Origin of the sequence: Pseudomonas sp. ADPe (assembly GCF_014843515.1) — a bacterium.
Lineage (GTDB): Bacteria > Pseudomonadota > Gammaproteobacteria > Pseudomonadales > Pseudomonadaceae > Pseudomonas > Pseudomonas citronellolis.
On the sequence record NZ_CP062122.1, the window covers coordinates 5,776,373 to 5,834,043 of the forward strand.

44 protein-coding genes and 2 pseudogenes (2 of these 46 running past the window's edge) are annotated in these 57,671 nt (G+C 68.8%); 26 read left to right on the plus strand and 20 right to left on the minus strand.

Going from position 1 to position 57,671, the window contains the following annotated elements; genetic code table 11:
- The 4 genes in view from IG194_RS26180 to IG194_RS26195 are tightly spaced (at most 53 nt apart) and all read left to right on the plus strand, a layout consistent with a single transcriptional unit that may run on beyond the window.
- Positions 1-733 carry the 3' portion of a TolC family outer membrane protein gene (locus IG194_RS26180; protein ID WP_058489183.1) on the plus strand. Its footprint begins 680 nt before the window's first position, so 733 of the gene's 1,413 nt are visible here — the last part of the coding sequence; its start codon lies beyond the left edge, outside the window; its stop codon occupies positions 731-733.
- Positions 730-2,895: a type I secretion system permease/ATPase gene (locus tag IG194_RS26185; protein ID WP_009619434.1), complete on the plus strand. Its 2,166-nt coding sequence runs from the start codon at positions 730-732 to the stop codon at positions 2,893-2,895. The genes IG194_RS26180 and IG194_RS26185 overlap by 4 nt, the downstream gene beginning before the upstream one ends.
- 53 nt (positions 2,896-2,948) lie before the next feature.
- Entirely contained in the window at positions 2,949-4,148 is a 1,200-nt protein-coding gene (locus tag IG194_RS26190; RefSeq protein WP_058489184.1) for an HlyD family type I secretion periplasmic adaptor subunit, read from the plus strand.
- 11 nt (positions 4,149-4,159) lie between these two features.
- Positions 4,160-5,407, plus strand: a complete 1,248-nt coding sequence (locus tag IG194_RS26195; protein WP_058489185.1) for a tetratricopeptide repeat protein — start codon at positions 4,160-4,162, stop codon at positions 5,405-5,407.
- A 76-nt stretch (positions 5,408-5,483) separates the two neighbouring features.
- On the opposite strand, the gene IG194_RS26200 is transcribed toward IG194_RS26195, so the two are convergent.
- A complete protein-coding gene (locus IG194_RS26200; RefSeq protein WP_009619437.1) occupies positions 5,484-6,206 on the minus strand; it encodes a substrate-binding periplasmic protein in 723 nt (240 codons plus the stop codon).
- Between the two features lie 140 nt (positions 6,207-6,346).
- Here IG194_RS26200 and dnaX point away from each other — a divergent pair.
- The 4 genes and pseudogenes from dnaX (at position 6,347) to IG194_RS26220 (ending at position 10,818) form a co-directional block, all read left to right on the plus strand.
- A pseudogene (gene dnaX, locus IG194_RS33390) lies at positions 6,347-8,477 on the plus strand (DNA polymerase III subunit gamma/tau).
- A 43-nt stretch (positions 8,478-8,520) separates the two neighbouring features.
- Positions 8,521-8,847 carry a YbaB/EbfC family nucleoid-associated protein gene (locus IG194_RS26210; protein WP_009619439.1) on the plus strand — a complete coding sequence of 109 codons (327 nt, stop codon included), beginning with the start codon at positions 8,521-8,523 and terminating at the stop codon, positions 8,845-8,847.
- A 120-nt stretch (positions 8,848-8,967) separates the two neighbouring features.
- On the plus strand, positions 8,968-9,564 hold the full coding sequence (gene recR / locus IG194_RS26215; RefSeq protein WP_009619440.1) for a recombination mediator RecR: 597 nt from the start codon (positions 8,968-8,970) through the stop codon (positions 9,562-9,564).
- A gap of 105 nt (positions 9,565-9,669) precedes the next feature.
- Positions 9,670-10,818 carry an acyl-CoA dehydrogenase family protein gene (locus tag IG194_RS26220; protein ID WP_058489186.1) on the plus strand — a complete coding sequence of 383 codons (1,149 nt, stop codon included), beginning with the start codon at positions 9,670-9,672 and terminating at the stop codon, positions 10,816-10,818.
- A gap of 849 nt (positions 10,819-11,667) precedes the next feature.
- On the opposite strand, the gene IG194_RS26225 is transcribed toward IG194_RS26220, so the two are convergent.
- Together IG194_RS26225 and IG194_RS26230 are read right to left on the minus strand one after the other, a co-directional pair.
- Positions 11,668-12,552 (minus strand): SDR family NAD(P)-dependent oxidoreductase, encoded by an 885-nt coding sequence (locus IG194_RS26225; RefSeq protein ID WP_058489187.1) that lies wholly within the window; start codon positions 12,550-12,552, stop codon positions 11,668-11,670.
- Positions 12,549-14,133, minus strand: a pseudogene (locus IG194_RS26230) (flavin-containing monooxygenase). Before IG194_RS26230 ends, IG194_RS26225 begins: the two are co-directional and overlap by 4 nt.
- Before the next feature lie 78 nt (positions 14,134-14,211).
- On the opposite strand from IG194_RS26230, the gene IG194_RS26235 reads away from it, so the two are divergent.
- Entirely contained in the window at positions 14,212-14,901 is a 690-nt protein-coding gene (locus IG194_RS26235) for a TetR family transcriptional regulator (protein WP_043314432.1), read from the plus strand.
- 564 nt (positions 14,902-15,465) lie between these two features.
- Here IG194_RS26235 and IG194_RS26240 read toward each other — a convergent pair.
- Positions 15,466-16,296, minus strand: a complete 831-nt coding sequence (locus IG194_RS26240) for a metal-dependent hydrolase (RefSeq protein WP_009619445.1) — start codon at positions 16,294-16,296, stop codon at positions 15,466-15,468.
- A 377-nt stretch (positions 16,297-16,673) separates the two neighbouring features.
- Positions 16,674-17,603 (minus strand): LysR family transcriptional regulator, encoded by a 930-nt coding sequence (locus IG194_RS26245; protein WP_009619446.1) that lies wholly within the window; start codon positions 17,601-17,603, stop codon positions 16,674-16,676.
- Between the two features lie 166 nt (positions 17,604-17,769).
- Here IG194_RS26245 and IG194_RS26250 point away from each other — a divergent pair, with 166 nt between their 5' ends.
- Complete coding sequence (locus IG194_RS26250) at positions 17,770-18,978, plus strand: acyl-CoA dehydrogenase (RefSeq protein WP_058489189.1); 1,209 nt, start codon at positions 17,770-17,772, stop codon at positions 18,976-18,978.
- A gap of 351 nt (positions 18,979-19,329) precedes the next feature.
- Here the strand turns inward: IG194_RS26250 and IG194_RS26255 are convergent, their stop codons facing one another.
- Together IG194_RS26255 and IG194_RS26260 are read right to left on the minus strand one after the other, a co-directional pair.
- Positions 19,330-21,444 (minus strand): putative bifunctional diguanylate cyclase/phosphodiesterase, encoded by a 2,115-nt coding sequence (locus IG194_RS26255; RefSeq protein WP_058489190.1) that lies wholly within the window; start codon positions 21,442-21,444, stop codon positions 19,330-19,332.
- A 34-nt stretch (positions 21,445-21,478) separates the two neighbouring features.
- A complete protein-coding gene (locus IG194_RS26260) occupies positions 21,479-21,649 on the minus strand; it encodes a hypothetical protein (protein WP_160329408.1) in 171 nt (56 codons plus the stop codon).
- Between the two features lie 222 nt (positions 21,650-21,871).
- On the opposite strand from IG194_RS26260, the gene IG194_RS26265 reads away from it, so the two are divergent.
- Positions 21,872-22,219, plus strand: a complete 348-nt coding sequence (locus tag IG194_RS26265) for a helix-turn-helix domain-containing protein (protein WP_009619450.1) — start codon at positions 21,872-21,874, stop codon at positions 22,217-22,219.
- A gap of 38 nt (positions 22,220-22,257) precedes the next feature.
- Here IG194_RS26265 and IG194_RS26270 read toward each other — a convergent pair whose 3' ends face one another.
- The 3 genes from IG194_RS26270 to IG194_RS26280 form a co-directional block, all read right to left on the minus strand.
- Positions 22,258-22,443: a hypothetical protein gene (locus IG194_RS26270; RefSeq protein WP_009619452.1), complete on the minus strand. Its 186-nt coding sequence runs from the start codon at positions 22,441-22,443 to the stop codon at positions 22,258-22,260.
- Positions 22,412-23,452, minus strand: a complete 1,041-nt coding sequence (locus tag IG194_RS26275; protein ID WP_058489191.1) for a TerC family protein — start codon at positions 23,450-23,452, stop codon at positions 22,412-22,414. Before IG194_RS26275 ends, IG194_RS26270 begins: the two co-directional genes overlap by 32 nt.
- 199 nt (positions 23,453-23,651) lie before the next feature.
- The gene (locus tag IG194_RS26280) at positions 23,652-25,031 is read right to left on the minus strand and encodes a substrate-binding domain-containing protein (RefSeq protein WP_058489192.1); all 1,380 of its coding nucleotides are present in this window, start codon (positions 25,029-25,031) and stop codon (positions 23,652-23,654) included.
- A gap of 166 nt (positions 25,032-25,197) precedes the next feature.
- Between IG194_RS26280 and IG194_RS26285 the strand changes: the two genes are divergently transcribed.
- Positions 25,198-28,785, plus strand: coding sequence for an ATP-binding protein (locus IG194_RS26285; RefSeq protein ID WP_058489193.1), 3,588 nt, complete (start codon positions 25,198-25,200; stop codon positions 28,783-28,785).
- On the opposite strand, the gene xthA is transcribed toward IG194_RS26285, so the two are convergent.
- The gene (xthA, locus tag IG194_RS26290) at positions 28,786-29,598 is read right to left on the minus strand and encodes an exodeoxyribonuclease III (protein ID WP_009619456.1); all 813 of its coding nucleotides are present in this window, start codon (positions 29,596-29,598) and stop codon (positions 28,786-28,788) included. It lies immediately after the preceding gene.
- 149 nt (positions 29,599-29,747) lie between these two features.
- On the opposite strand from xthA, the gene IG194_RS26295 reads away from it, so the two are divergent.
- The 7 genes from IG194_RS26295 to mgtA all read left to right on the plus strand — a co-directional run bounded on the left by IG194_RS26295 (position 29,748) and on the right by mgtA (position 41,015).
- Positions 29,748-30,389 (plus strand): GNAT family N-acetyltransferase, encoded by a 642-nt coding sequence (locus tag IG194_RS26295; RefSeq protein ID WP_058489194.1) that lies wholly within the window; start codon positions 29,748-29,750, stop codon positions 30,387-30,389.
- Between the two features lie 115 nt (positions 30,390-30,504).
- Positions 30,505-32,202 (plus strand): autotransporter assembly complex protein TamA, encoded by a 1,698-nt coding sequence (locus IG194_RS26300; RefSeq protein ID WP_043314423.1) that lies wholly within the window; start codon positions 30,505-30,507, stop codon positions 32,200-32,202.
- Positions 32,199-35,864 carry a translocation/assembly module TamB domain-containing protein gene (locus tag IG194_RS26305; RefSeq protein WP_058489195.1) on the plus strand — a complete coding sequence of 1,222 codons (3,666 nt, stop codon included), beginning with the start codon at positions 32,199-32,201 and terminating at the stop codon, positions 35,862-35,864. The genes IG194_RS26300 and IG194_RS26305 overlap by 4 nt, the downstream gene beginning before the upstream one ends.
- A gap of 113 nt (positions 35,865-35,977) precedes the next feature.
- Complete coding sequence (locus IG194_RS26310; RefSeq protein WP_058489196.1) at positions 35,978-36,589, plus strand: CDP-alcohol phosphatidyltransferase family protein; 612 nt, start codon at positions 35,978-35,980, stop codon at positions 36,587-36,589.
- 50 nt (positions 36,590-36,639) lie between these two features.
- Entirely contained in the window at positions 36,640-37,269 is a 630-nt protein-coding gene (locus IG194_RS26315) for a lysophospholipid acyltransferase family protein (protein WP_058489197.1), read from the plus strand.
- Between the two features lies 1 nt (position 37,270).
- Entirely contained in the window at positions 37,271-38,203 is a 933-nt protein-coding gene (locus tag IG194_RS26320; protein ID WP_058489198.1) for a phosphatidate cytidylyltransferase, read from the plus strand.
- A gap of 91 nt (positions 38,204-38,294) precedes the next feature.
- The gene (gene mgtA, locus IG194_RS26325; RefSeq protein ID WP_058489199.1) at positions 38,295-41,015 is read left to right on the plus strand and encodes a magnesium-translocating P-type ATPase; all 2,721 of its coding nucleotides are present in this window, start codon (positions 38,295-38,297) and stop codon (positions 41,013-41,015) included.
- A gap of 958 nt (positions 41,016-41,973) precedes the next feature.
- On the opposite strand, the gene IG194_RS26330 is transcribed toward mgtA, so the two are convergent.
- From IG194_RS26330 to ssuD, 4 genes are all read right to left on the minus strand, one after another.
- Positions 41,974-42,984, minus strand: coding sequence for an alpha/beta hydrolase family protein (locus IG194_RS26330; RefSeq protein WP_009619468.1), 1,011 nt, complete (start codon positions 42,982-42,984; stop codon positions 41,974-41,976).
- 198 nt (positions 42,985-43,182) lie between these two features.
- Positions 43,183-44,772: an ABC-F family ATPase gene (locus tag IG194_RS26335; RefSeq protein ID WP_024128333.1), complete on the minus strand. Its 1,590-nt coding sequence runs from the start codon at positions 44,770-44,772 to the stop codon at positions 43,183-43,185.
- A gap of 261 nt (positions 44,773-45,033) precedes the next feature.
- Positions 45,034-46,563 carry an FAD-dependent oxidoreductase gene (locus tag IG194_RS26340; RefSeq protein WP_058489200.1) on the minus strand — a complete coding sequence of 510 codons (1,530 nt, stop codon included), beginning with the start codon at positions 46,561-46,563 and terminating at the stop codon, positions 45,034-45,036.
- An 86-nt stretch (positions 46,564-46,649) separates the two neighbouring features.
- Positions 46,650-47,786, minus strand: coding sequence for an FMNH2-dependent alkanesulfonate monooxygenase (gene ssuD, locus IG194_RS26345; protein ID WP_058489201.1), 1,137 nt, complete (start codon positions 47,784-47,786; stop codon positions 46,650-46,652).
- A 958-nt stretch (positions 47,787-48,744) separates the two neighbouring features.
- Between ssuD and IG194_RS26350 the strand changes: the two genes are divergently transcribed.
- On the plus strand, positions 48,745-49,248 hold the full coding sequence (locus IG194_RS26350) for a hypothetical protein (protein WP_082996365.1): 504 nt from the start codon (positions 48,745-48,747) through the stop codon (positions 49,246-49,248).
- 65 nt (positions 49,249-49,313) lie between these two features.
- On the opposite strand, the gene IG194_RS26355 is transcribed toward IG194_RS26350, so the two are convergent.
- The gene (locus IG194_RS26355; protein WP_058489755.1) at positions 49,314-49,937 is read right to left on the minus strand and encodes a helix-turn-helix domain-containing protein; all 624 of its coding nucleotides are present in this window, start codon (positions 49,935-49,937) and stop codon (positions 49,314-49,316) included.
- 8 nt (positions 49,938-49,945) lie between these two features.
- Positions 49,946-50,104 carry a hypothetical protein gene (locus tag IG194_RS26360; RefSeq protein WP_009619479.1) on the minus strand — a complete coding sequence of 53 codons (159 nt, stop codon included), beginning with the start codon at positions 50,102-50,104 and terminating at the stop codon, positions 49,946-49,948.
- A 204-nt stretch (positions 50,105-50,308) separates the two neighbouring features.
- Here IG194_RS26360 and IG194_RS26365 point away from each other — a divergent pair, with 204 nt between their 5' ends.
- Complete coding sequence (locus tag IG194_RS26365) at positions 50,309-50,518, plus strand: hypothetical protein (protein WP_058489203.1); 210 nt, start codon at positions 50,309-50,311, stop codon at positions 50,516-50,518.
- Between the two features lie 48 nt (positions 50,519-50,566).
- Positions 50,567-50,992: a VOC family protein gene (locus IG194_RS26370; RefSeq protein WP_058489204.1), complete on the plus strand. Its 426-nt coding sequence runs from the start codon at positions 50,567-50,569 to the stop codon at positions 50,990-50,992.
- A 31-nt stretch (positions 50,993-51,023) separates the two neighbouring features.
- Here IG194_RS26370 and IG194_RS26375 read toward each other — a convergent pair whose 3' ends face one another.
- Positions 51,024-51,839, minus strand: a complete 816-nt coding sequence (locus IG194_RS26375; protein WP_009619485.1) for a protein phosphatase 2C domain-containing protein — start codon at positions 51,837-51,839, stop codon at positions 51,024-51,026.
- Positions 51,840-52,018: 179 nt separating this feature from the next.
- Between IG194_RS26375 and IG194_RS26380 the strand changes: the two genes are divergently transcribed.
- The 4 genes from IG194_RS26380 (at position 52,019) to IG194_RS26395 (ending at position 54,949) form a co-directional block, all read left to right on the plus strand.
- Positions 52,019-52,684, plus strand: a complete 666-nt coding sequence (locus tag IG194_RS26380; protein ID WP_058489205.1) for a M24 family metallopeptidase — start codon at positions 52,019-52,021, stop codon at positions 52,682-52,684.
- Between the two features lie 115 nt (positions 52,685-52,799).
- The gene (locus IG194_RS26385) at positions 52,800-53,144 is read left to right on the plus strand and encodes a metalloregulator ArsR/SmtB family transcription factor (RefSeq protein ID WP_058489206.1); all 345 of its coding nucleotides are present in this window, start codon (positions 52,800-52,802) and stop codon (positions 53,142-53,144) included.
- A 22-nt stretch (positions 53,145-53,166) separates the two neighbouring features.
- Positions 53,167-54,450 (plus strand): arsenic transporter, encoded by a 1,284-nt coding sequence (locus tag IG194_RS26390; protein WP_058489207.1) that lies wholly within the window; start codon positions 53,167-53,169, stop codon positions 54,448-54,450.
- A gap of 28 nt (positions 54,451-54,478) precedes the next feature.
- Positions 54,479-54,949 carry an arsenate reductase ArsC gene (locus IG194_RS26395; RefSeq protein ID WP_058489208.1) on the plus strand — a complete coding sequence of 157 codons (471 nt, stop codon included), beginning with the start codon at positions 54,479-54,481 and terminating at the stop codon, positions 54,947-54,949.
- A gap of 138 nt (positions 54,950-55,087) precedes the next feature.
- Here the strand turns inward: IG194_RS26395 and IG194_RS26400 are convergent, their stop codons facing one another.
- Entirely contained in the window at positions 55,088-56,368 is a 1,281-nt protein-coding gene (locus IG194_RS26400) for an OprD family porin (RefSeq protein ID WP_058489209.1), read from the minus strand.
- 837 nt (positions 56,369-57,205) lie between these two features.
- Positions 57,206-57,671, minus strand: partial view of an MFS transporter gene (locus tag IG194_RS26405; RefSeq protein WP_082996363.1) — the end only. It continues 734 nt past the right edge of the window; only the last 466 of its 1,200 coding nucleotides appear in the window; its start codon lies beyond the right edge, outside the window; it ends in the stop codon at positions 57,206-57,208.

Genomic DNA, 57,671 nt, shown 5'->3' on the forward strand with positions numbered 1-57,671 from the left:
GGTGGAGGCGGCCGAAGCCTCGCTGCTGGCCATCCAGACGCAGCTGCGCCAGCAGAAGAGCAAGCTGCGCACCATGATCGGCCGCGAGGTGGACGAGGCCGCCGTGGACGTGCCCGCCGAGCGCCTGCAACAGGCCGTGCGGCTGATCGAGCCGAACCCGCGGATGCCGGTCGGCGTGCGCATGGCGGTGGCCGAGCGCGAGGAGGCCGAGGCCCAGCTGTCCCTGGCGCGCGCCAACACGCGGCCGACCTTCACCGTCGACGGCGGCGTCAACAAGTACTTCGGCAATGCCGGCGACATGGCCGGCGAACGCGTCTACACCCTGACCCTCGGCGTCAAGCACGACCTGTTCGCCGGCGGCGCGCCCTCGGCGCGGGTGCGCGGCGCCGGCCAGGCGCTGCGGGCGGCCGAGGAGCGCCTGCACACCCGGCAGCTGGAGGCCCGCGACCAGTGGGTCGCCCTGCAGGAACAGATGGGCGGCCTCGACGAGCGCCTGCGCGTGCTCGCCGACCGCCAGAAAAGCATCGTCGACACCCAGCGCCTGTACCGCGAGCAGTACCTCTCGCTGGGCACCCGCACGCTGCTCGACCTGCTCAACGCCGAGCAGGAGATCTACCAGGCGCAGAGCGATTCGGTGAACGCCCGCCACGACCTGTGGAGCGCCCAGGTGGCCTTCATCAACGCCACCGGGCGGATGCACGACGTCTTCCAACTCGAGAGTGATTCCCTATGACCGCGCAAGCGCAACGCCCGGATGCCGTCAGCAGCCCGTGGCTGGAAGCCATGCTGATGGTGGCCCGGCATTACCGCCTGGACGTTTCCGAAGAACGCGTCCGCGTCGGCCTGCAATGGCGCCAGGGCCAGGACCTGGACGGGCAGCTGCAGCACATGGCCCGCGACATGGGCCTGACGCTGCGCGCCGAAGCCCTGGACAAGGGCGTGCTCGACCCCTGGCGCCTGCCGGTGCTGGCGCAGTTCTCCGGCGGCCAGGTCGGCGTCATCGAAAGCATCGACGGCCAGGGCCGCGTCGGCGTGCGCCTGAGCGGCGAGCAGGGCGTGCTGCAGGCCCTGCCGGCCGAGGAAGTGGTCGAGCGGGTGGAGCGCGTCTACTGCCTGCGCCCCGAGGTCGCGGTGGCCGACGTGCGCGTCGACGACTACATCAAGCCCTACCAGCCCAACTGGTTCTGGAGCCTGGTGCTGCGCGACTGGCGGCGCTACGGCGACGTCATGCTCGCCTCGCTGGTGGCCAACGTCCTGGCCCTGGCCTCCATGCTGTTCTCCATGCAGGTCTACGACCGCGTGGTGCCGTCGCAGTCCGAGCCGACCCTCTGGGTATTGTTCGGCGGGGTGCTGCTGGCGGTGCTCATCGGCTTCGGCATGCGCCTGGCGCGCACCCACATCTCCGACCTGATCGGCAAGCGCGCCGACCTGCGCATTTCCGACCGCGTCTTCGGCCACGCCCTGCGCCTGCGCAACGAGGCCATGTCCAAGTCCACCGGCTCGTTCATCTCGCAGATCCGCGAGATGGAGCAGGTGCGCGAACTGATCACCTCGACCACCCTGGGCGCGCTGGCCGACCTGCCGTTCTTCTTCCTGTTCCTGGTGGTGCTCTGGTCGGTGGGCGGGGTCATGGCCCTGGTGCCGCTGGCGGTGCTGCCGCTGCTGCTGATCCCCGGCCTGCTGGCGCAGAAGCCGCTGGCGCGGCTGTCCAAGGAAGGCATGCGCGAGTCTGCGATCCGCAACGCCATCCTGGTGGAGGCGGTGCAGGGCATCGAGGACGTCAAGCAACTGCGCGCCGAGCAGCGCTTCCAGAACCAGTGGAACCACCTCAACGAGGTCTCGGCCACCGTCAGCATGCGCCAGCGCTTCATCTCCGGCGCGCTCATGGCCTGGACCCAGGAAGTGCAGACGCTGGTCTACGTGCTGGTGGTGCTGGTCGGCTGCTTCCAGGTGATGAGCGGCGACATGACCACCGGCGCGCTGATCGGCATGTCCATCCTGTCCTCGCGGATGATCGCGCCGCTGGCGCAGATCTCCGGGATCATGTCGCGCTGGCAGCAGGCCAAGGTCGCCCGCGAGGGCCTGGAGGAGCTGATGCAGCGCCCGGTGGAAAGCGCCGAGGGCGGCAAGCGCCTGCACCGCCCGGTGCTGCACGGCGACTACCAGCTCGAAGGCGTGCGCTTCCGCTACGGCCAGGACGACAAGCGCGCGGCCATCGAAGTGGGCCAGCTGCGCATCGCCGCCGGCGAGAAGGTGGCCATCCTCGGCCGCAACGGCGCCGGCAAGTCCAGCCTGCTGCAACTGCTGGCCGGCATGTACCGGCCGCAGGAGGGCAGCCTGCTGCTCGACTCGCTGCGCCTGGAACTGATCGACCCCTACGACGTGCGCCGCGACGTGGCCTTCCTCAGCCAGCAGGCCAACCTGTTCTTCGGCACCCTGCGCGACAACCTGACCATGGGCCGGCCCAACGCCAGCGACGAGGAACTGCTCGAGGCCCTGCGCCTGAGCGGCGCCCTGGGCATGGTGCAGGCGCTGCCCGACGGCCTGGAGCACATGGTCCAGGAAGGCGGCCGCGGCCTCTCCGGCGGCCAGCGCCAGAGCCTGCTGCTGGCCCGCACGCTGCTGCGCCAGCCGCGCGTTCTGCTGCTCGACGAACCCACCGCCTGGCTCGACGAGGTCGGCGAGCAGGGCCTGATCCGCCACCTGGAGCCCTGGCTGGCCTCGCGCACCCTGGTGGTGGCGACGCACCGCCCGGCGGTGCTCAAGTGGGTCGACCGCATCATCGTGGTCGACAACGGCCGCGTCGTCCTCGACGACACCAAGCAGGCGGTGCTGGCCAAGCTCGCCGGCGGGCCGGCGGCCAAGCCCGGCGAGAAGGCCCCGGCCGTCGCCTGAGCCACCACTGAATTCGCAGAGGACGCGGGCCCAGTCCCGCGTCGGGAGTGACCATGCAAGCCAATTCGATTCAAGCGCCCGGGGCCGCGCCCCTGGCACCCTACTTCCAGGCGAAGGAGCACGCGCCGCGCGCCACCTGGCTGATCTGGAGCGTGCTCGGCGGCATGCTGCTGCTGTTCGCCTGGGCCTACCTGTTCGAGCTCGACGAGGTTTCCACCGGCACCGGCAAGGTGATCCCCAGCTCGCGCGAGCAGGTGGTGCAGTCGCTGGAGGGCGGCATCCTCGCCGAGCTGCGGGTCAAGGAGGGCGACCGCGTCGACGCGGGGCAGGTGCTCGCCCAGCTCGACCGCACCAAGACCGAATCCTCGGTGGGCGAGAGCGCCTCGCGCCTGCGCGCCGCCCTGGCCATGGCCGCGCGCCTGCGTGCGGAAGTGGACGGCGGCAAGCTGGTGTTTCCGGCTGAAGTGCTGGAGGAGCCGGACCTGGTGAAGTCCGAGACCGCCCTCTACAAGTCGCGGCGCAACAGCCTGGAGAAGAGCCTCAAGGGCATCAACGAGGCCCTGGCCCTGGTCGACAAGGAACTCAAACTGACCACGCGCCTGGCCGAGATCGGCGCGGCGAGCAACGTCGAGGTGCTGCGCCTGAAGCGCCAGGCCAACGAGCTGGAGCTCAAGGCCACCGAGACGCGCAACCAGTACTACGTCAAGGCCCGCGAGGAGCTGGCCAAGGCCAACGGCGAAGTGGAGGCGCAGCAGTCGGTGACGCGCGGGCGCGCCGACTCGCTGACGCGCCTGACCGTGCTCTCGCCGGTGCGCGGCATCGTCAAGGACATCGAGGTGAACACCGTCGGCGGCGTCATCCCGCCCAACGGCCGCTTCATGGTCATAGTGCCGGTGGAGGACCAGTTGCTGGTGGAGGCGCGCATCTCGCCGCGCGACGTGGCCTTCATCCACCCCGGGCAGCGCGCCACGGTGAAGATCAGCGCCTACGACTACGCCATCTACGGCGGCCTGGAGGGCAAGGTGACGCACATCTCGCCGGACACCATCCAGGACGAGGTGCGCCGCGACCAGTACTACTACCGGGTGTTCGTGCGCACCGAGACCGACTCGCTGCAGAACAAGGACGGCAAGAGCTTCCCGATCTTCCCCGGCATGGTCGCCACGGTGGACGTGCACACCGGCAGCAAGACCGTCTGGGACTACCTGACCAAGCCGCTCAACCGCGCCCGCGAAGCGCTGCGCGAACGCTGAGGAGGGCAAGCATGGCCAAGCAACGCACGCCCAGCTACCGCGAACGCCGCGAGGTCGAGGCCGCCGGCCGGCGCGCCAGCGCCCTCTACGCCCAGGGCCGGCACGAGCAGGCCCTGCAACTGTGCCTGCAGACCGCCCGGCGCTGGCCGCAGCTGGCGGTGGCCTGGACCGACGCGGCGGTGAACTGCATCAAGCTGGAGCGCTGGCAGGAAGCCATCGAGCATGCCGGCCGCGCCCTGGCCGCCGGCGGCGACAGCCTGGCGCTGTTCGACGCCCTGTCCCACGCCCATTGCGCCCTGCGCCAGTGGGACCAGGTGCGCCGCCATGGCCTGCACGCGCTGAGCCTGCGCGAGCGCCAGTTCGGCGTCGAACCGCCGATCGCCCATGCCCTGCCGGCATTGCCGCCGCCGCCCGGCGCCGCCACCCGCGAGCGCAACCTGATCGCCTTCTCGCTGTTCGGCGCCAGCGCCAAATACTGCGAGACGGCGGTGCTCAACGTGCTGGAGCAGCCGCGCATCTACCCGCACTGGACCTGCCGCTTCTATATCGACGACAGCGTGCCCGAGGCCATCGTCCGCCGCCTGCTCGACAACGGCGGCCAGGTGGTGCGGGTGGACGAGGCCGCGCGCCAGTGGCCGGGGCCGATGTGGCGCTTCCTCGCCCTGGACGACGCCCAGGCCCAGCGCATCCTGTTCCGCGACGCCGACTCGGTGATCAGCGAGCGCGAGGCCGAGGCGGTGGCCCAGTGGCTGGCCAGCGACAAGCACTTCCACGCGCTGCGCGACAATGGCACCCATACCGAACTGCTGCTGGCCGGGCTCTGGGGCGTCGTCGGCGGGGCGCTGCCGCCGCTGGCGCAACTGGCCCGGCTGTTCTTCGCCGAACCGGTGGCTTCGCGGCATTTCGCCGACCAGCACTTCCTGCGCCGCTACGTCTGGCCCTACGCCCGGCGCAGCCTGCTGCAGCACGACTCGATGTTCGGTTTCCTCGACGCCGCCGGCTTCCCCGGCGGGCCCATGCCGGACGACTTCCACGTCGGCTACGCCGAAGGCTCGCCCCGCTTCGAACTGCCCTGCACCCTGGCCGAAGGCAGCCGGGTGCGCTGGACCCTGTACCGGCGCGAAGGGGAGGGCGAGCAGGCGATCTGCGACTACGCCGCCACGGTGAACGCAGGCAGGGTGCAAGGGCACATCCCGGCACGCTATGCCGAGTGGATCCGCCGCGGCGAAGCCCGCATAGCGGTGGCCCCGGAAGCGTAGGGCGAATAACCGTTCGCGGTTATCCGCCGTTTCACCTTTCTCATCGCCAACGCCATCGCCAGCCCTGGCGCGGCCATCAGCGATAATGATCGAGAATGCGCTCGATTTCCCCGGAGGCCTTGAGCTCGGCCAGGGCGTCGAGCACCGCCTGGGTCGGCAGTTGCGGATCGTCGAGGACCATGCAGCCCAGTTCGGCCTGGTCGAGCTTGGCGGCGGGGTAGAGGCGGCGCTCGGCCGGCCGCTGGAGGTTGAACCAGTTCAGCGCCACCTCGCTGGACACCGCATAGTCATAGCGCCCGGCCTCCAGCTTTTTCAGCACCAGCTCCTGGTTGCGCGCATCGTCGCGGTGCAGGCGCCCGTTGGCGAACGAACGCTGCAGGTGCGGGTAGGAGTAGCCCAGCACGGTGCCGATGCTCTGCCCGGCCAGCGTGGCGACCTCCACCGGCGCTCGCTCCCTAGCCACCAGCAGGTCGCGCTGGGTCAGCAGCGGCACGCTCCAGCGGTAGTCGCTGAACGCCTCGCTGAGCCAGGCCGGGGCGATGTAGCAGCGCACATCGATGCTGTGGCTGTGCAGGGCCTGTTCCACCCGGGCCCGCGGCAGGATATGGAAAGACGGGGCCATGCCGACCTTGTGCGCGGTGCGGGTGAACAGCTCGAAGAGGATACCGCCGGTCAGTTGGCCGTCCTCGACCTGCGCCAGCGGCATGGCCCAGCCCTCGATCACCGAGAAACTCAGCTGCCGGGGATCGGCCTGGGCCAGGCCGGCGACCAGCAGGAGGGCGGGGAGGAGTGCGCGCATTCGGGCTCCGGACGTGCGGAAGCAGGACACAATGCCTGTTTCGGAGGGTTCTTGCCAAGCCTGGCCCGGCATCGGGTGCAATTTCCGGTCCTCTTCGCTAGGATTAGCCCACTTCCGCCTACCAGCCGCGATGGATTTCAATGAGTTATCAGGTTCTTGCCCGCAAATGGCGTCCGCGTTCGTTCCGCGAAATGGTCGGCCAGACCCACGTCCTCAAGGCCCTGATCAACGCGCTCGACAACCAGCGCCTGCACCACGCCTACCTGTTCACCGGGACCCGCGGCGTGGGCAAGACCACCATCGCGCGCATCCTGGCCAAGTGCCTGAACTGCGAGACCGGCATCAGTTCCACCCCCTGCGGCCAGTGCTCGGTGTGCCGGGAGATCGACGAGGGCCGCTTCGTCGACCTCATCGAAGTGGACGCCGCCAGCCGCACCAAGGTCGAGGATACCCGCGAACTGCTGGACAACGTGCAGTACGCGCCGAGCCGCGGGCGCTACAAGGTCTACCTGATCGACGAAGTGCATATGCTCTCCTCGCACTCGTTCAACGCCCTGCTCAAGACCCTCGAAGAGCCGCCGCCCCACGTCAAGTTCCTGCTGGCCACCACCGACCCGCAGAAGCTGCCGGTGACCATCCTCTCGCGCTGCCTGCAGTTCAGCCTGAAGAACATGCCGCCGGAGCGCGTGGTGGAGCACCTGAGCCACGTGCTCGGCGCCGAGAACGTGCCCTTCGAGGAAGACGCCCTGTGGCTGCTCGGCCGCGCGGCCGACGGCTCCATGCGCGACGCCATGAGCCTGACCGACCAGGCCATCGCCTTCGGTGAGGGCAAGGTGCTGGCCGCCGACGTGCGCGCCATGCTCGGCACCCTCGACCACGGCCAGGTCTACGGCGTGCTCCACGCGCTGCTCGAAGGCGACGCCCGGGCGCTGCTGGATGCCGTGCGCCACCTGGCCGAACAGGGTCCGGACTGGGGCGGGGTGCTGGCCGAAATCCTCAACGTGCTGCACCGCGTGGCCATCGCCCAGGTGCTGCCGGACGCCGTCGACAACGGCCAGGGCGACCGCGACAAGGTGCTGGCCCTGGCGCAAGCGCTGCCCGGCGAGGACGTGCAGTTCTACTACCAGATGGGCCTGATCGGCCGCCGCGACCTGCCCCTGGCGCCGGACCCGCGCAGCGGCTTCGAGATGGTGCTGCTGCGCATGCTGGCCTTCCGCCCGGCCGATGGCGGCGCGCCACCGAGGTCACCGCTAAAGGACCTGGGGATCAGCACGGCCACGGCTGATTCCAACCGCAACCCAGTGGCCGGCGCCGCCGTTGCGGCGCCGGCAGCCGTTGCCAGCGCGGCCAGCGTGCCGGTGGTGTCCACCGTGCCCGCCGCCGTTGCCCAGCCGGCACCCGCGCCGCAGCCTGTGGCGGCTCCGGCTCCGGCTCCGGCTCCGGCTCCGGCTCCGGCTCCGGTAGCCGAGGTTGCGCCGAGCCTGCGCCGGCGCCTGTCGTCGAGGCTGCGCCCGCACCTGTCGAGCCCGCCCGCAGGCCGTGCCCGTCGAGGTGCCGGCGGTCGAAGCGCAGGCCGCTCCGGCCGAACCGGCGCCCGTCGTCGACCTGCCCTGGGAAGAACCCGCCGCGCCGGCCGCCGCGCAGCCGCCGGTCGCGCCCGCGCCCCAGCCGGCCGCCGAGCCCGCTCCACTGCCCGAGCCCGCGCCTATCATCGCCATGGCCGACAGCGAGGACGACGACCGCGACGAAGAGCCGCCGCCGGCCGAGGACTACTATGAAGTCGACATGGACTCGCTCAGCTACCTGGAAGGCGGCGACGAGTCGCAGGCCAGCGCCCAGGCCGAGCCCGAACCGGAACCGGCGGCCCTGCCGGCCACCGGCCTTGCCGCCGAGTGGCTGGACCTGTTCCCGCGCCTGGGCCTGGGCGGCCTGACCGCGAGCATCGGCGCCAACTGCACCCTGGTCGCGGTGGAGGACGACACCTGGCACCTGCACCTGGACCCGGGGCAGAGCGCGTTGTACAACGCCACCCAGCAGCGCCGCCTGAACGACGCGCTGAGCCAGTACCACGGGCGCACCCTGAAGCTGGAAGTGACCATCCAGAAGCCCGAGCAGGAAACCCCGGCCCAGGCCGCGGCGCGCAAGCGCGCCGAGCGCCAGCGCGAGGCCGAGCGCTCCATCGAGGCGGACCCTTACGTGCAGCAGATGCGGCAGCAGTTCGGCGCGGTGGTCCGCGCCGGTACCATCGAACCCCTGGCGGCGAAGGCCTGAAGGCCGGCGCCCAACCAACCCTGAACGACAGAAGGTGATCGAAATGATGAAAGGTGGCATGGCCGGCCTGATGAAGCAGGCCCAGCAGATGCAGGAAAAGATGCAGAAGATGCAGGAAGAGCTGGCCAACGCCGAAGTCACCGGCCAGTCCGGCGCCGGCCTGGTGAGCGTGGTGATGACCGGCCGGCACGACGTCAAGCGCGTCAGCCTGGACGACAGCCTGATGCAGGAGGACAAGGAAATCCTCGAAGACCTGATCGCCGCCGCGGTGAACGACGCCGTGCGCAAGATCGAGCAGAACAACCAGGAGAAGATGGCGGGCATGACCGCCGGCATGCAGCTGCCCCCCGGCTTCAAGATGCCGTTCTAAGCAAGTGGGCTGGAAGCTGGAGGCCAGAAGCAAAAGCCGCAGGCTCTTCCAGCTTCCAGCTTCCAGCTTCCAGCTTCCAGCTTTTAGCCCTTCTTCCACCCCTTGCAGTCAGATACTTCCATGAGCTTCAGCCCGCTGATCCGCCAACTCATCGACGCCCTGCGCATTCTCCCCGGGGTGGGGCAGAAGAGCGCCCAGCGCATGGCGCTGCAGTTGCTGGAGCGTGACCGCACGGGCGGGCTGCGCCTGGCCCAGGCGCTGACCCAGGCCATGGAAGGGGTAGGGCACTGCAAGCAGTGCCGCACGCTGAGCGAGGAGGAACTCTGCCCGCAGTGCGCCGACCCACGCCGCGACGACTCGCTGCTGTGCGTGGTGGAAGGCCCGCTGGACGTGTTCGCGGTGGAGCAGACCGGCTATCGCGGGCGCTTCTTCGTGCTCAAGGGCCACCTCTCGCCGCTGGACGGCCTGGGCCCGGAGGCCATCGGCATTCCCGAGCTGGAAGCGCGGATCAAGGCCGGCAACTTCGCCGAGATCATCCTCGCCACCAACCCCACGGTGGAAGGCGAGGCCACCGCCCACTACATCGCCCAACTGCTGGCCGGCAGCGGCCTGGTGCTCAGCCGCATCGCCCACGGCGTGCCCCTGGGCGGCGAACTGGAGCTGGTGGACGGCGGCACCCTGGCCCACGCCCTGGCCGGGCGCCGGCCGATCGTCTAGTCCAGAGGCATCGGGCCGAAACGGCCCAGGCGATGGCGGAAGTCTCGCCTTGAAAACCAAGCAAGCGCTCGGTAAGTTTTCAGGCAACCCGCCTGGAGGCCCGCCATGTCCGCATTCACCGAATACTTCGACGACAGCCACCGCCTGGTCCGCGACTCGGTGCGGCGCTTCGTCGAGCGGGAAATCCTCCCGCACATCGCCGATTGGGAAGAAGCCGAGGAGTTCCCCCGCGAGCTCTACCGCAAGGCCGGCGAGGCCGGCATCCTCGGCATCGGCTACCCCGAAGCCTACGGCGGCAGCCACGAGGGCGACCTGTTCGCCAAGCTGGCGGCCAGCGAGGAACTGATGCGCAGCGGCTCCGGCGGCCTGGTGGCCGGCCTGGGCTCGCTGGACATCGGCCTGCCGCCGCTGCTCAAGTGGGGCCGCGCGGAACTGCGCGAGCACATCGTGCCGCAGGTGCTGGCCGGCGAGAAGATCATGGCCCTGGCGGTCACCGAGCCCTCCGGCGGCTCCGACGTAGCCAGCCTGAAGACCCGCGCCGTGCGCGACGGCGACCATTACCGCGTGACCGGCAGCAAGACCTTCATCACCAGCGGCGTGCGCGCCGACTACTACACGGTGGCGGTGCGCACCGGCGGCGAAGGCTACGGCGGCGTCAGCCTGCTGCTGGTGGAGAAGGGCACGCCCGGCTTCACGGTGGGCCGCAAGCTGAAGAAGATGGGCTGGTGGGCCTCGGACACCGCCGAGCTGTTCTTCGACGACTGCAAGGTGCCGGCGGAAAACCTGATCGGCATGGAGAACATGGGCTTCGCCTGCATCATGGCCAACTTCCAGAGCGAGCGCCTGGCCCTGGCCACCATGGCCAACATGACCGCCCAACTGGCCCTGGAAGAAGCCCTGAAATGGGGCGCCGAGCGCGAAGCCTTCGGCAAGCCCATCGGCAAGTTCCAGGTGCTCAAGCACCGCCTGGCGGAGATGGCCACCCAGGTGGAAGTCTCCCGCGAGTTCACTTACCGCCAGGCGGCGAAGATGGCCGTTGGGCAGAGCGTGGTGAAGGAAATCTCCATGGCCAAGAACTTCGCCACCGACGTCGCCGACCGGGTGGTCTATGACGCGGTGCAACTGCTGGGTGGCATGGGGTATATGCGCGAGAGCCTGGTGGAGCGGTTGTACCGCGACAACCGCATCCTTTCCATCGGCGGCGGGACGCGGGAGATCATGAACGAGATCATCGCCAAGCAGATGGGGCTCTGAGGGGGCGGGCTGTCTGTAGGAGCGAGCTTGCTCGCGAACCCATGGAGTTACCTGGCTGCGCTGGTGTATGGCCGGACCTCGTTCCCTCTCCCTAACCCTCTCCCTGAAGGGAGAGGGGACCGTTCGGAGCGCTTGGGTATCCCTGAGTCAGCCGGCAACTCCGACGGTTTCCGGTTGAAACCATTCCTTCTCTCGGCACGGACTGCCCCCTCTCCCTTCAGGGAGAGGGCTGGGGAGAGGGAGCGGAGTCAATCCCAAACACCGCAGCCGCCGGGAAACGCCATGGGTTCGCGAGCAAGTTCGCTCCTACGAAAAGCCAAAACGCATTCGCTTTGGCTTTTGCTCTTGATACTTCCAGAGAAACATCCGCGCACTCCGAAACGCCCCTTCAGCAGGCCGAACGAAACCGGCGCTCAGGAGGTCATGCGACATGGATGTCGCGAGAGCCCCGATGGGCTACAGGGACGTACCCTCGGGGCGGGCCTCCGTGGCGGGGGAATTCGTGAGGGTAGCCCGACTCTGTCGGGCCCGTATGGCGGGGCAAGCCTTTTTGGTTCCTTTTGTGGCGATTGACAAAAGGGACTCGCCCGAGGGGGCGAAACAAGACGGTCGGGCAGACTCGGTGCGGCGCAGAAATACCCAAGCCAAGGCAACTGGGTTATTCCCCTTCGGGCCAGCGCAAGTATTGTTCGCGGCAATGACGAGCTTAAGGCCGGAGTGGGGCAAGCCTCGCGAGCCAAGCCATAACCCCAAATGAAAAATACCGTTTCCCCCAGGCAGAGAAACGGCATCCTTTCTTAAGTGAACAGCATTACGCTCCAAGAAGCGGGCTTCCCCTTTCACTACTCCCTACTTGGCCTCATAACCCTCCGTCCGCGCCTTGCCCTTCGGCGCAAAACGCGCCGCCAGACGCATGCTGACGGTAACCACCTTCTGGTACCACACCGGCAACAACCGCAGCATCACGTCGATGGCATGGGCATCCGCGCCGATGAGGATGCGCCGTGCGTCGCGCTCCACGCCGCGGATGATCACCTGGGCCGCCTTGTCCGGGGTGGTGCGCAGCAGCTGGTCGTTGAACTGCTGGCGCGCGGCGTTGGCGTTCTGCCCGGTGACCTTGGCCAGGCTGTCGTTCATCCGCGCGGTGCGGGCGATGTTGGTCTTGATCCCGCCGGGGTGCACGCAACTGGCCGAGACCGCGCCGCCTTCCATGTCCAGCTCCTGGCGCAGCGATTCGGTGAAGCCGCGCACGGCGAACTTGGTGGCGTTGTAGGCGCTCATGCCCGGCTGCGAGAACAGCCCGAACACGCTGGAGACGTTGACGACGTGCCCCTCGCCGCTGGCCTTGATGTGCGGCAGGAAGGCCTTGGTGCCGTAGACCACGCCCCAGAAGTTGATGTTGGTGATCCACTCGTACTCTTCGTACTCGCTGCCTTCCACGGTGCCGGCGTGGGCCACCCCGGCGTTGTTGAACACCAGGTTGACCTTGCCGTGCTCGGCCACCACCTTGTCGGCCCAGGCGTGGACCTGCTCGCGCTCGGCGACGTTGACCACCTCGGTGGAGATGCGCACGCCGTAGGAGGCCAGGCCCTGGCGGGTTTCTTCCAGCCCTGCGGCGTTGACGTCGGCCAGCGCCAGGTGGCAGCCGCGCGAGGCCAGCTCGCGGGCCAGGGCGCGGCCGATGCCGGAACCGGCGCCGGTGATGGCGGCGACTTTGTTCTCGAAGGACTTCATGCCGGGACCTCCTCGGCGCGGGGTTGCTGGGTGACTGCGGTTTCCTCGAACGGCCTGGCCTTCAGATGATAGGCGGCGGCGTCGAAACTGCGGGTGAGCAGGCGGAAGCGCCAGGTGAAGCCCGGCCACAGGGTACAGTTGCGCCCGCTCACCGGGTGCAGGTACCAGCTCTTGCAGCCGCCGGTGTTCCACACGCTATGGTTGAGCCCGCGCTGCAGCTTGAGGTTCCAGCGCTGCTGCTCGTCTTCCTTGACCTCCAGGCTGAGCAGCTCGCGGCGCCGCATCAGCTTCAGCGCGCCGAGCACGTAGGCGATCTGCGACTCGATCATGTAGACCATGGAGTTGTGGCCCAGGCCGGTGTTCGGGCCCATCAGGAAGAACAGGTTGGGGAAGCCGCGGGTGACGGTGCCCTTGTAGGCCTCCGGGCCCTGCGGCCAGGTGTCCAGCAGGTCGACGCCGCCGCGGCCGAACACGGTGCCGCGGGGGATGGGGTCGTTGGCGGTGAAGCCGGTGCCGAAGATGATCGCGTCCACCTCGCGCTCCTGGCCGTCGGCGGTGACGATGCTGTGCTCGCGGATCTCGCGGATGCCGTCGGTGATCACCGAGGCGTTCGGCGCGGCCAGCGCCGGGTAGTAGTTCGGCGACATCAGGATGCGCTTGCAGCCGATGGTGTAGTCCGGGGTCAGCTTGCGGCGCAGTTCCGGGTCCTTGACCTGCTGGTGGATGTAGCGCACCGCCAGCTTGCCGATCATCTTCATCGCCCAGGGCGCGAAGGTGAAGCCCAGCACGCGGCCTTCGAGCATGCTGTAGAGCGCACCGCGCCAGAGCTTCTGCACCAGCGGGAAGTGCTTGAAGCGCGCCCGTTCCTTGTCGCTGATGGCGCGGTCGGGCTTGGGCAGGATCCACGGCGCGGTGCGCTGGTAGAGGTCCAGCCTGGCCACCAGCGGCTGGATTTCCGGGACGAACTGGATGGCCGAGGCGCCGGTGCCGATCACCGCCACGCGCTTGCCCTTCAGGTCGTAGTCGTGGTCCCAGTGCTGCGAGTGGAAGGCGTGGCCCTTGAAGCTGTCCAGGCCCTTGAGGTCGGGGATCGAGGGGATCGACAGGGCGCCCATGCCGGAGACCACCGCCTGGGCGGTGTAGTGGTTGCCGGCGGCGTCGCGCAGGTGCCAGAGGTCGCGCGCCTCGTCCCACTCCAGGCGCTGGATCTCGGTATTCAGCAGGGTGCGGCCTTCCAGGCGGTATTTCTTCCAGCAGTTCTCCAGGTAGCCGCGGATTTCCGGCTGGCGGGCGAACATGCGCGTCCATTCCGGGTTCGGCTCGAAGGAGAAGGAGTAGACGTGGGACTGCACGTCGCAAGCGCAGCCGGGGTAGTTGTTGACCCGCCAGGTGCCGCCGACGCCGGCGTCCTTCTCGAACAGCAGGAAGTCGTCCTCGCCCTCCTGGCTGAGGCGGATGGCCATGCCCAGGCCGGAGAAACCGGTGCCGATGATGGCCACCTTGCAGTGTCTGACCGCGGCAGTCTTAGGTTGAGTTCCCATTTACCTGGCTCCTGTTATGCTTGTGTGCAGGCGTATACAACTGTCTACGTGGTGCCAATGTAGACATCTGTATACTTCGCGGGCAACCAATCTTTAGGGTGGGCGAGGTGGGGCAAGGATGAGTCTGGAACCGGACGCGGTAACACAACGCCAGGATGCACCGGGCAAGCGCCTGCTGATGGAGGCGGCGCTGCGCCTGGCCTCCAGCCGGCGCAGCCTGAGCAGCATCGGCCTGCGCGAACTGGCCCGCGAGGCTGGGCTGAACCCCAATACCTTCTACCGCCACTTCGCCGACGTCGACGACCTGGGCCTGGCGATCATCCGCGACATCGCCACCCAGCTGCGCCAGCCGCTGCGCGAACTGCGCCGCGAAGCGGCCGGGCGCGCGCCGGCGGCGGGCGGCGCGGCGGCCACCCCGCTGGGCCTGGACTTCGCCCGTGGCCAGCGGGTGTGCGAGGAGACGGTGCGGCTGTTCTTCGACTTCGTCGAACGCCACCCCGAGGCCTTCATCATCGGCGTGCGCGAACTGCACGGCCCTTCGGCGGTGCTGCGCGAGGCGCTGGGCCAGGTGATGGACGACTTCGGCGCGGACATGGCCGAGGACATCGCCCTGTTCCGCCTGCTGCCGGAGGTGCCGGCGCAGGAGGTGGCGCAGCTGTCGCGGCTGATCAGCCGGCAGCTGTTCCAGCTGTCGCTGGATTACCTGGAATTGCCGGAAGGGCAACGGGGCGAGGTCTGCGCGCTGGCGGAGCGGCAGGTGCTGCTGCTGTTCACCGGGGCGGCGGTGTTGCAGGCGTTGGGGTTGTAGGAGCGTTCCTGTCGTGCAGGGTGCGGAACCCGACTCTGCTCCCTCACCCTAACCCTCTCCCAGAGGGAGAGGGGACCGTTCGGTGTGCTTGGTTGTCATGGCGTTAGCCGGCGGCCACAGAGGTTTCCGGCGCAATGCATTGCTCATCTCGGCACGGACGGCTCCCTCTCTCTCCCAGAGGGAGAGGGGGCCGTTCGGTGTGCTTGGCTGTCATGGCGTTAGCCGGCGACCGCAGAGGTTTCCGGCGCAATGCATTGCTCATCTCGGCACGGACGGCTCCCTCTCCCTCCCAGAGGGGAGGGGCCGTTCGGTGTGCTTGGCTGTCATGGCGTTAGCCGGCGGCCGCAGAGGTTTCCGGCGCAATGCATTGCTCATCCCGGCACGGACGGCTCCCTCTCCCTCTGGGAGAGGGCTGGGGTGAGGGAACGCGGTTGTTCCGAGATCCGTCCTTGCAGGAGAAATGCCGCCGTAGGATGGGTTGAGCGAAGCGATACCCATCACCATGGCCCGATGGGTATCGCAAGCTCAACCCATCCTACGAGAAGCACCTCGGCGCGCCCTGGCTCAGCCAGCGAAGTCGAGCTTGTCCTTCCAGTACTTCTCCAGCGTCTTGGTGTCGTGGTCGAAGGGGTGGAAGCCGGGGCGGAAGTAGTCCAGCCAGGGCAGCACGAGCTGGGTGAAGTAGCCGTTGCGCAGGCCGAACAGGGTGACCAGGCCGTGCTTCCAGCTGCGCCAGTTGAACAGCTGGCGGTCGCGGCGCAGCAGGTGGATCTGGAAGCCGCCTATCACGCCGAGGAAGATCACCGTGGTCAGCAGCATCACCGCGGTGCGGGTGAAGTAGCCGCCGTAGACCTGCTGGTAGACGTCGTAGGCCACCGCCTTGTGCTCGTTCTCCTCGATGGCGTGCCACATCCACAGCTTGTACATCTTCGGCGAGCGCATCTGCGTGCTCAGGTCCTCGCGGCGCAGCAGGCGCTCGGCCATGGTCGCGGTGAAGTGCTCCAGGGCGCAGGTGATGGCCAGGTCCTGCTTCTTGGTGGTGACCTTGCTGATCGCGCCGAGCAGGTGCTTGATGCGCAGCTCCAGGCGTTCCAGGTCGATGCCGTGTTCCTCGGCGTATTCGTTGTAGGCCGCGTGTTCCTTGGAGTGCATGGCTTCCTGGCCGATGAAGGCGGACACGTCCTTCTGCAGCTGCGGGTCCTGGATGCGGTCGCGCACGGCGCGCACGCTGTCGACGAAGAACTTCTCGCCATAGGGGAACAGCGAGGACAGGTTGTTCATGAAGTGCGACATGAAGGGCTGATCGTCCCACCAGTACTTCGGCGTCTCGGTGAAGCTGAAATCCATGCGCCGGACGGGGAAGTGGGCGCGGAGCGGTTCGGTCTGGGCGTTCATGGGCGACTCCTTGTTGTTGTTCGACGAGCCCCGGCGGCGATTTGGGCAGGCAGCGGCGCCGGCGGGGCGGAGGGCCTGACACGTGAATGTGTCATTGGTTGATGTAATTGTTGGAAGGATTGTCGGACAAGGGAGAGGTCCGATCCGGCCATGGAAGGGTTATTTGCGGCCAAGGAGGGGCCGGCCCGACCTTGGATAGGGGGAGGGTGTAGGAGCGAGCTTGCTCGCGAACGGGGGGTACCGGCGGCGTTGGTGCTGGGGGAGGAGCGCCCTCTCCCCAACCCTCTCCCTGAAGGGAGAGGGGGCCGTTCGGTGTCTGTGGGGAGAATGGAGTCAGCCGGCAATCCCGGCCATTGCAGTGCAGAGCCTGTGGTGAATCAGCCTTGCTGCGCTTCCCGCGCCTCGCGGGCGGTGACCTGCTGGCACAGCTCGATCAGCTGCTCGCGCATCCAGCGGTTGGCCGGGTCCTGGTCGGTGCTTTCGTGCCAGTACAGGTGGGTTTCCAGCTTGGGCACGTCGCTCACCGGCAGGTCCACGTAGTGCAGGTTGTGGTGGCGGGCGAAGCGCTCGGGCACCGTCACCGCCATGTCGGTCTGCTGCACCACGTTGGAGGCCATCAGGTAGTGCTGCGAGCGCAGGGCGATCTTGCGCTGCAGGCCCATCTTGCCCAGCGACAGGTCGATATAGCCCAGGCCGCTGCGGCGGCTGGAGATCTGGATGTGCGTCAGCGACAGGTACTCCTCCAGGCTCAGCTTCGGCCTGGCCAGCGGGTGGCCGTGGCGCATGGCGCAGACGTAGCGGTCTTCCATCAGCTTGACGTGGCGCACCTGCGGGTCGGTGTTCAGCGGCGCGTCCACGGCGAAGTCCAGGCGCCCGGCGGCCAGTTCCTTGGTGGTCTCGCGGCGCTTGGAGAGGAAGCTCTCGATGTGCACGTTGGGCGCCTGGCGGCGCAGGCGCTGGAACAGCGGCGGCAGGATGATGGCCTCGGTGAGGTCGGTCATGCTGATGCGGTAGGTCTTGCTCGCCTGCTGCGGGGTGAAGGTGCGGCTTTCCTGCACCGATACGCGCAGCAGCTGCAGGGCGTTGCGCACCGGGCCGATGATGTTCTGCGCCATGGGCGTGGGCACCATGCCCTGGGCGGTGCGCACGAACAGCGGGTCGTTGAAGGTCTCGCGCAGGCGGGCGAGGGCGTTGGACACCGCGGGTTGGGTGATGCCGACGATCTGTCCGGCGCGGGTGAGGTTGGCTTCGGTGTAGATGGCATCGAAGACGATGAACAGATTCAGGTCGACCTTGTTCAGGTTCATCCCGTGGCTCCGCTTGTCATTGTTGTGGCCGGATCATACCCGGGATGGCGGACCATCATGCGGGTTATGAATGTTCATTGATTCGGATAATAGGCTAGGTAAATCGTGCTGCCTGTTCTAGCATCTTCCTCGACACAAGACAAACCCCTGCCAGAAGGTAGCCCCCATGGATTTCGCCTATTCCGCCAAGGTCCAGGACCTGCGTGAGCGCGTCACCGCGTTCATGGAAGCTTATGTATATCCCGCCGAGAGCGTCTTCGAGCAACAGGTAGCCGAAGGCGACCGCTGGCAGCCGACCCAGGTCATGGAGGACCTCAAGGCCCGCGCCAAGGCCGAGGGCCTGTGGAACCTGTTCCTGCCCGAGTCCGAATACGGCGCCGGCCTGACCAACATGGAGTACGCCCCGCTGGCGGAAATCATGGGCCGCTCGCTGATCGGCGCCGAGCCGTTCAACTGCTCGGCCCCGGACACCGGCAACATGGAAACCCTCGTCCGCTACGGCAGCGAGGAACAGAAGCGCACCTGGCTGGAACCGCTGCTGCGCGGCGAAATCCGCTCCGCCTTCGCCATGACCGAGCCGGGCGTGGCTTCCTCCGACGCCACCAACATGCAGGCCAACGCCGTGCGCGACGGTGACGAGTGGGTCATCAACGGCCGCAAGTGGTGGACCTCCGGTGCCTGCGACCCGCGTTGCAAGGTGATGATCTTCATGGGTCTGACCAACCCGGACGCGCCGCGCCACCAGCAGCACTCGATGATCCTGGTGCCCAGCGACGCCCCCGGGGTGAAGATCCTCCGCCCGCTGCCGGTGTTCGGCTACGACGACGCGCCCCACGGTCACGCCGAAGTGCTCTTCGAGAACGTCCGCGTGCCCTACGAGAACGTGCTGCTGGGCGAGGGCCGCGGCTTCGAGATCGCCCAGGGCCGCCTCGGCCCGGGCCGCATCCACCACTGCATGCGCTCCATCGGCATGGCCGAGCGCGCCCTGGAACTGATGTGCAAGCGCGCCACCAGCCGCACCGCCTTCGGCAAGCCGCTGGCGCGCCTGGGCGGCAACATCGACCACATCGCCAACTCGCGCATCGAGATCAACCAGGCCCGCCTGCTGACCCTCAACGCCGCCTACATGATGGACACCGTGGGCAACAAGATCGCCCAGAGCGAGATCGCCCAGATCAAGGTGGTGGCGCCCAACGTCGCCCTGCAGGTGATCGACCGCGCCATCCAGATCCACGGCGGCGCCGGCGTCTCCAACGACTTCCCGCTGGCCTACTGGTACTCCATGCAGCGCACCCTGCGCCTGGCCGACGGCCCGGACGAAGTGCACCGCATGGCCATCGGCAAGTACGAGATCGGCAAGTACATGGGCAAGTGAGTGCTGGTTGGTAGTTGAGGCCCGGTGAGGGTCACGGGAACGCCGTTTCTCCGAAGGGGAAGCGGCGTTTTTGTGTTTGGGCCTCGTTCGGGCGGGGTTTTTCGTAGGAGCGAGCTTGCTCGCGAACGGGTTTCCAGGTGGCGTAGGTGCTGGGCTTGAGAGCGCCCTCACCCCAGCCCTCTCCCGGAGGGAGAGGGGGCCGTTCGGAGTGGGCGGCGAATTCGGCGTCATCCTGAAACGCCTATCCTTCCTCGTGCGGGACGCGGCTCCATCGCGAACAGCGCTTGCGCTGGCCCGAAGGGGAATAACCCAGTGACTGCCCGGTTCGCGAGCAAGCTCGCTCCTACAGAATCACCCCGCCACCTGCCTCGCCTTCAGCCAGGCCGCGAACCCTTCGGCCGGTAGCGGTGGGGACAGCAGGTAGCCCTGGGCCACCCTGTAGCCCTGGGCTTCGAGGATGCGCAGTTGCTCGGGGTTCTCGATGCCCTCGGCGACCACCGTCATGCCCAGGCTGCGGCCGATGTTCAGCACGGCGTCGCTGAGGGTGCGGCTGGTGCTGTTGCTCTCCAGGTCGCGGACGAAACTGCGGTCCAGCTTCAGTTCCTGCACCGGCAGGCGGTTCAGCCGGGCCAGGCTGGAGTAGCCGGTGCCGAAGTCGTCCAGGGCCAGGCGGATGCCCAGTTCGTGCAGCTGGTCGAGCACGCCCAGGGTGTCGCTGTCGGCTTCCATCAGCGCGCTTTCGGTGATTTCCAGGGTCAGGTCGGTGCCGTGCAGGCCGTGCTCTTCCAGGGTGCGCAGCACCGCGACGGGCAGTTGCGGGTCCTGGAAGTCGCCGGCGGACAGGTTGACCGATATCTCCGGCACCTGCAGGCCCGCGTGGCGCCACTCGGCCAGTTGCCGGCAGGCTTCGCGCAGCACCCAGCGGCCCAGTTCGATGCTCAGCCCGCATTCCTCGGAGAGGGGGATGAAGCGCTCCGGGGAGATGTTGCCCAGCTGCGGGTGGTGCCAGCGGGCCAGGACCTCGGCGCCGCGCAGGCGGCCCGCGCGGATGTCCACCAGCGGTTGGTAGTTCAGGTGCAGGCGCTGCCTGGCGAGGGCTTCGCGCAGGGCGCTCTCCAGCGCCACGCGTTCCTGCGCCAGGCGCTCCAGTTCCTCGCTGAAGAACACCTGGCCGCCACGGCTCTTGCCTTTGCCCTTGGCCTGGTTCATCGCCATCGCCGCGTGGCGCAGCAGGCTCTGGAAGTCCTCGCCATCCTCCGGGAACAGGCTGATGCCGATGCTCGCCGAGGGGTTGTGGGGCGCGCCGGCGACGCGCCAGGGCGCGTCGAGGGCGGCCTTCAGGCGGGCGAGGTGGACGCTGGCCGCCGCGCGGTCGCAGCCCGGCAGCAGGACGACGAATTCGTCGTTGGCCTGGCGCCCGACGTGGTCCTCGTCGCGGCAGGCCTGGCGCAGGCGCCGGGCGATGGTGCGCAGCAGCTCGTCGCCGGAGGGGCGGCCGAAGGAATCGTTGATCTGGCGGAAGCGGTCCAGGCCGATGTACAGCACCGCCATGCCCTGCCGGCGCGCGGCGGCGGCGGCCAGTTCGGCGCTGGCCAGGTTCTGCAGCAGGTGGCGGTTGGGCAGGCCGGTCAGGTCGTCGTAGTAGGCGAGCTGGTGGATGCGCGTGCGCGCCTGGTCGCGCTCCAGCACCAGCGCGCAGAGGTGCGTGCAGATGTCCAGCAGGCATTGTTGCGTCGCGCAGGGCGCCTGTTCCCCCCGGCCGTAGCAGACGAAGCTGCCGATCAGCTGGCCGGTGCTGGAGCGGATCGGCGTGATGCTGCAGCTGCGCAGCTCCGGTGGCAGCAGGTGGCGGTAGGCGGACCACAGCGGATGGCGCTCGACCTCGCCGGCCCAGGCGCCCTCGCTGCCCGGGCCGTCGCCCAGGGGCAGGCCGTCCAGGGCCTGCAGGTAGGCGGGCGGCAGGCTCGGCCCGGCCAGCGGGTGCAGGCGGCCTGCGTTGACGCGCAGGACCGAGGCGCTGCTCCGCGGCAGCAGCCGTTCGATCTCCAGGCAGGCCGCTTCCATCAGGTGTTCCGGCGGCTCGTCGCGGGCCATGCCTTCGAGCAGGCGGTCCAGCAGCACCTCGTGGATTTTCGACTGGGTGATCTCGGTGAGTGCCAGCAGCTGCAGGTCGGGCTCGCCGGTGGCGCGGTTCAGCCCGGTGCTGGCGATGCCGCACCAGATGCGCCGGCCGTCATGGCAGCGCACCAGGGCTTCCACGCGGCCGTTGGCCGCCGGCCGCGCGTCCACCAGCTCGTCGAACGGGCGGCCCACCAGGCTTTCCGGGGCATGGCCGAGCAGCCGGCCGAAGGCGCGGTTGCAGTACAGCAGGCGCTGCCCGTCGTCGTTGATGCAAAGAGCGGTCTCGGCATGCTCCAGGGCTTCGGAGAGCATCCGGGGGAGGTCGGGAATACTGCGGATCGGCATGCTTGCACTCCGGCCTGGTGGTCGAGGAACGGGGCTAGAGCTTGAAGCGCAGCACCATGTCGTTGAGCTCCACCGCCACGCGGTTCAGCGACTGGATCTGCTGGTCGCTGCTGCGGGCGCTGTTCCAGCCGGTGAGGATCGAAAGCAGGAGGGCGGTGGCCAGGACGATGAGCATTCCCGTGCGTATTTTCAGCTTGGACAACATTGCGGACTTCCTTTCGTGGCAAACCACCATCGGACCGGCTGCGCCATGGGGGGGCGAAGTGATGGCAATCAGCCCTATCCTGTTCCCCCGTGAAAAGGAAAGTCAATTAGTCAATGATCTATTAAGAAACATTTGTAGACGTCATGCGTCCTTCAGCCGCACGCAAGCTCCCCTGAAAATGGCTTGAGGCGTTATATCGGATGATGTATGAGGTCAATTCGCATGAAAGGTCGGAGCGTGGTCCATGAAGTCGGCGCAGCCATCGCCAACCGCCGCAGGGCCAAGGGGCTGACGCAGGCACAGATAGCAGAGGGGATAGGGGTGGAGAAGGAAACCATCAGCCGCATGGAGAACGGTGTGATATCGCCGACCTTGCAGCGCCTGGGACAGATCGCGGAAATCCTCGAATGCCCGCTGAGCGACCTCTTCCGCAAGGATTCGATCGACGTCGCCGAGCAGGCCGAGGCCATCGGCGACCTGCTTCAGGGGTTGGCGGAGAGCGAGCGGGCGCTGGTGGTGAACCTGATCGGCGAGATCGTCAAGGTGCTCAAGGGCCGGCGCAGCCACTAGCGCCGCTGCGAGCGCCCCGCCGGCGGCGGGCGGGGGGCTCAGGTGCGTTCGTTGGGTTCGTCTTCGCCGCGCTGCTGCCACCACTGGCGGCGCACATGCAACTGGGCGGCGAAGGCGCGGGCCAGGGATTCCTGGGAAAAGCGCAGGCCGCGGCGGCCCAGGCGCACCAGCCACCAGGGCCGGCCCTGGACTTCAATGGCCTCGATCTTCACCTCGTCCTGCATGCAGGGTCTCCCGGCTGACGATTTCCAGCTCCTGCTCGCCTGCCTTGCGCGTCTTGAGCAGTGACAGCAGTATGCCACCAGCGAGCAGGCCGAAGGTTACCCCAAGCGAGAGCACGGCGGGAACCTTGCCGATGAAGCCGTGGGCGAAGATCTTCGCGCCGATGAACACCAGCACCAGGGCCAGGGCGTACTTCAGGTAGACGAAGCGGTGAATCATCGCCGCCAGCGAGAAGTACAGGGCGCGCAGGCCGAGGATGGCGAAGATGTTCGAGGTGTAGACGATGAACGGGTCCTTGGTGATGGCGAAGATCGCCGGCACGCTGTCCACCGCGAACACCACGTCGGCCAGCTCGATCAGGATCAGCGCCAGGAACAGCGGGGTGGCGAAGCGCACCAGCTTGCCGCTGGCGTCCGGCTTGCGCACGAAGAAGTGGTGCTCGTGGAGCTGCTCGGTGACGCGGATGTGCCTGCGCAAAAAGCGCAGCACCGGGTTGTTGGCCAGGTCGGGTTCTTCCTCGTGCCTGACCAGCAGCATCTTCACGCCGCTGAACAGCAGGAAGGCGCCGAACACGTACATGATCCACTCGAACTCGCTGACCAGGGCGGCGCCCAGGCCGATCATGATGGCGCGCATGACGATGGCGCCGAGGATGCCCCAGAACAGCACCTGGTGCTGGTAGCGGCGGGGGATGCCGAAGAAGCCGAAGATCATCGCCATGACGAACACGTTGTCCATCGACAGCGACTGCTCCACCAGGAAGCCGGTGTAGTACTCCATGGCGCTGGTGGCGCCGAACTCGTACCAGACGAAGCCGCCGAAGGCCAGGCCGCAGCTGAAGTAGCCGGCCGAAAGCAGCAGGCTCTCGCGCACGCCGATCTCGTGGTGGTCGCGCTGCAGCACGCCCAGGTCGAGGAACAGGAGGAGGATGACGATGGCCAGGAACAGCAGCCAGAACCAGGCGGCGGTGCCGAGGAAAGGGGTGTTGAGGAAATCCAATAGGGGTGCCATGCGGGCCCTCTCTTGCTGTCGTTGTCGAAAGTGACTCCGACATGGCGGTCAGCGACCGTCAGAGGGGCCCGGCGTCACGGCGGGAAAAATAGCAGAGCAGGGTCGCGAGGCAAGCGGGGGAAAGTAACAAGTTCCTACGACCTATTCACTCCTACAGTAACAGCCTAGACCAGGGGCGAGCGCCCTGGGCTGCCCTGGGTCAGTACACCCAGACCTCCACGCGGCGGTTCTTCACCCGGCCTTCCTGGTCGTCGTTGGCCGCCACCGGCAGCGCCGCGCCCATGCCCTCGATGCCGTGGAAGACCACGCCTTCCCTGGCCAGTTCGCGGCGCACCGCCATGGCCCGCAGCTTGGACAGCAGCTGCGCGCGGGCCGGGTCCTGGCGGGCGTCGCCGAAGCCGACCAGCACCGCCTTGCCGTCGAGCTTGTCGTGCTGGCGCAGGTAGGCCAGCAGGCGCTCGACGTCGCGCTGGGCCTTGTTGTCCAGGGTGGCGCTGCCCTCGTGGAAGCGGAAGTTCACTGACAGCCGGCGGGCCTCGCGGGCCAGGGCCTTGTACTGCTCGGGCATGCCCTCGGCGGGCTGCACGCGCATGGCCTGCACGCGCTGGCCGACGAAGCCGCTGCCGCCGACCAGGGCCTGGCCGCGGTCGCCCTGGGCGAACTGCACCAGGGCCTGGGCCCAGGGGTTGCGCTCGTTGGGCTTGATGTACAGGTACAGGCGGCGCGACAGCGGGTAGTCCTCGGTGGCGATGCTGCCGGGGGAGGGCAGCATCGCCCGCGACTCGCCGTCGGCGATGGCCAGGGCACGCGCCTTGAGCACCGAGGCCAGGCCGACGAAGCCGATGCCCTGCGGGTCCGCGGCGACCTGGGCCGACAGCGCGTCGCTGGATTCGAAGCGCTGGGCGGAGGCGGCCAGGGCCTTGCCCTGGCTGGCCAGCACCAGTTCCTTGAAAGTGTCGAAGGTGCCGGAGTTGTCGTCGCGGGCGTACAGGTGGATGGCGCCGCCGTGGCCGCCGAGTTGCTCCCAGGTCGTCACCTCGCCGGCGAAAACCTGGGCCAGCTGGGCGGTGCTCAGCTCGCGCAGCGGGTTGTCCGGGTGCACGACGATGGCCAGGCCGTCGATGCCGATCACCTGCTCGGCCTTGGCGCCGCGCAGGTTGCCCGAGGCGGAAAGGGCCGCGGCCTCGGCGTCCTTGATCGGCCGCGAGGCGGCGGCGATCTCGGCGCTGCCGTCCTTCAGCGCGGCGAAGCCGGTGCTGCTGCCGTGGGCGGCGATCTCCACCACGACGTCGCGGCCCTGGGCGTCGCGGGCGCGGACCCGCGTCTCGTTCTGCGCCTGGCCGGGTTCGGCGAGGATGGCCTTGTAGCCCTGTTCCAGCAGCAGCCCCTTCACCAGCTCCGGCAGCAGGTGCGCGCCTATGGTGTTGGAGCCCTGGATGCGCAGCACCGGCTGGCCCTCCGGGGCGGCGGGCAGGGCGGCGAAGGCGTGCCAGGGCAGGGCGTAGCAGACGAAGGCGATGATCAGCCAGGCGAGGGTGACGGGCCAGGCGTCCTTGTCGTGGCGCGTGAAGTGCGGCATCGGTGATTCCAGGGCGGTTGCGGACGAGGCCGGGAGCATAGGCGGGCAAGGTTTCAGTGCGGTGACGCCGGGCCTCGCGGGCGCGCCGGGTGGGCGCCGCCGCTTTGGCTATAGTCATTCAGCAGCGGCCTGTCCGGGCTGCCGAGCCATTCCCGCAAGGAGCGCCATGTCCCCAGTACGCGGCCTCATCTTCTGCTGTGCCCTGCTGCTGGGCGCGGCGCCGGCCCTGGCCATCGACCAGCCGCCGCTGCAGCCGCTGACCCTCTCCGGCTACAGCGCGCACATGCCCGACAGCTGGCTGAGCCCCGCCGAGCGGGCCTGGCTGGCGCAGCGCGGCCCGCTGCGCGTCGGCGTGGCGCAGGTCGACCGGCCGCCGCTGCAGATCGTCGGCGGCGGCCGCCTGGAGGGCGTCAGCGCCGACTACCTGGGGCTGCTGGCCGGCGGCTACCAGCGCGTCTACGCCTACCCCTCGCGGGAGGCGGCCCTGGAGGCGCTGCGCAAGGGCGAGATCGACATGGTCTGCGGCGGTACCGCCAGCGAGGCCGAGGCCCGCGGCCTGCTGCTCAGCCGCGCCTACCTGCAGGACCAGCCGGTGCTGGTCAGCGACGACGCCCGCCCGTTCGACGCCAGCCGCCCCGGCACCACCCTCGCGCTGGTGGCCGACTACCTGCGCCTGGCCCAGGTGCAGGCGGCCTATCCCAACAGCCGCGTCCTGCTCTTCGCCTCGCCGCTGCGGGCCCTGGAGGCGCTGAGCCTGGGCAACGTCGACGGCATGCTCGGCGATGCGCTGTCGGTGCACTACCTGATCAACATGAACTACCTGTTCAACCTGCGCATCGACAACTTCGCGCCGCTGGAGAGCGCCGGTTTCGGCTTCCTCATGCGCCCCGGCGAGGAGCGCCTGCTCGGCCTGGTGGACCGCGGCCTGGCGCGCATCGACGTGCAGCGCAACGAGGAGATCCTGCGCCGCTGGAGCGCCGGCGAGCGCCTGCGCCTGGGCGGCCAGCGGGTGGTGCTGACGCCGCGGGAAAACCGCTGGCTGGCCGAGCACCCGCGGGTGCCGGTGGTGGTCAACCGCCACAGCGGCTCGCTGGCCCAGGCCGACGCCGACGGGCGCGTCAGCGGCATCGCCCGCGATTACCTGGACCTGCTGGGCCAGCGCTCCGGCCTGCGCTTCGCCTATGCCGCGGTGGACGACTACGCCGACGTGTTCCGCGAGCTGCACGCCGGGCGCGCCTGGCTGACGCCGGTGGTGCCGCCGAGCAACGAGGGCCTGGCGCTGCTGCCGCCCTACCTGCGGGCCACCATGCTCCTGGTGATGCGCAAGGACGCGGCGGCCGTCCACGACCTCCACGACCTGGCCGGCAAGCGCGTGTCCATCGCCATCGACCCCTACCTCAACCGCGCGCTCATCGAGCGCTACCCGGACACCCGCCTGGAGTCGGCGGGCAACCAGCGCCAGGCCCTGCGCGAGGTGGCCGAGCAGCGCAGCGAGGCGGCCGTCAGCACCCTGTTCAGTGCCCGCGCGCTGATCGCCGGCGAGTTCAAGGACAGCCTCAAGGTCGCCGGCATACTCGAAGACCTGAGCACCCCCTTCAGCATCGGCGTGCGCCCGGACCAGCCGGAGCTCTACTCCATCCTGGAGAAGGCCCAGCTGTCGGTGGACCCGGAGGAGGTGGCCGAACTGGTGCGGCGCTGGGAGCCGCGCCTGGCCTCCGGCGGCGGCGACTTCTGGGCCGAGCACCGCCAGGCGATCCTCAGCGGCGCCGCGCTGGCCGGCGCGCTGGTGCTGCTGTCGCTGGTCTGGGGCTTCTACCTCAACCGCCAGGTGCTGCGCACGCGGCGCGCCGAGCGGCGCCTGGGCGCCCAGGTGGGGCTGCTCAACGAATTGATCGAGGCGCTGCCCAACCCGGTCTACCGGCTCGACCGCGAGGGCCACCTGGACCTCTGCAACCAGGCCATGCTGCGCATGTTCGACGCGCGCCCGGAGGACTGCCTGGGCAAGGCCATCGGCGAGCTGGGCTGGTTCCCCGAGGAGGAGGCCGAGCGCCTGATGCAGGTGCACCGCCAGCAGGTGACCGACGGCGAGATGCCGGCGCCGGGCGACTACGTGCTGCGCCTGCGCGACGGCGATCACTACGTCTACCACTGGGCGGTGGCCCAGCACGATGGCGACGGCGTGGTGCAGGGCGTGATCGGCGGCTGGGTCGACCTGACCGAGCGCCAGCAACTGATCAACCAGCTGGAGCGCGAGCGGCAGCGCGCGGACCAGGCCAGCGCCGCCAAGAGCCAGTTCCTCTCCACCATGAGCCACGAGATCCGCACGCCGATGAACGCCATCGTCGGCCTGCAGGAGCTGGTGCTGGAAAAGGCCCGCGACGGCGTGCTCGACCGCGAGGCGCTGGAGGTGGCGCAGGACGCCGCGCGGGCCCTGCTGATGCTGATCGGCAACGTGCTGGACCTGGCGCGCATCGAGTCCGGGCGCATCGATTCCACGCCGCAGCCGGCGCTGCTGCGCCGCGAGATCGAAGGCGCGGTGGCGCTGTTCGCCGGCCTGGCCACGCAGAAGGGCCTGGGCCTGGACCTGGAAACCGAGGGCGAGCTGGACCACTGGGTGCTGCTGGATGCGCTGCGCTTCAAGCAGGTGCTGTTCAACCTGCTGAACAACGCGGTGAAGTTCACCGAGCGCGGCGGCGTGCGCGTGCGGGCCAGCGCCCGGCGCCAGGGCGAGCGCCTGGAGCTGCTGGTGGAGGTGATCGACAGCGGCATCGGCATTTCCGCCGAGGACCAGGCCCGGCTGTTCCAGCCCTTCGTCCAGGTGGAGCCGGGCGCCAGGGGCCAGGGCACCGGCCTGGGCCTGCACATCAGCCAGCGCCTGGTGCAACTGATGGGCGGCGCCTTCGGCCTGCGCAGCGAGCCCGGCCAAGGCTCCTGTTTCAGCGTGCGCCTGCCGCTGGCGCTCACCGAGGCGCCGCCGGACACCGCGCAACCGGGCGCCAGCGCCAGCGTCCCGGGCGGCCTGCGGGTGCTGGCGGTGGACGACCACCCGGCCAACCGCATGGTGTTCCGCCAGCAGCTGGCGCACCTGGGCCACAGCGCCACCCTGGCGGCCGGCGGCGAGGAGGGCTGGCAGGCCTGGCTGGCCGGCGACTTCGCCGCGGTCATCACCGATTGCCGGATGCCCGGCGTCGACGGCTACGAGCTGAGCCGGCGCATCCGCGCCCATGAGCGCGAGTACGGACGGCGGCCGTGCCGGGTGATCGGCGCCACGGCCAACGCCCAGGAGGAAGAAGTGCAACGCTGCCGCGACGCCGGCATGGACCAGGTGCTGTTCAAGCCGCTGACCCTCGAGGTGCTGGCCCAGGCGCTGGCCGGCGCGCAGGCCGCGGCGCCGGACGAGCCGGCCGACGATGCGGTCTTCGACCTGAGTGGCCTGTTCGGCCCGCAGCCGCTGGAGAGCGAGGCGGCGCGGGAGTTCGTGCGGACCCTGGCGCAGGCCAATGCCGGCGACATCGAGCAGTTGCACCAGGCCCGCAGCCGCGACGACCGCAAGGCGCTGGGCGACCTGGCGCACCGCCTGGCCGGCGCCGCGGCGATCATCGGCGCCGCCGAGGCGGAAGGGCATTGCCGCGCCTTGCAGAGAATCTGCGAAGGCGACGGCGAGGGGTTGGAAGCGCGCCTGGGCCAGGCCGATGCGGCGCTGGCCGAACTGCAGCGCGCGCTGGCCGACTGGCTGGCGCGCGCCGCTGGCTGATCAGCTCAGCTTGAGCCAGATGGGCGCGTGGTCGGAGGGTTTTTCCATGCCGCGGATCTGGTAGTCGATGCCGGCATCGGCCAGGCGCGGGCGCAGCGCCTCGGAGGCGAGGATGACGTCGATGCGCAGGCCGCGCTTGGGCTCGTCCTCGAAGCCGCGGCTGCGGTAGTCGAACCAGCTGAAGCGGTCGTTCACCTGCGGGTGCAGCTGGCGGAAGCTGTCCACCAGGCCCCAGGCCTTGAGCTTGCCCAGCCACTCGCGCTCCTCGGGGAGGAAGCTGCATTTGCCGGTGCGCAGCCAGCGCTTGCGGTTCTCCTCGCCGATGCCGATGTCGCAGTCCTCCGGCGAGATGTTGATGTCGCCCATGATCACCAGGCGCTGCTCGGGCTTGAACTGGCTTTCCAGCAACTGCTGCAGGTCGGCGTAGAAGCGCTGCTTGGCCGGGAACTTCACCGGGTGCTCGCGGCTTTCGCCCTGGGGGAAGTAGCCGTTCATCACGGTGATCGGCTGGCCGTCGGCGTCGGCGAAGGTGCCCCAGATGAAGCGGCGCTGGGCGTCCTCGCCGTCGTTGGGGAAGCCGTAGCGGATTTCCAGCGGCGCCTGGCGCGAGAGCAGGGCCACGCCGTAGTGGCCCTTCTGGCCGTGGAAGTGCACCTGGTAGCCCAGGGCCTCGATCTCTTCGCGGGGGAACTGGTCGTCGGCGACCTTGGTTTCCTGCAGGCCGATGACGTCGGGCTGGTGCGTCTCGACGATCGCCTTGAGTTGGGCGGGGCGGGCACGCAAGCCATTGATATTGAAAGAGACGATTTTCATCCGCAGCGTCCTGGGCAAAGTGACGATGCTAGCCGCTGGCGCCGGCAGCGGCAAATGCCGCGACGGCCCGGATGCGTTCGCTGGCGGTGCGGGCGCGGCGCTGCTAGGGTTCGGCTCTGGGCCCAAACACGATAACAAGAGGTGTCCGCATGCCTGAGACGCTCGCCGAAGTCCGCCTGCTGGGCGATTCCTACGCCCGGGAGATCCGCTCGCTGCTCTACCACGCCTACCGCCACGAGCCGACCTTCGCCTACCTGTTCGAAAGCGACCGCCCCGGCTTCGACCAGCGGGTGCGCGCCACCGTGCGCGAGCTGACCAACCGGCACCTGTCCGAAGACCTGCCGGTGCTCGGCCTGGTGATCGACGAGCGCCTGGTGGCGGTGGCGCTGATCGCCCCGCCGCAACGCCGCCTGGACATCACCGACAGCTGGGCCTGGCGCATGCTGCTCACCACCGGCTTCCGCTGCACGCGGCGCTACCTGGCCTACCACGAGGCCGTGCTCGGCTGCCTGCCGCCGGGGCCCTACCACGTGCTGCCGCTGCTGGGCGTGCACCCGGAATTCCAGGGCCGCCACCTCGGCGAGCAACTGCTCGACGCCCTGCATGCCTGGTGCGTCGACGACGTGGATTCCCAGGGCCTGGTGCTGGACACCGGCAACGCCCGCTACCTGGATTTCTACCGCCGCCACGGCTACGAGGAGGTGGGCGAAGTGGCGCTGGGGCCGCTGCGCGAACACGTGCTTTTCCACCCCAATCCGCAGCCGGAAACGCGCCTGGCCCGCGAGGGCTGATAGCCCCTCGCCATCGCGCAAAGCCGCGGCGCAGGGGCCGCGGCGCTGGATTGTCACGGCCATCGTGCTAGCATCTCGCGCCATGAGACTCCAAGGAACGATTCGGCTAGCGCTGATGGGCCTGCTGTGCTGGATCGGCGCGGCAGTGGCAGCGGAAAGCCAGCTCGACGTACGTATCGACCCCGCCAACTCTGCGCTCAAGGCCAATATCGAGGCCTATGTGGGCAGCGTGGAAGGGCGCGACGAAACCGCCCTGCGACGCCTGCGCCGCACGGTCCAGCAGCAGGCCGTGCAGGCCGCCCAGGCGCTGGGCTACTACCAGGCGCGCATTCGCGCGCGGGTGCGCGGCGACGCCAAGAACCCGCGCCTGCGCATCGACGTCTCGCCCGGCGAGCCGGTGAAGCTGCGCACGGTCGACATCCGCATCGAGGGGCCGGCGGCGAAGCTTGCGAACTTCCGCGTGCCCGGCGGCGATACTTTGAAGCCCGGCGCGCAGCTCAACCACGGCACCTACGAGGACGCCAAGCGGCTGATCCAGAACCAGGCCTCGCGCTTCGGCTTCTTCCGCGGCCAGTTCACCCGCCAGCAACTGCGCGTCGACCCCGAGGCCGGGGTGGCCGACATCGAGCTGGTCTACGCCAGCGGCCCGCGCTTCGCCCTCGGCGCGGTCAGCTTCAGCGGCGACTACCCCTTCGACGAGGAACTGCTGCGGCGCATGGTGCCCTTCCGGCAGGGCGAGGCCTACGACTCCGAACTCATCGCCGACCTCAACCAGGCCCTGCAGTCCAGCGGCTACTTCGACGGCGTGCGCGTCGACGCCTCGCCGCTGCAGGCCAAGGGTGAGAGCATCCCGGTGGCGGTCCACCTCAGCGCGCGCAAGCCGCGCTCGCTCGGCGTCGGCCTGGGCTTCTCCACCGACGTGGGGCCGCGCGCCAAGTTCAGCTGGACGCGCCACTGGGTCAACCCCCAGGGCCACAGCCTGGGCACCGAGGCCGAAGTCTCCGGGCCGCGGCAGAACGTCGGCGCCTGGTACGAGGTGCCGCTGGACCCGCCGCTGACCGACAAGCTGCGCTTCACCACCGGCTACCAGAACGAAGACCTGGTGGACACCGAGAGCAAGCAGTTCACCCTCGGCGGCGAGTGGTTGCGCAAGCTGCCCAGCGGCTGGCAGCGTTCGTTCTCCCTGGGCTGGCTGCACGAGGAATACCTGCTGGGCGACGACTCGGGCAACAGCAGCTTCCTCATGCCCGGCTTCGGCTACTCCATCCTGCACGCCGACAACAAGGTCGACCCCCACCAGGGCTACCGCCTGCAACTGGAGACCAAGGTGGCCAAGGAGGGCCTGCTGGCCGACGCCGACCTGGCCCACGTCAGCGCCATGGCCAAGGGCCTGACCACCTTCGCCGGCGGCCACCGCCTGCTCGGCCGCGCCCAGGTCGGCTTCATCGCCACCAACGACTATTCGAGCATCCCGCCGTCGCTGCGCTTCTTCGCCGGCGGCGACCAGAGCGTGCGCGGCTACGACTACCAGACGCTGTCGCCGAAGAACTCCCGGGGCGACCGCATCGGCGGGCGCTACATGGTCGCCGGCAGCGTCGAGTACCAGTACCCGCTGGCCGAAAAGTGGCGCCTGGCGACCTTCATCGACCAGGGCAACTCCTTCAACTCGCTGGACTTCCCCTCGATCAAGACCGGCGTCGGCTTCGGCATCCGCTGGGTGTCGCCGGTGGGGCCGCTGCGCCTGGACCTGGCCGATGGCCTGGACGAGGGCGGTGGCTGGCGCATCCACTTCTCCATGGGGCCCGAGCTGTGAAGCGCCTGTTGAAATACCTGGTGGCCGCGCTGCTCGGCCTGATCCTGCTGCTGGCCGTGGCGCTGGCCGCCATCCTCGGCAGCGAAGCCGGCAGCCGCTGGGCGCTGGGCCTGGTGCCGGGCCTGCAGGTGCAGGGCTATGCCGGCCGGCTGGGCGGCGCCTGGCAGGCCGAGCGCCTGGCCTGGAGCGACGGCGCCACCGAGCTGGAAGTCGAGCGGCCGCAGTTCGCCTGGTCGCCCGCCTGCCTGCTGCAAGGCGCGCTGTGCATCGACCGCCTGATCGTCGAGCGCGTGCAACTGCGCCTGGCGCCGGGGCCAGAGGAACCCAGCGAGGGGCCGATCCAGCTGCCGGCGCTGAAACTGCCGCTGGCCGTGCGCCTGGGCGAAGTGCGCCTGGGCAGCTTCCTGCTCGATGGCAACGAACAGGTCAGCAACGTCCAGGCCAGCGCCCACTGGGAGGCCGACGGCCTGCACATCGACGTGCTCAAGGCCGCCCGCGGCGACCTCGCCGTAGACCTGAGCGGCCTGCTCACCCCGCAGGGCAACTGGCCGTTGCAGGCCCAGGGCAGCCTGCGCCTGCCGGCGCCCGGCGAGCAGCCCTGGGAGTTGAAACTGCAAGCCAAGGGCGAACTGCTCGGCCACCTGCTGCTGGAAGCCGACAGCAGCGGCTACCTGCAAGGCCACCTGAGCGGCGACCTGCAACCCCTGGCGGAGAACCTGCCGGCCAGCGCGAAGATCAGCGCCGACGGCTTCCGCGGCGCGGCGGACCTGCCCGACACCCTGGTGCTGAACAAGGTGCAGCTGCAAGCGGCGGGCGACTTGGCCGCCGGCTACCGCATCAACGGTTCGGCCGTGCTGCCGGGGGAGGGCGGCGACGTCGCCCTGGCCTTGCAGGGCCGCGTCGACGCCAAGGGCGCGGACATCGCGGCGCTGAACCTCACCGCCGCGCCGGAACAGCGCCTGGGCCTGAGCGGCCGTCTCGACTGGCAGGAGGGCTTCGCCGCCGACGCCAAGCTGGACTGGCTGGACTTCCCCTGGCTGCGCCTGTACCCCATGGAGCCGCCGCCGGTCTCCATGCACCGCCTGCAAGCCGACCTGCAGTACCGCGACGAGGCCTACCTGGGCAACTTTGCCGCCGAACTCAGCGGCCCGGCCGGCGCCTTCCAACTGAGCAGCCCGGTGTCCGGCAACCTCGCCGAGGTGCACCTGCCGTCGCTGCAACTCGTCGCCGGGCAGGGCAAGGCCGAGGGCAGCCTGGGCCTGAAGTTCGCCGACACCCTGGCCTGGGACGCGCAACTGAAGCTGAGCGACTTCGACCCGGCCTACTGGGTCGCCGAGCTGCCGGGCAAGCTCGGCGGGCCGCTGAGCAGCCAGGGCAGTTACAAGAACGGCGTGCTCGCCGTGCAGGCCAACCTCGACCTGCAAGGGCGCCTGCGCGGCCAGCCGGCGGTCTTCAAGACCGCCGCCAACGGCCAGGGCCAGAACTGGAAGGTCGACGGCCTGGAACTGCGCCTGGGCGACAACCGCATCAGCGGCCAGGCCAGCCTCGACCAGCGCCTGGCCGGGCGCCTGGACATCGCCCTGGCGCGCCTGGGCCAGCTCTGGCCGCAATTGCAGGGCCAGTTGAACGGCCGCCTCGACCTGGCCGGCAGCCTCAAGGCGCCCCAGGGCGAGCTGAGCCTCAAGGGCCAGCGCCTGGCCTTCCAGGACAACGGCGTGCGCAGCCTCGACCTCAGCGCCCGCCTCGACGCCGCCCAGCGCGGCCGCCTGGAACTGCTGGCCGACGGCGTGCGCGCCGGCGACACGCGCCTGGGCCAATTCAAGGCCAGCGGCCAGGGCGACCTGCAACGCCAGCAACTCGACCTGTCCCTGCAAGGCCGCCCGCTGGTGCTGGCGCTGGGCTTCGACGGCACTTGGAACGGCCGCGACTGGCGCGGCCGCCTGGCCAAGGGCGAAATCCAGAGCGGCGGCCAGGACTGGCGCCTGCAACAGCCGGCGCGCCTGGAACGCCTGGCCGACGGCCGCCTGAACCTGGGCGCGCACTGCTGGGCCTCCGGCCCGGCCAGCCTCTGCGGCGGCGAGCAGCGCCTGCTGCCGGAGCCGCAGCTGCGCTGGCAACTGCGCGACTTCCCGCTGGACAGCCTGGCGCGCTGGCTGCCCGAGGACTTCGCCTGGCAGGGCAAGCTCAACGGCGACGTCAAGCTCGACCTGCCGGCCCGCGGCCCCAACGGCAACATCCTGCTGGACGCCGGCGCCGGTACCCTGCGCCTGAAAGAACAGGACCAGTGGCTCGACTTCCCCTACCAGAGCCTGCGCCTGGAAAGCCGCCTGACGCCCACCCGCATCGACAGCAGCCTGCAGTTCCACGGCAACCAGCTCGGCACCCTGGACGCCCAGGCGGTGCTCGACCCGCGGCCGAAGAACAAGCCGCTGAGCGGCAGCTTCACCCTCGCCGGGCTGGACCTGGCGGTGGCGCGGCCCTTCGTGCCCATGGTCGAGACGCTCAAGGGCCGCCTGGACGGCAACGGGCGCATTTCCGGCGGCCTCATGCAGCCGCGCCTGGACGGCGAGCTGCGGCTTTCCGGCGGCGAGCTTTCCGGCGGCGACCTGCCGACGCGCCTGGCCAACCTGCAGGTGCTGGCGCGCATCGCCGGCGAGCGCGTCGACCTCAGCGGCACCTGGAGCGGCGGCGACAAGGGCAACGGCAGCCTGGGCGGCTACCTGGCCTGGAGCCAGGGCCTGGACATGGACCTGGCAGTGCGCGGCACGGACCTGCCGGTGAGCGTCGAGCCCTACGCCAACCTCGAAGTCACCCCGGACCTGGCGCTGCGCATGGCCGACCAGAAGCTCAGCGTTTCCGGCAAGGTGCAGGTGCCGCGCGGGGCCATCGTCATCCGCCAGCTGCCGCCCTCGACGGTGAAGCTCTCCGACGACACCCTGATCGTCGGTGCGCCGCCCAAGGAGCAGGGCGGCCCCCACCTGGCCATGGACGTGGACGTGCTGGTCGGCCAGGACAAGCTGACCTTCAGCGGCTTCGGCCTGAGCGCCGAGCTGGCCGGCCAGGTGCACATCGGCGACGACATGGACACCCGCGGCGAGCTGAGCCTGAACAAGGGTCGCTACCGGGCCTACGGGCAGAAACTCAGCATCCGCCGCGCGCGCCTGCTGTTCGCCGGCCCCATCGACCAGCCGTACCTGGACATCGAGGCGATCCGCAAGGTCGACGACGTGATCGCCGGCCTGCGCCTGACCGGCAACGCCGAGCAGCCGCGCAGCGAGGTGTTCTCGGAGCCGGCGATGAGCCAGGAGCAGGCGCTGTCCTACCTGGTCATGGGCCGCCCGCTGTCCACCGGCGAGGACAGCAACATGCTCGGCGAGGCCGCCCTGGCCCTGGGCCTGGCCGGCAGCGCGCCGATCACCGGCGAGGTGGCCAAGCAGCTGGGCATCAAGGACTTCGAACTGGGCACCGAAGGCACCGGCACCAGCACCAGCGTGGTCGCCAGCGGCCAGCTCTCCGAGCGCCTGAGCCTGCGCTACGGCGTGGGCGTGTTCGAACCGGCCAACACCATCGCCCTGCGCTACCTGCTGAGCAAGAAGGTCTACCTGGAGGCCGCCAGCGGTTTGGCCAGCTCGCTGGACATCTTCTACAAGCGCGACTTCTGAGAGAGGCAGTCAGGTTGCGAATGATGTCAGCGAATTTTCGCGCATCATTCTCGGCCCATATCCGACTGCGACATGGATATCGTGACCGCCCACTCAACTCCACGGACGGCGCGATGGTTTCGGTCTATCAACTCAAATCGAGCTTCCAGAATCTGCTGCGGCCATTGGTGGTGCGCCTGCATGCCCGGGGCGCGACGGCCAACCAGGTGACACTGGCGGCCTGTGCGCTATCGATGCTGGTGGCCTCCTTGGTGGCTGGCCTGGCTGCGCACCCTTGGGTGTTTGCCCTGATCCCGATGTGGATGTTCCTGCGCATGGCACTCAATGCCATGGACGGCATGCTGGCCCGCGAATTCGGGCAGCAGTCGCCCCTCGGCGCCTACCTCAACGAACTTACCGACGTGGTCGCCGATGCCGCGCTCTACCTGCCGTTCGCCCTGCTGCCTGGGGTGACCCCGGCCTGGGTGGTGCTGGTGGTGTTGCTGGCGCTGCTCGCCGAATACGCCGGCGTGCTGGGGCACATGGTCGGTGCCTCGCGGCGCTACGACGGCCCCATGGGCAAGAGCGACCGAGCGCTGTGCTTTGGCGTGCTCGGCGCCGGAATTGCCAGTGGCTTGTTGCCGACGGCCTGGATCGACCCAGCCATGTGGTTGCTGGCTACGCTGCTGGCGCTGACCGTGGTCAACCGCGTCAGCCAGGGCCTGGCCGCGCTGCGTCAGGACTGATGGCCGCGCTCGTCTGCCTGTTCACCCTGGCCCCCTGAAGGAACCCACGGATGCTGGAAAAACTCCTCGCCTACGCCATCATTGCCAGCGCCCGCACGGTCACCGGCCTGCGCAGCCTGTGGCTGGGCACCACGCCGAAGGCGGTACAACGCATCTACTATGCCAACCACAGCAGCCATGGCGACTTCGTCCTGCTCTGGGCCTCGTTGCCGCCGGAGCTGCGCCCGCGTACCCGGCCGGTGGCCGGCGCCGACTATTGGGGCAAGCCCGGCCTGCGCGGCTTCGTCATCAACCGGGTGTTCAACGGCGTGCTCATCGAGCGCCAGCGCAGCGAAGCCGATGGCAACCCGCTGGCGCCGATCGAACGCGCGCTGGCCGCCGGCGACTCGCTGATCCTGTTCCCCGAGGGCACGCGCAACCTGGACGACGAGGTGCGCCTGCTGCCGTTCAAGAGCGGCATCTACCACCTTTCCCGCGCACATCCGCAGGTGGAGCTGGTGCCGGTGTGGATCGCCAACCTCAACCGGGTGATGCCCAAGGGCCGTGCGCTGCCGTTGCCGCTGCTGTGCACCCTGAGCTTCGGCACGCCGCTGGCGGCGCAGGCCGACGAGGCCAAGGAGGCTTTCCTCGAGCGCGCCCGCGAGGCGCTGCTGGTCCTGGCGCCGGCGGAGGGGCACTGAAATGGACGGGCAGACCTGGCTGTTGTTTGCCGGCATCGGCGCGATCCTCCTCGGCGCTTCGATAATCGGTACCGTCCTGCGCCGGCGCGCGGCTCCCGGGCCACACGCGGTGATCGACAACCTCAATGCGCGGATCAAGGCCTGGTGGACCATGGTCGCGGTGATCGGCTGCGCCTTCGCCCTTGGCAACTGGGCGGTGATCCTGCTGTTCTATGGCGTGTCGTTCTACGCGCTGCGTGAATTCATGACCTTGATGCCGACCCGGCGCAGCGACTACCCGGCACTAGTGGCGGCGTTCTACTTCGTGCTGCCGATGCAATACCTGCTGATCGCCATCGACTGGTACGGGATGTTCTCCATCTTCATCCCGGTCTACGTGTTCCTCCTGCTGCCGATCCTGGCCTCGCTGGGCGGCGACGCCAAGCACTTCCTCGAACGCGCCTCCAAGGTGCAGTGGGGGCTGATGCTGGCGGTGTACTGCATTTCCTTCGTGCCGGCGCTGCTGACCCTGGACATACCCGGCTTCGAGGGCCGCAACCTGCTGCTGATCGCCTATCTGGTGATAGTGGTGCAGCTCTCCGACGTGCTGCAGTACGTGTGCGGCAAGCTGTTCGGCAGACGCAGGATAGCCCCCAACCTGTCGCCGTCGAAGACCGTGGAAGGCTTCGTCGGCGGCGTGGCGCTGGCCACTGGGATCGGCACCGCGCTCTACTGGATCACCCCCTTCGCGCCCTGGCAGGCGTTGTTGATGGCGCTGTTGCTGAACGTGCTGGGCTTCTTCGGCGGCCTGGTGATGTCGGCGATCAAGCGCGACCGCGGAGTCAAGGACTGGGGGCACATGATCGAGGGCCACGGCGGCATGCTCGACCGGCTGGACTCGGTGTGTTTCGCCGCGCCGATCTTCTTCCACGCGGTGCGCTACTGGTGGACCTGAGGGCCGCCGGCCGCGCCTTCATGGCACCTTAAGGAACTCCTCGCAGACTCCCGCTGCCGCCGGTCAGGGCGGCAGTGATCGGGGAGTCGCCATGCGTTTCGAACAGATCAGGACCCACCTGCTGGAGTTCCTCAACAAGGGCCTGCCCGCCCGGCAGCTGCGCCGGCTGGTGCTGCTCGACCTGCTGCGCGGCTCGGCGGCCGGGCGCCAGGCGCCGGCGCAGCTGACCCAGGGCATGCTGGAATGGTCGGTGCTGGAGCCGCAGGCGCTGTTCGAGCGCCTGGGCAGCCGCCGCGAGGGCCTGAGCGAGGCCGAGGCCGCCGAGCGGCGGGAGAGCGTCGGGCTCAACGAGGTCGACCAGGAGCGCCCGATGCCCTGGTGGCGGCACCTGTGGCTGTGCTACTGCAACCCCTTCAACCTGCTGCTGAGCGTGCTGGCGCTGGTGTCGTTGTTCACCGGCGACAGCGAGGCGGCGGTGGTGATCGGCGCCATGGTGGGCATTTCCACGCTGCTGCGCTTCGTCCAGGAGAAACGCTCCAACGATGCCGCCGAACAGCTCAAGGCCATGGTCAGCAACACCGCCACCGTGTTCCGCTACCCCGAGGGCGGGCAGGGCGCGGCGCAGCGCCTGGAGGTGCCGATCCGCCAGCTGGTGCCCGGCGAGGTGCTGTGGTTGTCGGCCGGCGACATGGTGCCGGCGGACGTGCGCCTGTTCAGCGCCAAGGACCTGTTCGTCAGCCAGGCGGCGCTCACCGGCGAGTCGCTGCCGGTGGAGAAGTTCGCCCAGGTCCGCGACGCCCGCCAGGGCAACCCGCTGGAGCGCGACAGCCTGTGCTTCATGGGCACCACCGTGGTCAGCGGCTCGGCCCGCGCGGTGGTGGTCGGCACCGGCGCGCAGACCTACTTCGGCTCCCTGGCCGAACGGGTGATCGCCAGCGACCACACGCCCACCGCCTTCCAGGCCGGGGTCAACAAGGTCAGCTGGCTGCTGATCCGCTTCATGCTGGTGATGGCGCCCATCGTCCTGCTGCTCAACGGCTTCACCAAGGGCGACTGGCTGCAGGCGGCGCTGTTCGCGCTGTCCATCGCCGTGGGCTTGACCCCGGAAATGCTGCCGATGATCGTCACCTCGACCCTGGCCAAGGGCGCGGTGGCGCTGAGCCGGCGCAAGGTCATCGTCAAGCGCCTGGACGCCATCCAGAACTTCGGCGCCATGGACATCCTCTGCACCGACAAGACCGGCACCCTGACCCAGGACCGCATCGTCCTGGAACGCCATACCGACGCCTTCGGCGAGGTGGAGGACCGGGTGCTGCAGCTGGCCTTCCTCAACAGCCACTACCAGACGGGGCTTAAGAACCTGCTGGACGTGGCCGTGCTCGAGCACGTGGAGCTGCGCCAGGCGCTGCGGGTGGACAGCCGCTACCGCAAGGTCGACGAAATCCCCTTCGACTTCGCCCGCCGGCGCATGTCGGTGGTGGTCAGCGAGCGCGACGACCACCACCTGCTGATCTGCAAGGGCGCCCTGGAGGAAGTGTTGGCGGTGTGTACCTCGGTGCGCGAGCAGGAGCGCGTCGAACCGCTGACCGGCGAACGCCTGGCGTGCATCCGCGCGGTGGCTGAGGCGCTTAACCAGGACGGCCTGCGGGTGGTCGCGGTGGCCACCCGCGAGCTGCCGACCAACCGCGACACCTACGGCCTGGCCGACGAGCAGGGGCTGTGCCTGGACGGCTACATCGCCTTCCTCGACCCGCCCAAGGAAACCACCGCGCCGGCCCTGCGCGCCCTGGCCGCCAACGGCGTGGCGGTGAAGGTGCTGACCGGCGACAACGAGCGGGTGACGCTGAAGGTCTGCCGCGACGTCGGCCTGCAGGTGGACGGCGTGCTGCTGGGCCCGCAGCTGGACGACATCGCCGACGCCGAGCTGGGCGAACTGGCCGAGCGCACCACGCTGTTCGCCAAGCTGACGCCGACGCACAAGGAGCGCCTGGTCCGCGTGCTGCGCGAGCGCGGCCACGTGGTGGGCTTCCTCGGCGACGGCATCAACGACGCCCCGGCGCTGCGCAGCGCGGACATCGGCATTTCGGTGGACTCGGCGGTGGACATCGCCAAGGAAGCGGCCGACCTGATCCTCCTGGAAAAGAGCCTGATGGTGCTGGAGGAGGGCGTGGTGGAAGGGCGGCGCACCTTCGCCAACATGCTCAAGTACATCCGCATGACCGCCAGCTCCAACTTCGGCAACGTGTTCAGCGTGCTGGTGGCCAGCGCCTTCATCCCGTTCCTGCCGATGCTGCCGATGCAACTGCTGGTGCAGAACCTGCTGTACGACATCTCGCAGATCGCCATCCCCTTCGACGGCGTGGACGCCGAACAGCTGAGCCGCCCGCAGCAGTGGAACCCCGACGGCCTGGGGCGCTTCATGGTGTTCTTCGGGCCGTTGAGCTCGATCTTCGACATCACCACCTTCCTGGTGCTCTGGCACGTATTCGGCGCCAACGCCCCGGCCCACCAGGCGTTGTTCCAGTCCGGCTGGTTCGTCGAGGGGCTGCTCTCGCAGCTGCTGGTGGTGCACATGATCCGCACCCGGCGCATCCCCTTCCTGCAGAGCCGCGCCTCCTGGCCGCTGCTGGCGATGACCGCGGGCATAGGCGCGCTGGCGATCTTCCTGCCCATGGGGCCGCTGGCGCGCTACTTCCACATGCAGCCGCTGCCGGCGGGCTACTGGCCGTGGCTGGTGGCGATCCTGCTGGGCTACATGGGGCTGACCCAGGCAGTGAAGGGCTGGTTCGCGCGGCGGTATGGGTGGTCGTAGGGCTTGAGAGAATCGCGGACGGAGTCCGCTCCTACGGTTCCAGGAAGCACGGCTTTTCGTAGGATGGCGTTGAGCGAAGCGATACCCATCACCACGGCAGCATGGGTATCGCAAGCTCAACCCATCCTACGAAGAGCACCTCGGCGCAAGACAGTTGCTCTACAGGAAGCACGGGCGTAGGAGCGGACCTTTGTCCGCGATGGCCGGATGTTCCGGCGCGGTTCGCGGATGAGATCCGCTCCTACGCTGCCCCACCCGCGCCATTCCCATGTAGGAGCACGCCCTGCGCGCGATTCGCGGGCAGGGCCCGCTCCTACAGTTCCAGGAAAGCCCCGTAGGATGGGTTGAGCGAAGCGATACCCATCACCACGGCAGCATGGGTATCGCAAGCTCAACCCATCCTACGAAGAACACCTCGGCGCAAGACAGTTGCTCCTACAGGAAGCACGGGCGTAGGAGCGGACCTTGTCCGCGATGGCCGGATGTTCCGGCGCGGTTCGCGGATGAGATCCGCTACGCTGCCCCACCCGCGCCATTCCCCTGTAGGAGCGCGCCCTGCGCGCGATTCGCGGGCAGGGCCCGCTACAGTTCCAGGAAAGCCCCGTAGGATGGGTTGAGCGAAGCGATACCCATCACCACGGCAGCATGGGTATCGCAAGCTCAACCCATCCTACGAAGAGCACCTCGGCGCAAGACAGTTGCTCTACAGGAAGCACGGGCGTAGGAGCGGACCTTGTCCGCGATAGCCGGACGTCCCGGCGCGGTTCGCGGATGAGATCCGCTCCTACGCTGCCCCACCCGCGCCATTCCCATGTAGGAGCGCGCCCTGCGCGCGATTCGCGGGCAGGGCCCGCTCCTACAGTTCCAGGAAAGCCCCGTAGGATGGGTTGAGCGAAGCGATACCCATCACCACGGCAGCATGGGTATCGCAAGCTCAACCCATCCTACGAAGAGCACCTCAGCGCAACGTCGCCTGCACCTGCTCCGGTTCCAGCGCCTCGTCGAAGAAGCGCTGCGCATCGCCGATCAGGTGGCGATGAATGGCCACCCGGTCCACCCCTTCGGCGTCCTTGCACAGGCCCGGGGTGGCGGCGGTTTCCTCTTCGTTGCAGGGGGCCATGAAGACGAAGTGGCCGGCGCCCAGCAGCACGTGGAAGTCGGCGCTGCGCGGCAGCTTGCGGGCCAGGGCGGCGGCGTTGCGCGTCCAGTCCAGCACCTTGTCGGCGTCGCCGCTGTAGATCAGCACCGGGACGTTCACGTCGGCCAGTTCGCGGCTGCCGAACATCAGCCCCAGCGGCGCCAGCAGCATCACCGCGCCCACCCGCGGGTCGGCCATGGGCGCCAGGTCGTTGCGGTCGGCCAGCAGCTCGCCGCCGGCGCTGCAGGCGTCGCGGTCGTCCGGGCGTTGCGTGCAGTAGCGGCGCAGGCGCTCCAGGCGCGGTTGGGCGCCGGCGAGGATCAGCGCCGTCTCGCCGCCGGCGGAGTAGCCGATCACGCCGATGCGCCGGGGATCGAGCAGCGGCGCCAGGCGCTCGTCGGCCAGGGCCGCGCTGATGGCTTCGGAGACCTGCAGCGGACGGCCGTAGAGGTTGCTCAGGGCGCCCAGGCGGCTCTGGTCGTGGAGGTTGTCGCCGGGGTGCAGCAGGGTGACCACCACGAAGCCGCGCCGGGCCAGGGCCAGCACCAGGTCGCGCAGGGCCAGCGGGGTGCCGCCGTTGCCGTGGGAGACGACCAGCAGCGGGTGGCGCCCGGCCACCGCCGGGGCTTCCTCGGCCAGCGGCAGGGTGAACGGGCCGAGGGTGGTGGGGGCGGTTGGCGCCCGCGTCGGGTAGAAGGCGATGGCGCGCATCGGCTGGTGGTCCAGCGGGTCGTCGAGGGTCAGGCGATGGAAGCCGACGCTCAGCGTTTCGGCGCCGGCCGCCAGTGAGAAGATCAGTAGCACAACGCAACAGACGAATCGCCCCAACATGGTGCTCTCCACCCCCAACGCAGCCTCTGGATCGGGCGTTGCCGGGCGCCTGGGCGCGGCCGGCCGCCGCGGTGCGGACATCCTTGCAGGGTACGCGCCAATTTCGCAGGCGTGCGGGGCGGCGGATCGACGGTGGGGAAGGGCGTTGCGGAGAGGGCGGGGCAGGGGATGCCGGCGCGGCACCCCCTGCGGGGGGCATCAGACGATCACGCCCTGGCTGCGCAGGTAGTCGTCGTAGCTGCCGCTGAAGTCGGTCACGCCGTTCTCCGACAGCTCGATGATGCGGGTGGCCAGGGAGGACACGAACTCGCGGTCGTGGCTGACGAAGATCAGTGTGCCCGGGTAGTTCTCCAGGGCCAGGTTGAGCGCCTCGATGGACTCCATGTCCAGGTGGTTGGTCGGTTCGTCCATCACCAGCACGTTGGGCTTCTTCAGGATCAGCTTGCCGAACAGCATGCGGCCCTGCTCGCCACCGGAGATGACCTTCACCGACTTCTTGATGTCGTCGTTGGAGAACAGCATGCGCCCGAGGGTGCCGCGCACCAGTTGCTCGCCGCCCTGGGTCCACTGGGCCATCCAGTCGAACAGGTTGTAGTCGTCCTCGAAGTCCTCGGCGTGGTCCTGGGCGAAGTAGCCGACCTCGGCGCTGTCGGTCCACTTCACTTCGCCGGTCTGCGGCGGCATCTCGCCGACCAGGGTGCGCAGCAGGGTGGTCTTGCCGATGCCGTTGGGGCCGATGATGGCGATGCGCTCGCCGGCTTCCACCTGCAGGCTCAGGTTCTTGAACAGGGGCACGCCGTCGAAGCCCTGGCTGACTTTCTCCAGCGTCACCGCCTGGCGGTGCAGCTTCTTGAACTGCTCGAAGCGGATGAACGGGCTGACGCGGCTGGACGGCTTGACCTCTTCCAGCTGGATCTTGTCGATCTGGCGCGCGCGGCTGGTGGCCTGCTTGGCCTTGGAGGCGTTGGCCGAGAAGCGGCTGACGAAGGTCTGCAGCTCGGCGATCTGCGCCTTCTTCTTGGCGTTGTCCGACAGCAGGCGCTCGCGGGCCTGTTCGGCGGCGGTCATGTACTCGTCGTAGTTGCCCGGGAACAGGCGCAGCTCGCCGTAGTCCAGGTCGGCCATGTGGGTGCAGACGCTGTTCAGGAAGTGACGATCGTGGGAAATGATGATCATGGTGCTGTTGCGCGCCGTGATGACGTTTTCCAGCCAGCGGATGGTGTTGATGTCCAGGTGGTTGGTCGGCTCGTCGAGCAGCAGCAGGTCCGGGTCGGAGAACAGCGCCTGGGCCAGCAGCACGCGCAGCTTCCAGCCCGGGGCCACGGCGCTCATCGGGCCGAAGTGCTGCTCCAGGGGAATGCCCAGGCCCAGCAGCAGCTCGCCGGCGCGGGACTCGGCGGTGTAGCCGTCGAACTCGGCGAACTGCACTTCCAGCTCGGCCACGGCCATGCCGTCGTCCTCGCTCATTTCCGGCAGCGAGTAGATGCGGTCGCGCTCGGCCTTGACCTTCCACAGTTCCTCGTGGCCCATGATCACGGTGTCGATCACCGAGAAGTCCTCGTAGGCGAACTGGTCCTGGCGCAGCTTGCCCAGGCGCACGCCGTTTTCCAGCATGACCTGGCCGGAGGAGGGCTCCAGCTCGCCGCCGAGGATCTTCATGAAGGTGGACTTGCCGCAACCGTTGGCGCCGATCAGGCCGTAGCGGTTGCCGTTGCCGAACTTGACGGAAACGTTCTCGAACAGCGGCTTGGCGCCGAACTGCATGGTGATGTTCGCTGTGGAAATCAAAGTTTTACCTATCAATGACTGGCGAGCCGCTGGGCCGGTCTGGCAGCGGGCCGATACCGATTCGATACCAATGTTGGCTTTCCGGGTCCGTTGACATGGGCGCCGGGGGAATCCAGCGGACGTGCGCGAAGGGCAGCATCTGGACGCGATGTCCAGGCTTTTGCGCTTGAAGGGCGGGGGACATGCCGGACAGGCCGCGGATTATCTCATAGGTGGGCCTGTCCTTGCATGGCGGGTCGTTTCGCGCCGGCGGGCCGCCCGTCAGCCGGGCGTCTGTTTCTCGAAGGCGGCCTCGGCCTCCAGGCTCTGCCCGTCGCGCCCCACGGTGGCGACGGCGAGCGCCTTGCCGTCGCGCCAGTAGGTCACCCGGCAGTCGTGGGCGGCGGGGTCGCCGTCGATGTCCACGCGGTCCCAGCGCTGCGCGTGGCCGACGTAGTCGATGGTGGTGTCGTACTGGTGCGTCCAGAAGAAGGGCACCGCGGTGAAGCGCTGGGCGTGGCCGAGGATGTTGCGCGCCGCCGCCATGCCCTGGCGCTCGGCGACCGCCCAGTGCTCCACGCGGATCGCCTCGCCGCTGCGGGCGTCCGGCCAGCGGGCGATGTCGCCCACGGCATAGACGTCCGCGGCGCTGGTGCGCAGCCAGGCGTCAACCAGCACGCCCTTGTCCAGCTTCAGGCCGGCGTCGCGGGCCAGCTCCAGCTCGGGGCGGGCGCCGATGCCGATCACCACCAGGTCCGCCGGCAGCGTGCCGCCAGTGGACAGCCTGACCTGCTGCGCCTCGATCGCCTTGACCTCGGCGCCGAAATGGAAGCCCACGCCGTGGGCTTCGTGCAGGGCCCGGAGCATGTCGCCCAGGGCCTCGCCGAAGACGTTCTCCATGGGCCGCGCGCCCGGCGCCACTATCTGCACGTCCAGGCCGCGGCTGCGCAGCGAGGCGGCCACTTCCAGGCCGATGAAGCCGGCGCCGACCACCACGCAGCGGCGGGCCGTGGCGCAGCGGGCGATCAGCTCGTCGCAGTCGGCGAGGCTGCGCAGCACGCGGACGTGGGGCAGGTCGGCGCCGGGCACGTCCAGGCGCGCCGGCGCCGAGCCGGTGGCCAGCACCAGGGCGCCGTAGTCCAGTTCCTCGCCGCTGGCCAGGGTCAGCTTCTTGTGCGCCGTGTCGATGTGGCTGACGCGGGTGTTGCAGCGCAGCTCGATGCGCTGACTGGTATAGAAGTCCGCCGAACGCAGCGGTAGCCAGGCGGGGTCGGCGCTGCCGGCCAGGTAGTCCTTGGACAGGTTGGGCCGGTCGTAGGGGGCCGCCGGGTCGGCGCTGAGCAGGGTGATGGGCCCGTCGTAGCCCTCGTGGCGCAGGCCGAGGGCCGCCGCGTTGCCGGCGGCGCCGCCGCCGATGATCACCACCGAGGCCGGTGCCTGCGCATTGGCCGGCAGGTCCGCCGGGGCTGCGGGCAGGGGCGTGCCGACGTAGGCCTTTCCGTCGCGGCAGTCCACCTGCCAGCGCGGCAGGTCGTCCAGCGCCGGCGGGGCGAGCAGGCGCCCGTCGTGCAGGCGGAAGCAGGCGTGGTGCCAGGGGCAGCGTAGGGTGTCGCCGTCGACCAGGCCCTCGGCCAGGGGCGCGCCGTAGTGCGGGCAGGTGGCGCCTATGGCGTACAGCTGCCCGGCCTGGCGCACCAGCAGCGCCGCTTCGCCGCCGACGTGGCCGGCGAGCGGGCTGCCTTCGATGACGTCCGCCAGGGGCACGCCCTGGGCGAGGTCGGGGCCGGGCGGGGACGATGGATGGTCGCTCATCGCTCTCTCCTCGTCTTTTCCTGAAGGTCACCGCTTCAGGATAGCCCCCTGCGCCCGGGTGGGCGCCTACGCTCGTCGAGGCGCGGTCAGGCCGCGTGCTCCTTGCCTTGCCCCGCGCGCACGTCGAAGGCGCCGCCGGTGACCACGCCGTCCACCGTCACCCGGCCCTTGCCCGGCAGCAGCGGGAACACCAGTTCGGCGAAGCGGTAGGCCTCTTCCAGGTGCGGGTAGCCGGACAGCACGAAGCTGTCCACGCCCAGCGCCGCATACTCCAGCAGGCGCGCCGCCACCGTCTGCGGGTCACCGACCAGCGCAGTGCCGGCGCCGCCGCGCACCAGGCCGACGCCGGCCCACAGGTTGGGGGCGACTTCCAGGCGCCTGCGGTCGCCGCCGTGCAGCGCGGCCATGCGCCGCTGGCCTTCGGAGTCCATCTTCGCGTAGTTGGCCTGGGCCGCGGCGATGGTGGCGTCGTCCAGGTGGCTGATCAGCTCCTCGGCGGCGGCCCAGGCCTTCTCGTTGGTCTCGCGGACGATCACGTGCAGGCGCACGCCGAAGCGCACCGTGCGGCCATGGCGCGCGGCGCGCTGGCGCACGTCGGCGATCTTCTCGGCCACCGCCGCCGGCGGCTCGCCCCAGGTCAGGTAGGCGTCCACGTGCCTGGCCGCCAGCTCGTGGGCGGCGGGCGAGGAGCCGCCGAAGTACAGCGGCGGGTAGGGCTTCTGCACGGGCGGGAAGAAGTTCTGCGCGCCGCGCACCTGCAGGTGCTTGCCGTCGTGGTCGACGGTCTCGCCGCCGAGCAGGCGCCGCCAGATGCCGAGGAACTCGTCGGAGGCCTCGTAGCGTTCGTCGTGGGAATAGAAGACGCCGTCGGCGGCCAGCTCGGTGGCGTCGCCGCCGGGCACCACGTTGAGCAGCAGGCGGCCGCCGCTGGCCTGGTCAAGGGTGGCTGCCTGGCGCGCCGAAGCGGTGGGGTTGCCCAGGGAAGTGCGCAGCGCCACCAGCAGCTTGATGCGCCGCGTCACCGGCACCAGGCTGGCGGCGGTCACCCAGGGGTCGAGGCAGCTGGCGCCGGTGGGGATCAGCAGGCCGTCGTAGCCGAGCTGGTCGGCGGCCACGGCGATCTGCCGCATGTATTCGTTGGTCGCCGGGCGGCCGCTGTCGGAATGGCCCAGGTAGCGGGTGTCGCCGGAGGTGGGCAGGAACCAGAAGATATCCAGACTCATGATGTGTCCTCGTTGCCATCGTCGAAAGGGGCAGGGCCCCATGGGTGCACGCGTGGCGGGGAGTCTTGTTGGAATGGGGCGAACGCTCGCGGAAGGCGCCGACGCCGCGCAGGGATGCGGGCGTGGGATTCGCAGTGGGAGCCGTTGAAGCGCTAGCGGCTGTCAGGCAAGCCCCATGCCAGCGACACAGGCGCCGTGGCGCGGGGCCTGGCGAGCTGCGGGCGGTGGCGCGCTGTTGCTGGGCGGACAGATTGCTGGATCGCTGTTGGTCTACGGACAGCTGGCTCCTGCTGGCGCAGGAGAAACGCCATCCTACGGGGACATGCCGTGCCTCGTGGCGCACACGTAGGGCGAATAACGCTCCGCGTTATCCGCCGTTTAGCGGGGAACCCCGGCGGCGCCGAGGTCGGCCTGGGCCTTGTCCGCCCTGCCGGCGGAATCGCGGATGAATCCGCTCCAGTTCCAGGGAAGCCCCGTAGGATGGGTTGAGCGAAGCGATACCCATCACAGTGACCGCATGGGTTTCGCAAGCTCAACCCATCCTACGAAGAGCACCTCGGCGCAGCCGGCAAGACAGTTGCTCCTACAAGGTGCGGAGAAACGCCATCGCCACGGCCGCATGGGTTTCGCAAGCTCAACCCATCCTACGAAGAGCATTTCGGCGCGGGGCAGGGCAGTCGCTAAAGTGGTCGGGGCTTAGACTCTTTATTCACTACAGTTATTTGCTAAGCACTGGAATGCATATCCATCCCGTGGTTTTCCCTGCCGCTTGAGCAACTGTCGCTGCCGTGACGTCGAATCCGTCGTCATCACGCCGAAAGGCTCCGCGGCACCGGGCGTTTCGCCGTGGCGGGCGAAGCGAACCGGCGCTGGGCCGCCAGCTTGTCCGGCTCGCCAGCCTCCCTAGAATCGGCCCCATCAGCAGTTACCCATTCCGTCCAGTTCAGGGAGTTCCACCATGATGAATGCAATGCAGATGCCGATGAACGCCAACCCGATGATGCCCATGATGGGCATGCCGATGATGATGGCGACCATGCAGTGCGAAATGCAGGACGACGGCATGATGTGCAAGATGATGCCGGCCATGGGCATGGACGCGGCCATGTTCCGCAACAACGCGGAAATGATGGCGATGATGATGAACTGCGGCATGCCGATGATGATGCACTGCGGCAACATGTCGATGATGTGCATGTCCCAGACCGGCATGGCGATGATGCCGATGATGGGCATGATGAACATGATGCCGATGGTGATGGGCATGCCCATGCCGTCGATGAAGTGCATGATGGAGTGCTCCATGCAGGGCGACGCCATGATGTGCAAGATGATGCCGATGCAGGGCATGAACATGGAGATGTTCAAGAACTGCTGCATGCTGATGAACAAGATGATGGAATGCGGCATGCCGATGATGATGAGCTGCAACGGCATGCCGATGATGTGCTGCACCTGCTGACCGCGGCGCGCTGAACGAGAAAGGCCCGGTGGGGAAACCCGCCGGGCCTTTTGCTTTGCGCCGCCTCAGTCCAGGCGTTCGGCGTAGGTGGTCACCAGGTAGGCCACGGCCTCGCTGTCGGCCGGGTTGCGGTAGCTGTGCGGCTGGTCGGCGTAGAACAGGATGGAGTCGCCGGTGCCGAGCAGGAAGCGTTCTTCGTTCACCGCGATCTCCAGCACACCCTGGGCCACCACCAGGTTTTCCTGGGTGCCGGGGGCGTGGCCGGCGGAGTGCTCGGTGGCCAGGCCGGCCAGGCGCAGTTCGTAGAATTCCACCTGGCGCGAGACGTCGAAGGGGAACAGCGCGCGGCTGACGAAGGCGCCGTCGCCGCTGACCAGGCGCTTGCTCTCGCGCGCCGGCAGCAGGGCCACGCCGTCGAAGGCGCGGTCGTCGAGGAAGGCCGCCACCGAGACCTTCAGGCCCTGGGCGATCTTGCACAGCACCTTGATCGAGGGAACGCTGCGCCCGGATTCGATCTGCGCCAGCATCGCCCGGCTTACCCCGGACAACCGGGCCAGACCGTCCAGGGACAGGTTGCGCTTGCCGCGCAGGCGCAGCAGGTTGTGGGCCACGCGCTGGCCGATGGGGTCGTCGGCCGCCGCCGGGGCGGTTTCGAGGCCCGCCTCGGTGGCGTCGCTGGAAAGCGGCAGGCCCACGTTCAGGCCTCGCGGATGCCGTTGTCGCGCTGCTGCACCCACTGGGCGGCGCCGAAGCCGGCGCGGCTCGCGTACATCGCCCACATCAGCTCGGCCATGCGCCGCGCCTGGCGGCGGGTGCGGTAGCGGGCGAGGTCGATGACGTTGTCGGTGCGGTCCATGGCGACTCCTCAGGGAACTGCGGTGAAGGATGGGGCTAGCCTAGCCGGGGCAATGTTAGAACCATAAATACTGAGTTTTCATTTATTAAGCACTTATAGGACTAAGCATTTCCCTCGCCTGTAGGGGGCGCTTGATGCTTTGCCTTTATTGGTTACGATCGATCTTCAATCGAAACGACTCTGTCTGAGCAGGAGGCAATTGGCATGGCCACCACCGGCAAGACCCGCTCTGTCACCGCCCAGGTTCCCGTCGAACCGGCGGCGCGCGTGGACGAAACCGCCGCGCGTAGCCGCCTGACCCGCGAGGCCCTGGCCGATGTGGATGCCGGCCGGGTGATCGATCATCAGGCCGTCCAGGACTGGGCGGACAGCCTGGACTCCGACACGTCGCTACCGCTGTCGGAACCGTGCTGACGATTGGCCTAGGCTGAAAGCATCCCACGCCACCGCCAGGAGCCACCCATGAGCCTTCGCCCCTTCCACCTCGCCATCCCCGTCCACGACCTGCCCGCCGCCCGCCGTTTCTACGGCGAGGTGTTCGGCCTGGAGGAGGGCCGCTCCAGCGACCAGTGGGTGGACTTCGACTTCTATGGCCACCAGTTGGTGATCCACGAGCACCCGCGCACCGCGCCCCAGGAAAACGCCCACTGCAACCCGGTGGACGGCCACGACGTGCCGGTGCCGCACTTCGGCATCGTGCTGGATTGGGAGCAGTGGGAAGCGCTGGCCGAGCGCCTGCGTTCGTTCGACGTGCGCTTCGTGATCGAGCCCTACGTGCGCTTCAAGGGCCAGGTGGGCGAGCAGGCGACCATGTTCCTCCTCGACCCCTGCGGCAACGCCCTGGAGTTCAAGGCGTTCAAGGACATCGGCCAGCTGTTCGCCAGGTAGCTCAGGGCAGCAGGCGCATCATGCCGCCCGCCTAGCCGACCCGCAGCCAGATCGCCGAGGCGTCGTCGCTGGCCTTGAAGCGCGGGTAGCGCAGGCAGGCTGCGTCGTCCTGCTCGATACCGCGCAGTTCTTCCGCCAGCGGCCCCAGGCCGTGTTCGAGCACGCGCGCGACCAGGCCGGCGGCATCGTAGGCGCCGTAGGTGTCGAGCAGCGCGGCGAAACCGTCGCTCATCAGCAGCAGGTCGTCACCCCGGGCCAGGGGCGCGCGGGCCTGGCGCAGGTCTGCCCTGGCCTGGGCGGCATCCACGCCCAGCACGGCCCGGGGACGTTCGCGGGCGGAGCGGCGGTCGGCCAGCACGTGAGGCGTGCGTACGCCGCCGGCACCAGCGCCAGGGCCGAGGGCGGCGGCTTCTGCGAGCTCCTCCGCGCGGTCCGGCACGGGTGTCAGGAAGGCCACGCCGGTGGCGCTGCGATGGATGACCACGCAATCGCCGAGGAAGCCGCAGGCGAGGCTGTCGCCCTCTATCGCCACCGCAGCGAACGAGGCGCGCGGCAGTTCCCAGGCGGCGACCGGTTCGCGGCGGCGGTCGCGCCGATAGTCGTCGGCGACCGCGTCGAAGACGCTTTCGCACAGGTTCGCCAGCTTGCCGGAGGCCGTGGCGAAGGCGCGGTGCGCGGACGCGGCCAGCCAGGCGGCGCCGCCGCGCTCGCCCAGCAGGCCCGGTTCGCCGAGGTCGGTCGCCCCGTCGATGACCCAGGCATGCCGCTCGGCGCAGCCGATGCGGTCGTCGTTGGGAACGTCCAATTTGCCGGCGAGGCTGAGGACCTGGAGCAGATCGAAGTGCATGGGCAGGGTTTCTCCCGTCGAGCGTGGGTGTCTGGCTGCCGGCACGGGGTTCGGCACCGGCCAAGGGCAGAGCCTGTCAGCCGGGCGGCGTGCTGTCCACCCCGTGCGGGTTGCATCCGGGGTTCGCTATGCACAATTCTATACAGCGAAACCCCGAGGACTCCGCAGAGACTGCCCGAATGAATACCGCCGTGTACGCCAAGGAAGCCGTGGGCGCGAACTATGCGCCGGAACTGATGAAATACGCCCAGGCCCGCACCTGGGAGGCCGTGGAGGCCATCGCCGCGGCCATCCGCCCGGGGATGAGCGAGTCCGAGGCCACCGCCATCGGCAAGCAGGTGCTGGCCGAGCTGGGCATGGAGCGCATCTGGCACCCGCTGCTGATTCGCTTCGGCGCCAACACCCTGAAGACCTTCAAGCAACGCTCCGACGGCGACCCAGTTCTGGGCGCGAACGACATCTTCTTCATCGACATGGGCGTGGTCTGGCGCGGCCACGAAGGCGACGCCGGGGCCACCTTCGTGGTCGGCGACGACGCCGAGATGGCGGCCTGCGCGGCGGCGGCCAGGGAGCTGTTCCAGCGCGTCGAGGCGCACTGGCGCGACACCCGCTGCAGCGGCGTGGCGCTGTACGACTTCGCCCATGCCCAGGCCGAGGCGCTGGGCTGGAAGCTCAACCTGGACATCAAGGGCCACCGCGTCAGCGACTTCCCCCACGCCATCTACCGCGCCGGCGACCTGGGCAACTACGCCGAGCACCCCAACGGCGGGCTGTGGATCCTGGAAATCCAGATCGCCCACCCGCACAAGCCCTACGGGGCCTTCTACGAAGACCTGCTGGCCTGACGCAAGGCGGGGGCCCTCGGCGGCAACCGCCGGGGGCGTTTGAAGGCGCGCCCGGAGTTGTCGTTAACATATGGAAATCCGTATATTCGGTTTTCCATATGTTCTGGTGCCCCCGATGATCGCGCCCCCCGAAGTCTTCAAGTGCCTGGCCGACGAGACCCGCGCCCGCGCCACCCTGCTGATCGCCGAGCAGGGCGAGCTGTGCGTCTGCGAGCTGATGTGCGCGCTGGGCGACAGCCAGCCCAAGGTCAGCCGCCACCTGGCGCAGCTGCGTGCTGCCGGGCTGCTGCTCGACCGCCGCCAGGGGCAGTGGGTGTACTACCGCCTCAACCCGGCGCTGCCCGTCTGGGTCCACGAGGTGCTGCGCGTCACCCTGCAGGCCAGCGCCGACTGGCTGAAGGAAAGCGCCGCCCGCCTGCGCGACATGGATGGCCGCCCCGTGCGCGCCAGCTGCTGCTGAACCCCTCCCGGAACCCGCCTCGATGCTGCTCGCCGCTGCCGTCTTCCTGTTCACCCTCGTCCTCGTCATCTGGCAGCCCAGGGGGCTGGGCGTCGGCTGGAGCGCCAGCGCCGGCGCGCTGGTCGCCCTGGCCCTGGGCGTGGTGTCGCTGCACGACATCCCCACCGTCTGGGCCATCGTCTGGAACGCCACCGCCACCTTCATCGCGGTCATCGTCATCAGCCTGCTGCTGGACGAGGCCGGCTTCTTCGCCTGGGCGGCGCTGCACGTGGCGCGTTGGGCGGGCGGCAGCGGCCGGCGCCTGTTCGCCTTCTGCGTGCTGCTGGGCGCCGCCGTTTCCGCGCTGTTCGCCAACGACGGGGCGGCGCTGATCCTCACCCCCATCGTCATCTCCATGCTGCTGGCGCTGCGCTTCTCGCCGGCGGCGACCCTGGCCTTCGTCATGGCCGCCGGCTTCATCGCCGACACCGCCAGCCTGCCGCTGGTGGTGTCGAACCTGGTGAACATCGTTTCCGCCGACTATTTCGGCCTGGGCTTCGCCGAGTACGCCGCGGTGATGGTGCCGGTGAACCTGGCCAGCGTCGCCGCGACGCTGCTGGCGCTGTACCTGTTCTTCCGCCGCGACCTGCCGCAGCGCTATGCCGTGGGCCAACTGCCGGCGCCGCGGGAGGCGATCCGCGACCCGGCCACCTTCGCGGTCGGCGCCTGGATGCTGCTGGCGCTGCTGCTCGGGCTGTTCGCCCTGGAGCCGCTGGGCATCCCGGTCAGCGCGGTGGCGGCGCTGTGCGCGGCGGTGCTCTTCGCCGTCGCCGCCCGCGGCCATGTGATCTCCACCCGCCGGGTGCTGCGCGAGGCGCCCTGGCAGGTGGTGGTGTTCTCCCTGGGCATGTACCTGGTGGTCTACGGCCTGAAGAACGCCGGCCTCACCGACTTCCTCACCCGCCTGCTGGACGGCCTGGCGGGGCAGGGCGTGTGGGCCGCGGCCCTGGGCACCGGCCTGCTGTCGGCGGCGCTGTCCTCGCTGATGAACAACATGCCCAGTGTGCTGGTGGGCGCATTGGCGATCCAGGCCAGCGCCGCGGAGGGCGTGGTCCGCGAGGCGATGATCTACGCCAACGTCATCGGCTGCGACCTGGGGCCGAAGATCACCCCCATCGGCAGCCTGGCCACGCTGCTCTGGCTGCACGTGCTGGCGCGCAAGGGCATCCGCATCACCTGGGGCTACTACTTCAGGGTCGGCATCCTGCTGACCCTGCCGGTCCTGCTCGTCACCCTCTCGGCCCTGGCGCTGCGCCTGAGCCTCTGACGTCCGCCACGAAGCGGAGGAGTTCTGCATGCGAGTCCTGTTCATGTGCACGGCCAACAGCTGCCGCAGCATCCTTTCCGAAGCGCTGTTCAACCACCTGGCCCCGGAAGGCTTCGAGGCGCTGAGCGCCGGCAGCTTTCCCGGCGGACAGGTGCTGCCGCGCAGCCTGGCGACGCTGGAGCGTGCCGGCATCGCCACCGAAGGCCTGAGCAGCAAGGGCAACGACGCCTTCGCGGACAACCCGCCGGACATCGTCATCACCGTCTGCGACAAGGCCGCGGGCGAAGCCTGCCCGCTGTACTTCGGCCCGGCGCTGAAAGCCCACTGGGGCCTGCAGGACCCTTCCACGGCGCAGGGCGACGAAGCGCAACTGGACGACGCCTTCCGCGCCACCCTGGCGCACATCGAGCGACGCTGCCGGGCCTTCTTCGCCTTGCCCTTCGCCAGCCTGGAGCGCGACGGGCTGCAGCGCGAGCTGGTGCGGATCGGCGACCTCTGACTGGCGGTGCGGCATAGCCGGCAGTCGCTGTTCGGTGCCGCTTCCGCTGCCTTCTGAGCCACGGCCGGGACAGCCCCATGAAAAAAGCCCCGTGGCGCGTGCCACGGGGCTTTCGTTCACGTCAGGTCGCGAAGCCGATCAGAACACGCTGAACGGGTACTCGACGAAGATGCGCACTTCGTTGCCGTCGTCGTTGTACTCGCGGGCGTCGTTGGAAACGCGTACCCAGGAGCCGCGCAGCTTGACCGACAGGTCCTTGGCCGGGCCGCTCTGTACGACGTACTTGGCCTGGTTGAAGATCTCGCGCTCGTGGCCGTTGTTGGTCTGCGAGGTCTTGATGTTGTCGCCGTAGACGTAGGCGACGGTGTAGCTCAGGCCCGGGATGCCGTACTCAGCGAAGTTGATGCTGTAGTTGGCCTGCCAGGAACGCTCGTCCTCGGCGTTGAAGTCCGACCAGTAGGAGTTGGCCAGCCAGATGGTGGTGCCGCCGTCGCCCAGGCCGCCGGCGTTCTGGTACCAGCCGTAGTTGTAGCCGGTGTCGCCGGTGTTGCGCTGGTGGGCGATCATGAACGAGTGGGCGCCGATGGCGTAGGTGGCTGCCAGGCTCCAGATGGTGTTGTCGCGGTCGCCGCCGAAGTTCAGGTTGGCGAAGTCCTTGTTCAGCTTGGTCTTGTAGCCGTTGAAGTCGAAGGTCAGCGACTGCGCATCCTGCATCGGGATGACGTAGTTCAGGTTCATGTACTGCTTGCGCGCCACGTCCTTGTTGTCCGAGGCGTATAGCGAGCCGCTGAAGTTGTCGGTGAACTTGTAGCTGCCGCCGTACACGTCGATGCGCTTCAGGCCGCCGCTGTCGCGCCCTTCGGCGCTCTTGCGGGCTTCCTCGGTGAAGCTGCCGACGTTCAGCTCCAGGCCGTCGATCTCCTTGGAGGTGATCAGGGTGCCGGTGTAGCTCTCCGGCAGCAGGCGCGAGTTGTCGTAGCTCAGCACCGGCAGGCTGGGCATCTGGTCACCGTACTTGATCACGGTGTTGGAGATGCGCGCCTTGACCGCGCCACCGGCGCGGGCCAGGTCGTCGGCCGGGTTGCCGTCGCTGTCCTGCTTGAAGAAGTCGATGCCGGCGGCGCCGGTGCGGCCCTTGCCACCGTCCAGGCGCAGGGCATACAGGCCGAAGGCGTCGACGCCGAAGCCGACGGTGCCCTGGGTGAAGCCGGAGGTGAAGGTGGCGGTGGCCGACTGGCCCCACTCGGCCTTGTCATCGCGACCGTGCTTGTAATCACGGTTCATGTAGGCGTTGCGGAAGAACAGGTCCAGGTGGCTGTCTTCGACGAAGCCCTTGGCGGCTGCCTGGTCGTCGGCCATGGCCTGGGTGCTGGCAGCGAGGATCCCCAATGCAAGCAAACTGAACGCTTTGTTAGTCATTTTGTTATTTCCTGCAGTCTGTTTATTCGCAGCCCCCGAGCGTGGAAAAAAGCCTGCCGTCCCGGATGCTCCAATCCAGGTCTGGCAACGCGTGGGTGCTGGCGTTTCTTGGATGTCTCGAGGCCCCTCACAGGCCCCGATGGCGCGGGATGATAGCAGAACGTGGATAAAATCCAGGAATTTCGATGGCAGGTTACGGGCCCGACGGAGCCGGGCTACCCTCGCAAACTCCCCCGCCACGGAGGCCCGCCCGAGCATGTGGCATGACCTCCTGAGCGCCGGTTTCGCTCGGCCTTCTGAAGGGGGCGGCGTGCGCGGATGTTTCTCTGGAAATCCGAATCGCGGACGGAGTCCGCTCGGTTACAGGGAGGCACGGGCGTAGGAGCAACTGTCTTGCCGACTGCGCCGGGGTGCGCCTCAACGGATGGGTTGAGCTTGCGAAACCCATCGGGCCATGGTGATGGGTATCGCTTCGCTCAACGCCATCCTACGAAAAAACGTGCTTTCCCGGAGGTGTAGGATCTCATCCGCGAATCGCGCCGATGCGTCCGGCTATCGCGGACAGAGTCCGCTCCTACGGGGATACGCCATGCCTCACGGCGAAACTGTAGGAGCGGGCCCTGCCCGCGAATCGCGCGCAGGGCGCGCTCCTACAATGGGAATGGCGTGGGTGGAGCAGCGGACTCCGTCCGCGATTGGATTCACCGGCCACGCCGGACGCTCCGGTGGCCCGAACAGCCCCTTCTCCCTCCGGAAGGGGGCCGGGGTGAGGGCGCGAACCCAGCATTGCGCACCTTCCCCAAACCAACGAATCGCTTAACTGAACAACACCACCGCTCAGGCCGAGCCCGTTTCACGATTGCGCCTTTGCAACCACAGACTCAGACCCAAGCCGAGCAGCGCAGCGACGCAGGCGAAGGGGAAGATCGAACGGAAGCCCCAGGCAGTGGCGATGGCGCCGGCCACCGGCCCGGTGATGCCCAGGGACACGTCGATGAACAGCGAGTAGGCGCCCAGCGCCGCGCCACGGCTGGAAGCCGGCACCAGGCGCACCGCCTCCACGCCCAGGGCGGGGAACACCAGGGAGAAGCCGAAGCCGGTCAGCGCCGCGCCGGCCAGCGCCGACCAGGGCCCCGGGGCCAGCCACAGCAGGAGCAGGCCGAGGCTTTCCACCAGCAGGCAGCCGATGGCCACGGCGAAGCCGCCATGGCGGTTGATGGCGTTGGCGAACAGCAGCCGCGCACCGATGAAGCAGGCGCCGAAGGCGCTCAGGCAGTACACCGCGCCGCCCCAGCCGCGGCTG

Coding starts and splice junctions, on each gene's coding strand:
- IG194_RS26200 (WP_009619437.1), bottom strand. CDS start 6,206: ATGCGCGCACTCCTCCCCGCCCTCCTGCTGGTCGCCGGCCTGGCCCAG.
- IG194_RS26340 (WP_058489200.1), bottom strand. CDS start 46,563: ATGAGCGACCATCCATCGTCCCCGCCCGGCCCCGACCTCGCCCAGGGC.
- IG194_RS26300 (WP_043314423.1), top strand. CDS start 30,505: ATGGGCCTGCTGTGCTGGATCGGCGCGGCAGTGGCAGCGGAAAGCCAG.
- IG194_RS26295 (WP_058489194.1), top strand. CDS start 29,748: ATGCCTGAGACGCTCGCCGAAGTCCGCCTGCTGGGCGATTCCTACGCC.
- IG194_RS26350 (WP_082996365.1), top strand. CDS start 48,745: ATGATGAATGCAATGCAGATGCCGATGAACGCCAACCCGATGATGCCC.
- IG194_RS26245 (WP_009619446.1), bottom strand. CDS start 17,603: ATGAACCTGAACAAGGTCGACCTGAATCTGTTCATCGTCTTCGATGCC.
- IG194_RS26330 (WP_009619468.1), bottom strand. CDS start 42,984: ATGTTGGGGCGATTCGTCTGTTGCGTTGTGCTACTGATCTTCTCACTG.
- IG194_RS26225 (WP_058489187.1), bottom strand. CDS start 12,552: ATGAAGTCCTTCGAGAACAAAGTCGCCGCCATCACCGGCGCCGGTTCC.
- IG194_RS26235 (WP_043314432.1), top strand. CDS start 14,212: ATGAGTCTGGAACCGGACGCGGTAACACAACGCCAGGATGCACCGGGC.
- IG194_RS26395 (WP_058489208.1), top strand. CDS start 54,479: ATGCGAGTCCTGTTCATGTGCACGGCCAACAGCTGCCGCAGCATCCTT.
- IG194_RS26270 (WP_009619452.1), bottom strand. CDS start 22,443: ATGCAGGACGAGGTGAAGATCGAGGCCATTGAAGTCCAGGGCCGGCCC.
- IG194_RS26185 (WP_009619434.1), top strand. CDS start 730: ATGACCGCGCAAGCGCAACGCCCGGATGCCGTCAGCAGCCCGTGGCTG.
- ssuD (WP_058489201.1), bottom strand. CDS start 47,786: ATGAGTCTGGATATCTTCTGGTTCCTGCCCACCTCCGGCGACACCCGC.
- IG194_RS26375 (WP_009619485.1), bottom strand. CDS start 51,839: ATGCACTTCGATCTGCTCCAGGTCCTCAGCCTCGCCGGCAAATTGGAC.
- IG194_RS26370 (WP_058489204.1), top strand. CDS start 50,567: ATGAGCCTTCGCCCCTTCCACCTCGCCATCCCCGTCCACGACCTGCCC.
- IG194_RS26195 (WP_058489185.1), top strand. CDS start 4,160: ATGGCCAAGCAACGCACGCCCAGCTACCGCGAACGCCGCGAGGTCGAG.
- IG194_RS26385 (WP_058489206.1), top strand. CDS start 52,800: ATGATCGCGCCCCCCGAAGTCTTCAAGTGCCTGGCCGACGAGACCCGC.
- IG194_RS26250 (WP_058489189.1), top strand. CDS start 17,770: ATGGATTTCGCCTATTCCGCCAAGGTCCAGGACCTGCGTGAGCGCGTC.
- IG194_RS26280 (WP_058489192.1), bottom strand. CDS start 25,031: ATGCCGCACTTCACGCGCCACGACAAGGACGCCTGGCCCGTCACCCTC.
- IG194_RS26275 (WP_058489191.1), bottom strand. CDS start 23,452: ATGGCACCCCTATTGGATTTCCTCAACACCCCTTTCCTCGGCACCGCC.
- IG194_RS26380 (WP_058489205.1), top strand. CDS start 52,019: ATGAATACCGCCGTGTACGCCAAGGAAGCCGTGGGCGCGAACTATGCG.
- IG194_RS26360 (WP_009619479.1), bottom strand. CDS start 50,104: ATGGACCGCACCGACAACGTCATCGACCTCGCCCGCTACCGCACCCGC.
- IG194_RS26285 (WP_058489193.1), top strand. CDS start 25,198: ATGTCCCCAGTACGCGGCCTCATCTTCTGCTGTGCCCTGCTGCTGGGC.
- IG194_RS26390 (WP_058489207.1), top strand. CDS start 53,167: ATGCTGCTCGCCGCTGCCGTCTTCCTGTTCACCCTCGTCCTCGTCATC.
- mgtA (WP_058489199.1), top strand. CDS start 38,295: ATGCGTTTCGAACAGATCAGGACCCACCTGCTGGAGTTCCTCAACAAG.
- IG194_RS26255 (WP_058489190.1), bottom strand. CDS start 21,444: ATGCCGATCCGCAGTATTCCCGACCTCCCCCGGATGCTCTCCGAAGCC.
- IG194_RS26210 (WP_009619439.1), top strand. CDS start 8,521: ATGATGAAAGGTGGCATGGCCGGCCTGATGAAGCAGGCCCAGCAGATG.
- IG194_RS26240 (WP_009619445.1), bottom strand. CDS start 16,296: ATGAACGCCCAGACCGAACCGCTCCGCGCCCACTTCCCCGTCCGGCGC.
- IG194_RS26320 (WP_058489198.1), top strand. CDS start 37,271: ATGGACGGGCAGACCTGGCTGTTGTTTGCCGGCATCGGCGCGATCCTC.
- IG194_RS26265 (WP_009619450.1), top strand. CDS start 21,872: ATGAAAGGTCGGAGCGTGGTCCATGAAGTCGGCGCAGCCATCGCCAAC.
- IG194_RS26190 (WP_058489184.1), top strand. CDS start 2,949: ATGCAAGCCAATTCGATTCAAGCGCCCGGGGCCGCGCCCCTGGCACCC.
- IG194_RS26315 (WP_058489197.1), top strand. CDS start 36,640: ATGCTGGAAAAACTCCTCGCCTACGCCATCATTGCCAGCGCCCGCACG.
- IG194_RS26260 (WP_160329408.1), bottom strand. CDS start 21,649: ATGTTGTCCAAGCTGAAAATACGCACGGGAATGCTCATCGTCCTGGCC.
- recR (WP_009619440.1), top strand. CDS start 8,968: ATGAGCTTCAGCCCGCTGATCCGCCAACTCATCGACGCCCTGCGCATT.
- IG194_RS26365 (WP_058489203.1), top strand. CDS start 50,309: ATGGCCACCACCGGCAAGACCCGCTCTGTCACCGCCCAGGTTCCCGTC.
- IG194_RS26220 (WP_058489186.1), top strand. CDS start 9,670: ATGTCCGCATTCACCGAATACTTCGACGACAGCCACCGCCTGGTCCGC.
- IG194_RS26400 (WP_058489209.1), bottom strand. CDS start 56,368: ATGACTAACAAAGCGTTCAGTTTGCTTGCATTGGGGATCCTCGCTGCC.
- IG194_RS26310 (WP_058489196.1), top strand. CDS start 35,978: ATGGTTTCGGTCTATCAACTCAAATCGAGCTTCCAGAATCTGCTGCGG.
- xthA (WP_009619456.1), bottom strand. CDS start 29,598: ATGAAAATCGTCTCTTTCAATATCAATGGCTTGCGTGCCCGCCCCGCC.